This window comes from Terriglobus albidus (assembly GCF_008000815.1).
In the GTDB taxonomy this organism is placed as follows: Bacteria; Acidobacteriota; Terriglobia; order Terriglobales; family Acidobacteriaceae; genus Terriglobus; species Terriglobus albidus_A.
Window position 1 is genome coordinate 2,706,185 of the sequence record NZ_CP042806.1, and the last position, 57,671, is coordinate 2,763,855.

A 57,671-nucleotide genomic window follows, 5' to 3' on the forward strand; every position below is an offset into this window, starting at 1 on the left:
GCGGCCTCCTGGTTCGCATCGTTCTGGTTGCACTTTGTGTTTTGTCCCTCCTCGGTGGATATGTGGATACGCCTCCACACTTTGGCGGCACACCGGCGCTCTCGAATTTTCTAAGCAGCGCATTGCCTCCGCTCGAGGAGGTCCATATCGGTCCGATCACCGAGAGCATCACGGCTCTCTGTGCCAGTTTGTCGTTCGGACTCGGCCTTGCGCTGGCGTACCTTCTCTATGGGCCACAGCGTTCGCGTGTGCCCGCCCAGGGTTTCCTGCCGAAGCTCTGCCTCGCAGGCTTCGGCTTCGACCGAGTATACGACTGGCTGTTCGTTCGCCCGCTCCAATGGCTGATTCGGAAGAGCAAGAGCGACATCGTGGACGTGCCGGTCCGTGGCCTGGGGCAAATTGCCGTACTTGGCTATCGTGCTTCGCGGCAGATGCAGACCGGGCGTGTGCGCCGGTATGCAATGGGACTTGCCATGGGAACTGCCGCGATCCTCGCGATCGCATTCTTTGCCCGATGAGGTGTCGTGATGATCCTGCTCAGCCTGATTTTGATTCTTCTCGTCGGCGGTGTCTCGTCGTGGATCGTCGCTCGTCGACATACAACGGCGGCGCGCTGGATCGCCGTGGCAAGCGCGGGAGCAAATCTGGCGGTCACCATCGGTTTGTGGATTGCCAACACTGGGCGCTCGCAGCCGTCGATGCGGCGCTGGTTGGAAGAATGCAATTTCAGTTGGATTTCACAGTTTGGTATCCGTTTCCATCTGGCCCTTGATGGTCTTAGCCTGGCATTGTTGCTCCTGACCTACTTTCTAGGCATCGTGGCTATTCTTTCCTCCTGGACGGAGATCCGACAGCGAGTTGGTTTCTTCCACTTCAACCTGCTTTGGGTGCTGGCAGGCATAACCGGTGTGTTCCTGGCGGCGGACCTGTTCGTCTTCTATCTGTTCTGGGAGCTGATGCTGGTGCCAATGTACTTGCTGATCGGCATATGGGGTCACGAACGGCGGATATATGCTGCAACGAAGTTCTTTCTTTTCACGCAGCTTAGCGGTCTGCTGATGCTGATAGCGATTATTTCGCTGGCTGTTCTTCACCAGCACGCGACCGGCGTTTTCACCTTCGATTACGAACATCTGCTCAACACACCCTTGTCGCCCCGTTCAGCACGTCTGCTGATGCTTGGATTCTTTGTTGGGTTTGCGGTGAAGCTGCCCGCGTTCCCATTTCATACCTGGCTCCCGGATGCACATACCGAAGCTCCGACCGCCGGCAGCGTCATTCTGGCTGGCCTTCTGCTGAAGACGGGCGCGTATGGGCTGATCCGTTTCGTGCTGCCTCTCTTTCCGGTACCGTCGCGCGAATTGGCTCCTTTTATGATGACGGTCGGCGTAATCGGAATTCTGTACGGAGCCGTGCTTGCGGTCGCTCAAACCGATATCAAACGTCTTGTAGCCTACACCAGCGTCAGCCACATGGGATTCGTGCTGCTCGGAGTCTTCGCGGGAAATGAGATTGCGCTCGAAGGGGCTGTGATCCAGATGATTAGCCACGGAATTAGTACGGGCGCGTTATTCGTTCTTGCCGGCCTGCTTCAGGAGAGGATGCACACCCGCGAGATATCACAGATGGGTGGCCTTTGGGAGACCATGCCTGCGCTCAGCGGGGCAGGGCTTCTGTTTGCCATGGCCTCGCTCGGACTTCCAGGACTCGGCGATTTCGTGGGTGAGTTTCTCGTCCTGCTTGGGGCGTATCGAGCTAACATCGGTCTCACCGCTGTGGCGACCCTGGGTCTTCTCTCGGCTACTCTCTATGGGTTGAGATTCGCTCAAGGAGCATTCCACGGCCCGAACGTGCATCATTGGAGTCTGCCGGACATGCGTCTTCGCGAATGGACGATCCTTGGCTCGATGATTCTTTGTCTTCTTTGGATCGGCCTCTATCCGCAATCAGTTTTGAACACATTACGTCCGAGCCTGGCTGCCATGCAGCAAAGTACATTCCCACAAGAGATCGTAAGGAGATGAAGAGATGAATGCCGCTGATTTTGTTGCGCTGCTGCCCCTCATTACGATTTCAGCAACCGCAATCGTTTTGATGATCGCGATTGCGATTCAGCGCAATCACAAAGCTGCCGTCATAATTTCGCTGATCGGCGTGGCTGGAGCTGCGGCAAGTCTATTACTGACTGCATCAGAGAAACCGCGGCAGATCACCAGCCTTTTAGTGCTCGATTCCTATTCACGTCTCTACATGGCGATTCTTCTTGGAGCCGCGGTATTTGTGTTCCTGTTCGGTTATGACTACCTGAAGCGTCGCCATGAACGTCCTGAAGAGTTTTACCTTCTTGTCCTGCTGGCAACAACAGGCGCGATGACGCTTGTGGTCAGCCTCAATTTTGTGTCGTTTTTCCTCGGATTGGAACTGCTGAGCATAGCGCTTTACAGCCTGATCGCATATGTACGAACGGAGAGCATCTCTATCGAAGCAGGAATCAAGTATCTGGTTCTTGCCGCGTCATCATCAGCCATCCTTCTGTTTGGCCTCGCGCTGATTTATGCGGTGTCGGGGTCGATGGATCTCTCCCAGTTCGCCGCACTGATGGTCCGCCCAACTGGATCTGCGAACGCCGCTTCTCTTCTGACGGGCCTGATGCTCGTTCTAACAGGCGCGGGTTTCAAACTGGCAGTTGTTCCATTTCAACTCTGGACGCCGGATGTCTACGAGGGCGCACCCCTACCGGTAACGGCATTCATCGCCACCGTCTCCAAGGCCGGAATGTTTGCATTTCTATTGCGCTGGTTCCACGTTCATGATGGGGGAGTGGCAGGGGCTCCGGGGCTCGTCCTCACGGTCATTGCAGTCGCTTCCATGTTGACGGGAAATCTTCTTGCGCTATTGCAGAACAACGTCAAGAGGATTCTTGCATTCTCATCCATTGCTCATATGGGTTATTTGCTGGTCGCATTGCTTGCTGGAGGACCACTCGGCGCTCCCGCGGCCACCTACTACCTCATCGCCTATGCAGCGACAATCCTCGGAGCCTTTGGCCTCATGAGCGCGCTGTCCAGCTCGCGATGCGAAGCTGCCTCAATCGACGACTACCGTGGGCTCTTGTGGAGAAGGCCGTTCGTCGCAGGTGCATTCGCTACAACACTTCTTTCACTTGCCGGGATTCCGCTTACAGCAGGGTTTCTCGGTAAGTTCTACGTCATTACGGCGGGCGCTTCACAATCCCGCTGGATGCTTCTCTTTACCCTCGTCGTCAGCAGCACCATCGGTTTGTTCTACTATTTGCGCATCATCGTCGCCATGTACTCCCAAGCAGGAGGGCCTGGCACCGATGGAGAGTCATCCACACAGCCATTGTCTTTCGCGGCTATCCTGGCGCTCACAGCTCTTACCGGCCTCATATTTCTACTGGGCGTCTATCCCACACCGCTCTGGAATGCCATCACAGCAGTCACTCGCGATCTCGGGTGATGTATAAGCCAACCAGTACGTCCTAACAAGGGTACTTTCCTTCGATGTAGTGCTCGAGCTGTTCGATCGTTTGATCCTGCGCGAATGCGATCCAGTTCACGAGATCTCCGATGGAGACGATTCCAAGAATCTTTCCGTCGCAAACGACAGGAAGATGGCGAATCCGGTTGGTTGTCATCAGCCGCATGGCTTCGTCAACCGAGCAGTCTGGGCTGATGGAAATCGGCGACGCCATGATCTCGCTCACCAGCGTATCCTTCGAACCTCGTCCCAGAAGGATGACCTTTCGCGCGTAGTCTCTCTCCGAAACGATGCCCACGAGCTGGTCTTGATCTACTACCAGCACCGCGCCTATATCCTTATCTGCCATCATCTGCATGGCGGAATAAACGGTCGCGTCGGGGGAGAGAGAACATACGTCAGAACCCTTCTTGCGCAGAATGAACAAAACGGGGTCAAGCACTCTCATAGCAAGCTCCTTACACGCAATTCAAGATTCGAAGTGGCGCTTCAAAAAGGAGAGACAAGCTAGACCGCCGAACCCCAGTAGCTGCGTGTCGAAAGCTGGAACGCGGCGATCGCTGCAAGAAAGACAATCTTACGGCTACGCTCACACCGCCAAACGAAGAAAGCCGTCACCCGGCGTGGAAATATACGCCCGCACTGCAACAATTGCAAAAGGAATATTAACTTCTTCGTTGCGGCAGACTGTTCCTTGCATAAATTATTGAAAATAATGACGAAATTGGCTGCCGCAGTGCGCTTGAAATCCGACGATACTCGACAGAACGGCCAGCAGCGAACCGGCACTAGTGCCAGGGCGACTGCATAGCGACTCAGTTGATGTTGCTGCTGCCGGAATCCTAAACTCTGTTCAACCCATTTCCGCTGGCGGGCGGGAATTTGTGGCGATGCTCTGGCTTTGTGGGATGCGCCACATGCGAGACGTACGAAGCGTTATACGCAGAAGTGATTGACGTTCGCTTGAAACCGCCTATACGCCTATATGTATGAGGCATCAGTAGTTGTGCTAAGGTTATGTGGCCAATCATCCGATTCTTCGCAGCACGGACTTGTTGATCGACGAGGGAATTGTCTCGATGAAAAATTTGAGTATCCGCCAGTGGATCCTTGTGAGCTTTATCGTCGTACTGGCCATCATCATTGCGATGGGCAGTGTCGCCTATCTCAAGCTGAGCCACATCGAGCGGGAAACCGTTAAGATGCAGACCGACACCTTGCCCGGTCTGTACTTTGGCGGTGACATTAGGAATGAGTGGCTGACAAACTACTCGCTCATTCAAGCCCGTGCGATTGAGACGGACCCAGGAGTCAGCCATAATCTTGATCTGCAGATTGCGACTAATTGGGCGAATCTGAACACGTCGATGAAGAACTACGAAGACTCCATTCATCAGCAGAAGGATCGCGAAAACTTCGCCCACTTCAAGTCCCTGATTCCATCTTTTCTGAATGCGCAGCAGCAGTACCTGAAGGCAGGCGCCGGAAGTCAATCCTTAAGCAACCATGCGATCATTGCGACAAATAGTAACGTAGTGGCCGCGATTCAGACGCTGATCGACTTCAACCGGGTCGATGTCGATCTGTCGACTCAAAGTGTTTTGAAAGCGGTTGGAACCGCGCGGGCGGGGATTCTGAGCGGCTTTCTGGCTGCAGTCCTGATCTCCGCGTTTGTCGGCTATTTGTTGTGGCAGATCATCACGCGGCCGCTCAGCAGTCTTGTCGCCGCGATGGACATCATCCGTAAGGGAGACTTCAGCCGGAAGATCAATCTGCAGCGGCAGGACGAGTTCGGGATGCTGGGAGCAGGCTTCGACAATATGATCGACGACCTGAAACTGCTTATCAGCCAGGTGCAGAAATCGGGCCTTCAAGTCAGCACGTCCATTACCGAGATCGCCGCAACGTCCAAGCAACAGCAGGCGACTGCCAATGAGATTGCCGCTACGACAACGGAGATCTCTGCAACCTCGAAAGAGATTTCGGCTACCTCCCGCGAACTTGGCAAGACCATGGCGGAGGTTTCGGCCGTGGCCGAGCAGACGGCGGTTCTGGCCGGCAGCGGCCAGGTCGGTCTCTCGCGCATGGAAGAGACCATGAACCATGTCGTGGAGGCCGCCACCTCGATCAACTCCAAGCTTGCTGTGCTGAATGTAAAGGCAGGCAACATTAATCAGGTGGTTATCACTATCACGAAGGTGGCAGACCAGACCAATTTGCTCTCGCTTAATGCTGCTATTGAGGCGGAGAAGGCAGGAGAGTATGGTCGCGGCTTTGCCGTGGTGGCAAGCGAGATCCGGCGGCTCGCCGACCAGACAGCGGTAGCGACATACGACATTGAACTGATGGTCAAAGAGATCCAGTCGGCGGTCTCTGCCGGCGTTATGGGCATGGACAAGTTTTCGGAAGAGGTTCGCCGCGGCATGCAGGAGATGCATCAGGTCGGTAACCAGCTTTCTCAGATCATTAAGGATGTGCAGGCGCTGGTTCCGCGTTTCGAGACCGTGAATGATGGAATGCAGGCGCAGTCAATTGGCGCAGGGCAGATCAGCGAAGCTCTTGGACAGTTGGGCGAGGCCGCACAGCAGACGGTCGACTCTCTGCGGCAATCCAGTCTGGCCATCGATGAGCTGAACCTTGCGTCCAGTACGTTGCGAAGCAGTGTCTCCCGGTTCAGGTTGCAGGAATAGTCAGAGATTCCAGGTCCGTGTTGTAAGCAGAGTTTAGGGGCTGTGTTCATGCTGTTTCTTCTTCTTCAGCTTGGCGATGACCGATACGCATTGAAGGCGAGCCAGATCGTTGAAGTGCTGCCCCTATTGCAGCTTAAAAAGCTTCCTCAATCGCCTACGGGAGTTGCTGGAGTGATGGACTATCGGAACACGCCAGTTCCGGTCTTGGACCTGAGCGAGTTGGCTACGCAGCGTCCGGCACACCCCAAACTCAGCACGCGCATCATCGTGGTGAATCTTGCAGACGGTCAGGATGAAGTGCGTCTGGTGGGGCTGATTGCCGAAAACGTGACGGAGACCTTGCGGCGAGATCCCGGGGACTTTGTCTTTTCCGGAATTGAGAGCAGCAGGACACCGTACCTGGGCCCTGTCGTCATCGATACGCGCGGCATGATCCAGTGGGTAAAACCGGCGGCCCTGTTACCGGCGCCGTTATATGACGAGATCTTCAAGCAGTCCGCAGAGGCGCAATGGCAAGCATCGAGCTCATAGAGCTGCTGAAACAGAAGATAGGCCTCGATAGCGCCTCGATCGGCCCTGCTGCGATTGAGAGGGCGCTGCAGGTCCGTATGTCTGCCTGTAAATTGCAGCACGAGCAGGAGTACGTGGAACTTCTGCTGGTGCGGGACAGCGAGCTGCAGGAGTTGATTGAGGCCGTGGTCGTGCCGGAGACCTGGTTCTTCCGCGATCGAGAGGCCTTTGCCGCGATGACCCGCCTGGTGCAGGAGGAATGGATGCCGTCGCATCCAGAGGGGATGCTTCGTGTGCTGAGTCTTCCGTGCTCCACAGGAGAAGAGCCTTATTCCATCGCAATGGCGCTTCTGGATGCCGGGGTTCCGGCGAAGCGCTTCCTGGTGGATGCGGTCGACGTCAGCGGACGTGTCCTGCAGCTTGCGCAACGTGCCCTGTATGGCAGGAACTCTTTCCGCGGAAAGGACCTCCATTTTCGCGACCGCCACTTCGAGCCGCAGGCAAATGAATACCGGCTTTCGAAGGTAGTTCGACATCAGGTTCGTTTTCAGCACGGCAATCTCTTTCATGCGGACTTTCTGCCCGGTTCCGCGATTTACGACATCATCTACTGCCGCAATCTCCTTATCTATTTCGACACCGCCACACAGAAGCGCGCTGTCCAGATATTGACCCGCCTTCTTACAACGAAAGGCGTTCTGTTCCTGGGGCCTTCGGAGACATCTCTGGCTCAGCCGGGCGACTTTGTTTCGTTGCGGGTCCCGATGGCCTTCGGTTTTCGCAGGGCGGTTGATCTGCCGCAGCCGCAAAAAAACAAGCACACTCCTCCACCGAAAAAGCCCGCTTACAGCGGCGGCCGACGGGTCGCGGTTGCCGCCAGGCCGCCTGAGTTCAGCGCTTCGCGTCCACTTGTCGCTGCAGCCAAACCGCAGTCCACGCCACCGCCTTCGTCTCTGGAGGAAGCGCAGCGACTGGCGGACAGGGGCCTGCTGCCTGACGCCATCAAGCATTGCGAAGATCATTTACGCCGCGAGGGGCCTTCAGACCAGGCATATTACCTCTTGGGGCTGATCCAGGATGCAACCGGAAAGCGCTCCGAGGCGACGGATGCATACCGCAAAGCCCTCTACCTCAACCCGAATCACTACGAAGCCTTGGTTCACCTGGCGTTGCTGCTTGAGAGCCAGAAAGATGTATCAGGCGCTCAGGCCTTGAACGCGCGTGCCCGGCGTCTGTTACAAAGGACGGCGCAATGAGCCATCAGCCAACAACTCTCGAGGCCGCGCTCCCGGCCCTGAACGACTGCTGGAACAAGATCGGAGTAGCCGGAGACGCCAGCTGCCCGGAGTTGCAGCAGCATGTCCATTGCCGCAACTGTCCGACGTATGCCGCAGCCGCGATCGTCCTGCTGGATCGCGATCTCCCTACCGGATATCTGGCGGAGTGGAGCCTTCACTACGCGCGAAAAAAACAGGACGGGGAGTCGGAGACTGAATCGGCTGTTATCTTCCGCATCGGCGTGGAGTGGTTGGCGCTGCCGACCTCGATCATTCAGGAGGTTGCCGGGACAAAAGCGATCCACACGCTCCCTGGGTTTCGCAGCAATATGCTGCTGGGCCTGACACCCATTAATGGCGAGTTGATTGTTTGTGTTTCGCTGGCCCGGGTCCTCGGCCTGGAGGAAAGTCATGCGTCGGCGCAAAAGAAAGAGAAACTCATCAGCCAACGTTTTCTGATTGCTGAAAAGGAAGGTTGGCGTGTGACCTTTCCAGTGGACGAAGTCCACGGCGTGCAGCGCTATACGGTACATCAGCGGCAACCGGTTCCAGCGACCGTCGCACATTCCGCAGGGACTTATACGAAGTCCGTGCTGCCGTGGCGGGACAAGAGCGTCGCCCTTCTTGATGATGGCCTGCTGTTCCACGCGCTAAACCGGAGCCTGTCGTGAGCAAAGACCGCAGCCCGCTTTCCATCCCCGACCTGTTTCGCATCGAAACAGAGAACCAGGCCAAGGTGCTCGTCCAGGGCCTGCTTGCGCTGGAGAGCAATACTGCTGCTCCGGAACCACTTGAGGCCTGCATGCGAGCCGCACACTCTATAAAAGGCGCGGCCCGCATCGTCAATCTTCCCGCGGGTGTCGAACTGGCTCATGCGATGGAAGACCTCTTCGTCGCCGCACAGGAGGGAAGGCTCTCGCTTCGCCATGCGCAGATTGACCTGCTGCTCAAAGGCGCGGATCTGATGCTGTCGATTGCAAAGGACCTGGAAGCGGCCCGCAACAGGCCGCCCGAAGAGAAGAATCCCGAGGTCTCGTCCTTTTTGATGAGGCTGCGGGAAGCCCTTGAAAACCCTGATGAGCAGGGAACTGTAGAAGATCTTCCACCCGCCACGGAGGACATGCAGGCCGGCTTCTCTCCGGAGATGCAGAGGGCTGCGACCGGCCTAGTGTCCTCGAATGGAAATATCCGTCCTGCCGCCGACTTCGATTCGACCAGCGGCGTACTTCGCATTACCGCCGGTAACTTAAACCGGTTGCTCGGCCTGGCCAGTGAATCGCTTGTGGTTTCGCGTCAGCTCAAGCCATTTGTGGAATCGCTTCTGAAGATCAAGCGCTTGCAGGATGCTTCGCTCCGCACCATAGATAACCTGCGCGAATCTCTGGGGCAGCATGTCAACGATGAGAGATACACGTGGGTCGATACAGACACCGCAGAGCTTCGGCGACTCATGCTGGAGAGTCAGCAGATGCTGTCACAGCGGTTGGCGGAGCTGGAGATGCTTGACCGCCGCTCCACGGGATTGACGCAGCGGCTCTACGACCAGGCGCTGGCCTGCCGCATGCGCCCTTTCATGGATGGCGTCCATCGCTTCCCGCGTCTTGTGCGCGATCTGGGGCATTCCCTCGGTAAGCGAATCAGGCTGGAGATTATTGGTGCGTCCACGCAGGTAGATCGCGAGATCCTGGAGAAACTGGACGGGCCGCTGAATCACCTCCTGAACAATGCCGCTGACCATGGCATTGAACCGCCGGACGAGCGTGCCGCTTTGGGGAAGCCGCCTGAGGCTGTTATTACACTCGCGGCGCATCACAGGGCAGGAACGCTCCAGCTCACGATATCGGACGATGGCCGCGGCATTGATCTTGAGAATCTTCGTTCCATGATCGTAAAGCGCCAGTTGAGCACAGAGGATATCGCCGGCAAGATGAGCGAAAGCGAGCTGCTGGAGTTCCTCTTTCTGCCCGGCTTCACCATGAAAGAGGCGGTCACGGAGCTCTCGGGGCGCGGTGTAGGGCTTGATGTCGTGCAAACCATGATCAAGCAGGTGCGCGGCGTTATCACCGCGTCGTCGCAGCCCGGCAAGGGCATGCAGTTCCAGCTTCAATTGCCACTCACCCTGTCGGTGATTCACACGCTTGTCGTGACCATCGACAACGAGCTGTATGCTTTTCCGCTCGCGCACATTCTTGCCACGGTGAAGGTAAAAAAAGAAGAGGTCGCTTCGATCGAAGGGCGTCAGCACTTCCATTTCAAAGGCAGGCAGGTTGGCCTGGCGACGGCGCACCAGATCCTTGAGGGTAAAGACGCCGAGATCGATGCCGAGGATCTATCCGTCATTGTTGCCGGCGATCAGGAGCGCACCTATGGCCTGGTCGTAGATCGTTTCGTGGGGCAACGGGAGCTGGTTATTCAGACGCTCGATGCCCGGCTGGGCAAGATCAGGAACATCAGCGCCGCTGCTCTGATGGATGATGGCGCTCCGGTATTGATTCTGGATGTCGACGACATGCTGCGCTCGCTTGAAAAAATTACCGCAACCGGCCGCCTGAGCAATGTGCGGGCGGGCGCGCATGAAGCACGGAAGCAGAGCAAGCGCGTGTTGATTGTTGACGACTCGCTCACAGTGCGGGAGCTGGAGCGAAAGCTTCTTACGCAATACGGTTATGAGGTGGAGGTAGCGGTAGACGGCATGGATGGCTGGAACGCCGTCCGCGCGGCCCATTTCGACCTGATCATTACGGACATCGATATGCCGCGGCTGGACGGTGTTGAGTTGATCAAGCTCATCCGGCAGAACCCGCACCTGAAATCACGGCCGGTCATGATCGTCTCGTACAAGGATCGTGAAGAAGACCGTCAGCGTGGTCTGGAAGCCGGTGCGGACTACTATTTGACGAAGGGGAGTTTCCACGACGAGACGATGTTGCAGGCTGTTATCGATCTGATCGGCGAGGCTGGCGTATGAGGATAGGCATCGTGAACGATATGCCGCTCGCCGTGGAAGCGCTGCGACGGACGTTGTTGAATTCTCCAGAGCATAGCGTGATTTGGATCGCGGAGAACGGAGCCGACGCCGTAGCTCTCTGTGCCCAGGAGACGCCTGACCTGATCCTGATGGATCTGCTGATGCCGGTCATGAACGGCGTAGAGGCCACGCGCCGCATCATGGCATCGACGCCCTGCATGATTCTGCTGGTCACCGCAAGCGTGCAGGAAAACAGCAGCATGGTGTTTGAGGCTCTGGGGCATGGCGCTCTGGATGCTCTGGATATGCCTGCCCTGTTTGCCGATGCCTCCGACATTGGGACCGCGGCACTGCTGACGAAGCTTGAAAGCATGGAAGGGCTGCTCGATAAGCGTCATAAGGCGGCGGGAACGGCGGTCCCTATCCGCAGCGTGCTGCCTGCCCGGCAGCCGAGCCTGATTGCTATTGGCTCCTCAGCAGGCGGTCCGGCGGCATTGGCGTCGATTCTGAGCCAGCTGCCGAAGGATTTTCCCGGAGCCATCGTCATCATTCAACACATCGATGAGAAGTTCATTCCGCAGATGGCAAAGTGGCTTGGGCAGCAGTCGGAGCTTCCGGTACGCCTGGCAGCGGAGGGCGATCCTCCAAAAGCCGGCGTTGTCCTGATCGCGGGCCGCAGCGATCATCTCACTTTCAAAACAGCAAACTCGATGGGATATAGTCATCAACCGAGCGATTATGTCTATCGGCCTTCGGTCGATGTTTTCTTCAAAAGTATCTGCAAACTCTGGGCAGGAAAGGCCATCGGTATTCTACTAACGGGCATGGGGCGTGACGGAGCCCTCGGTCTGCAGGCAATGCGTCAAAAAGGGCATTACACCATAACGCAGGATCAGAAGAGCAGTGCAGTGTATGGCATGCCGAAGGCGGCGGCTTCTCTGGGCGCCGCAGTCGACATTCTGCCTCTCGACAAGATCTCCCATCGGCTTATCAATATCTTTGCCGAACAGAAAGAGGTGCGATTTTGAGTTTCGATGCCTCCAACATACATCCGTTTGCTGTTGGTGAACCACCCGACGATTATCTCGCCATGGTTCTGTTGGTGGACGATCAGCTTTTGGTCGGTGAGTCAGTAAGAATCATGTTGGGCAGTCAGCCCCATATGGAATTCCATTACTGCCCCGATGCGATCGATGCGCTGAGGACAGCCAAGGAAGTAAGACCTACCGTCATCTTGCAGGACCTCGTCATGCCGGGTGTGAATGGATTGGACCTGGTTCGTCAGTATCGCGCGGATCCGGCTACAAGCAGCATCCCGATCATCGTGCTCTCCAGCAAGGAAGAAGCCGCGGTTAAAAATGAGGCGTTTAAGGCCGGGGCAAACGACTACCTGGTCAAGTTGCCGCACGAGGTAGAACTGATCGCCCGCATCAACTATCACTCGAAGTCGTACTTAAACCAGCTACAGCGTGACGACGCATACCGTGCCCTGCGCGAGAGCCAGCGTCAGTTGCTGGAGATGAACTTCCAACTGCAGAGGCTGACGAATCTCGACGGTCTGACCGGTCTGAGCAATCGCAGGCACTTCGATCAACATATGGAGGCGGAGTGGAAGCGTGCGATACGCTCACAGACTCCTATCTCGCTCTTGATGCTCGATGTCGACCATTTCAAAAGCTATAACGATACCAGGGGACATCTGGCGGGCGATGAGGTGCTGAAGACAATCGCGACCACGATCCAGCAGACCTGCCTGCGTTCTTCAGGGACAGCCGCACGTTTCGGCGGCGAGGAGTTTGCCCTGATCTTGACAGCGACGGATATGAGTGAGAGCGAGCGCTTGGGAGAACAACTGCGCCGCAATGTTGAAGCCCTCCAGATTCCTCATGGAGGATCGGACACGAGCCCATTCGTCACCGTAAGTCTCGGTGGAGCCTCGACGATACCGCAGGAAGGGGACGCCTTCCTGCGTCTTGTCGATGCCGCCGACAAGGCGCTCTATCGAGCAAAAGAGGCCGGACGGAACCGGCTTGTCTTCTCGGAATGAGAATAGGTCTTCCGAGCGGTCATCCTTGCCAAAGCCTCATCACTATAGCGTCCATTCTTACGGCGGCAAAATAAAGCTGACGGCCCCAAATGGGCACTAGCAGCATGATGCGCGGTTCTCTGCGGTGTAGCATTTCGAAGACCAATTGCGGCAAGAAAGAGGCATCCCTCTAAGGAGACGATTCGTGATCAGATCCGTTTTATTCCTAAGCCTGCTACTCCCCGGACTCCTGGTACCCGCCCTACCCGCACAGCAGTCCCGTAAGGCAAACATCTGGAAGCAGACACTCACCGAACGCCTGCCCCTGCTCGGCCACCGCAACTGGATTCTCGTTGTCGACTCTGCCTATCCACTGCAGACCTCACCCGGCGTTGAAGTAGTCGAGACCGACGCGGGCCAGATCGAGGTCACAAGAGCAGTCCTCGCTCAGATCAAAGACTCCATCCACGTCCGTCCAGTCATCTTCATGGACGCGGAGTTGCCCTTCCTCACCGAAGAAGACTCGCCAGGAGCAAACGCCTACCGCCAACAAATCTCCGCGGTACTGCACAACTACACCATTCAGAACGAACTGCACGAGCAGCTTATCGCGCAAGTCTCCAACGCCGGCAAGGAGTTCAGGATTCTCGTCCTCAAGACGCGCCTTACCGTACCTTACTCCTCTGTCTTCATCCGTCTTGATTGCAAATACGTCAGCGCCGATGCCGAAGATCGGCTCCGTGCTCGAATGAAGTCTGGTGTCCAGCCTTGAAGACATTCCAAGGTATTTTCTTCAGGAATGTGCTTCTTTGTGCGAAATCTTCCTTGCGGCGCCCATTCTGAGGTGCCGTCCATACAGCCCCTCCAGGTAGCTGCTGAAAGCAGGCTGATACGGCTTCGGGGAAGGCCTGGACCCTTATCTCACCGGAGAGGCAGTGGGAACCTCTGTAGCAAAGGCGCCCAAATCGGAAAGCTTGTATTCCAATCATCCAGCTTTTGTGTAAGCATTGTTCGCCCGCGATGGGCGGCTGTGCCGTGAGGCGAACGATGAAGGTTTTATCGCCCATGAGTAGGACCATCCGCTACCGAGACATAAGAGCGGCTGATCGGCACAAAGCCGGGAAGGTCGGTCTGGATCCGGACGCGAAGAAGCGCTCCGCTGCCGGGATCGATAACGATCTCTCCGTGTTAGCTGGGGACATTGCCTTAGCACTCTCCAGGCCCCGAAATCCATCCACGGCAAAAGGAGAACATCCATGAAAACGTACCAGGGAAGTGAGATCCGCAACGTAGCTGTAGTTGGGCATGCGCACAGTGGAAAGACAACCTTGATTTCCGCGTTGCTGCATGCCGCAAAAATGATCGATAAGCCCGGACGGGTTGAAGACGGAACAGCCGTTACAGCCTATGACGAAGAAGAAGTTTCCAGACGAACAACCATGCAAAATGCCGTTGCCTTCGCAGAATGGCAGGGCCTCAAGATCAATTTCCTCGATACTCCCGGCTTCCACATGTTCTGTCACGAAGCCCGTGCCGCCATGCTGCCGGTCGAATCAGCCGTCGTGGTGATTAATGCGCAAAATGGCATAGAAACCGTCACGGAACGCGTTTGGAAGTTCGCGGAAGAGTTCGATCTTCCCCGGGTTGTCGTCATCAATCAGGTCGACCATCCCAAAGCCGACAGCCACAGCGGACGCGAGGCCATGCTGGAAGACATGCGCGAGCGCTGGGGGCGTCAGCTCGTTCCCGTCCAGCTCCCCATTGTCGATGAATCGGGTTTTCACGGAGTCGTCGATCTTGTCACCATGGAGGCCTTCTACTACACGCCTGATGGTGACGGACGCGGGAAGATCGGCGAGATTCCCGGCCCCTTGCATACCCGGGCGAAGGCAGCCCACGAGGCCCTGGTCGAACTGGTCGCCGAAGGCAAAGACGAACTCATGGAAGAGTTCTTCCGCGAAGGCACCATCCCGGAGCAACACCTGATCACGGCGCTCCATGAAGCCATTCGCGAAGACCGCATCTTCCCGGTGCTCTACACCAGTGGGGGCCGCAATGTTGCCACAGACCACCTGCTCGACTTCTTGAAGGTCTACGCTCCTGCTCCGATCGAGCGCGAGCCGGTCGCAGCCCGCGCCCTTAAACAGGCAGTCGCGGTTCAGGCCAACGGGCACGGCAACGGCAATGGCAATGGCGACGGAGCCACCGATGAGATGGTCCTGCGCCACGTCGATGACCAGCAGCCATTGGCACTTTACGTCTTCAAGACCATGACCGACCCATTTTCGGGCAGAATCTCCTTCTTCAAGGTGATCAGCGGAATGGTGAAGAATGACGCCACCGTTGAAAACTACTCTCGCAAGGAGCAGGAGCGCCTGGCTCACCTGAGCGTTATGCAGGGACGAAAGGCCATCGAGGTCAGTGAACTCCACGCCGGAGACATTGGCGCGGTGGCCAAGCTGCGCGTCACCCTTACCGGAGACACACTGGGGGCTAAGGGGCAGGACATCTTCCTCCAACCCCTGGCCATGCCCGAACCGGCGATGACCTATGCCATTGAACCCAAAACGCGTGCCGACGAAGATAAGCTGGCTCCGGCTATCCACAAGCTCATGGAAGAAGATCTGCTGATTCGCTTCTTCCGTGACCCACAGACGAATGAGTTTCTGTTGGCCGGCGCCGGGCAGCCGCATATCGAGGCCATCGTCTCCAAGCTCAAACGGCGCTACCACACGGAAGTCACCTTGAAGGCTCCCAAAGTCCCCTATCGCGAGACCATTCGAGGGCGGGCGGATGCTCAGGGGCGCCACAAAAAGCAGACTGGCGGCCACGGACAGTTCGGCGATTGCAAGATCAAGATGGAGCCCCTGGCCCGCGGAGCCGGGTTTGAATTTGTCAACGACATCTTTGGTGGCTCAATCCCAAGGCAATTCGTCCCCGCTGTGGAGAAAGGCATTCTGGAATCGGCAGCCCGCGGCTATCTGGCCGGCTATCCGGTTGTCGACTTCAAAGTAACTCTGCACGATGGCAGCTATCATGACGTCGACTCCAACGAAATGTCCTTCAAGATGGCGGGGAGACTCGCCTTCCGCAAATGCATGGAACAGGCCAAGCCTGCTCTATTGGAGCCAATCATGCACGTCGAAATTGAGGCTCCTGAGGAGTTTGCCGGGCCGTTAATGGGCGACTTGAACGGACGCAGGGGGCGGGTCCAGGGCATGGAGAGCCATGGCAAACAGACTTTGATCAAAGCCGACGTTCCTATGGCGGAGATGCTCAGCTACGGCACGACCCTTACCTCTCTGACCCAGGGGCGGGGCAGCTTCCGCATGGAGATGGATCACTACGACATCGTTCCGCAACCGGTGGCGGAGAAGATTCTGGCAACAGCCAGGCGGCCAGTTGAAGAGGAGGAGGAATAAAGCCGCCGTAAACCAGGTGGGCATACGTTGCCACGTATGCCCGCTCACTCACAACGATGGTTGGCTGCGCTAACTATGCGCCACGATGGCCGGTCGGCTCGGCTTGCGACTTTAGATTCGAACGAAGATCTTTTGGCGATACATCCAGAAGAGCATAAGCCAATAGACAAGCATCACTGCCACTCCGAGGAGTAAGGGCTCATAGCCAGGTCCGAGAATGCGGAACGGGGTAAAGCCGAGATGGGTGTGGAGCGACCCGAGGATGAACTCTTCGCATAAATGGGCGATGAGATAGGCCGCCATTGAGTTCAGTCCCACAACGACGAGCGGGAATGCCCAGCGGCGGAATCCTTTGATGTCGATGATCCAGGCAAAGGCGGAAAGAAAGAAGAAGCACATGCCGCCGCTCCAGAGCGTCCAGGCTGGGGTCCAGATGCGCTTGACGATGGGGCAAATGCCGGTGAAGTGGAGGGCGAGCCCCAGTGCGGCCAGGCCTATGCCGGCGGACAAGAATTTCTTGAGAGGGACCTGCCCTGGAGACTCGCGATACCAGCGGCCCGCGATGAGGCCCAGAAGCATGGTCCCCAGTGTAGGAATAAAGCTAAGTGTGAGGTAGCCTCCACGGTTAAAAGCGAAGCGTGACTCGCGCGGGAAGAGATTCAGGAACCAAACATCGAAGGCGTTGCCGAAGTTCGAGTTCTTGTTCCAGTGGGAAGCAAAGCCGGTGAAGTTGTGGTGCCAGTCCGAAGGAACACCGACGGCAGCGTAATCGAAGCCAGGACCAGGCGCGGGATAGAGAGCCCAGACAAGCCAATAGACGAAGAGGATCGAGGCAAAGTCGATCCATTGAACACGCGGCCGACAGAAATACAGTAAGAAGGCAAAGGGGTAGCCCAGCCCGATTTGCGAAAGAGTGTCTTCAAACGTGAAGTAAGTGATGTGGTGGCCGACGGAGCGCAGAAAGACGCCGAGGAAGACGAGCAACAACGAGCGCCAAAGAGCATGGCCGGCTTGTTGGCCGAAGGTCTGGCCCTGGCGGGTACGCGAAGCAATCGAGTAGGGAAGCGCGACGCCGACGAGAAACGTAAATGACGGCTGAATCATGTCGTGCAGGCTCATGCCTGCCCACTCGACATGCGTCTGATTGTAGGCGAGGACGCGCCAGAACAAATTGCCGGGATGGGCACCGTAAGTATCCGCGAAGCGCATAATCTCGCCCATCATGAGCAACATGACCAACCCACGGTAGGCATCGACGGCCACATTCCGGACAGCGGGTTTGCTCATGATTTCTTCGCTCGCCGTTTTGGACGTGCTGGATTGATGGGGAGCTGTGGCGGGAAGAGTGCCGGCAACATTCATGCGAAGACCTCAGAAGGGATGTCCATTCGCAGACGATCCATTGGAGTTGAAGAGAGATCCAACAGGGACGCTATGCGCATTCGTTTTCGACTCGTACCGAATGTTTTACTATTTCTTCGTTTCGGTAATCGCTCTGTCAAGGAAAATATTGGACTTAGGCGGCATCGCTCTGCAGCGGGAGTTGGAGAAAATCCTGACAATGGCCAAGCGGCGAGTTAAAGAAGAGAGCCGTCGTAAATCAAGAGAGGGCGGGAGTAGCCTATGCACCCACCGTCAACTGAAGCACCGCATTCACGAATGGAGGTTAAACCTATGGATCGTAGACAGTTTCTTCAAAGCGCAGCGGGTGCGGCTATCTCCGCGACGGTACATCCCCGCGATGCGATCGCCGCGCCGCTCAAGTCAACAAAGATGATTGGCATACAGATTGGCGCAGTCTCGTTTGCAGACGAAGGAGTGGAGAAGGTTCTCGATGAATGCGAGCGCGCTGCTGCGGTTAATACGCTCTTCGTTGCGACCTTTACTTATGGTCGCGGCATCGCCGGACGCCAGGTTCCGGGGCAGCCTCTACCGGATCACGGAAGCCAAAAGTACGATACCGACACCTTCTTCGGCGGTTCCTACACAAAAATCAATCCGAAGTACTACTCTGACACAGTCTTTAAGAGTTTTCGCGCGCCAGATCTTGGCGATTATGACGTGCTCGAACAGGTCATTCCTGAAGCGAAGAAGCGTGGCATGAAGACGATTTGCTGGTACGAAGATGTCTTCCGGAAAGATATTCCCAATATCGAGAGATTGCAGGAAGTGACACTCTCGGGCGAGAAGGCTGCGACGCTGTGCTTCAACAACCCTGAGTATCAGCACTGGCTCATGGCCATAGCGGAAGATTGGTCGCGCTCCTATGATATCGACGGCGTGATGTGGGATCGGAGCGGCAGGGTGCATTCTCCAACGCTCTCGGCGCAAGCCATGCTCATCCGAACCCATCTACGGTGACATGCTTCTGTGAGTACTGTTACGCAAAGGCGCGGAAGCAGGGGATCAACCCAAACCGGGCCAGGCAAGGTTTTCTTGAGTTAGAGAAGTTTGTTCTTGCTGCGCGTAAGGGCACGCGTCCTGTCGACGGATACTACGTTCAACTGTGGCGCCTGATGCTTCGTTACCCGGAGCTTCTCGCGTGGGAGACGCTCTGGACATCGAGCCTCCGCGAGGTGCAGAAAGCAATCTACGATCGGGTGAAGTCCGTAAACTCGAAGCTCGGAGTCGGTTGGCATATCTGGCATAACAACTCGTTTAACCCTATCTACCGCGCGGAGCAGGATCTCGCGGAGATGGCGCCGTACTCAGACTTCCTCAAAGTGGTGATCTATCAGAATTGTGCGGGAGAGCGCATGGTGGACTACATCGACAGTGTGGGGACCTCCTACTTTGCCGATGTGCCGAGGCAGGAGTTGCTCGACTTCCATTATCGTGTTCTCGATTACGGTAGCGAGAAAGATCTCAAGACGCTTCCTGCCGCTGGCTACTCTTCCGATTATGTCTATCGTGAAACCAGGCGGGCACGCGAAGGGCTCGCCGGTACACAGACGAAGCTTTGGCCCGGAATTGACGTGGACATTCCTACCGCCAAAGGAAACGCCAGGTGCACTCCTGCCGGAACCAAAGGCGCTGTAACAGCTGCGTTCCGCGGTGGAGCAGATGGCATCATCGTTTCACGCAAATACTCCGAAATGAAATTAGAGAATCTTCGCGCCGTTGGCGAGGGCTTGAAAGAGCTGAATCTGGCCTGAACTCCGCCTTTTTTACTGGACTGGATCATCGAGGGAATGGTTGCTAACGAGATCCATCATGTTGTCGAGCAGGACGTGGACGCTTTCGGAAAGTTCAACGTGCCAACGTCCGGGGTATTGCCCCATAAGAAGCGGCTGAGAATCAGGAGCAGCGGCAACAGATAAGCGATGCCATTTGCCGATTCTCCAAGCGGCAGCGGGACAAAGAAAATCGAAGCTGCAAGCGTATCGAACCAGTTCCACCGGCGTGCCATAAAGAATGGCGCAAGAATCAGAACGTAGGCGTACCACCCCAGCGGAGCACACAGGATTCCGGCAATAATGCCAATGCCGCTGGCTGTGTCGAAGTCGGGCCGATACTTCCATGCGTAGCCCAACAGGGCGGCCGCGACGACCGCGGCTACAGTAATGCCGGTGGCGGTATGCCCGAGCCGGGTGAAGAATGGCATCAGAGCGATGTTTTTGTGATCGATCCAGTGAGGATCATGAGCAATGGCCGCAAGCCAGTCGCGATACACCCCCGGTCCATAAATCAACAGGGGAGCAGTCGAGACCAGCGCCGACGCCGTAACGGAAAGCAACGCGGTCCTGCGATGGCCGGCAAAGAACAGGATCACCGGCCAGAGCAGAAACGTAGGCTTGATTGCCACGAGCAGGCCCATGCATGCGGCACACCAGACCACCCACCCCTTCTTATGGAAATGCCACGCCAGCGTGGAGAGGAGGAACAGGAGTCCATAGATCTGTCCTGAAGAGACGGCCGCGATAACCGGAACCGATGCCAAAAGACAAATCGCCTGCCGGCCTTGCAGACCGGGACCGAGAAGGAGCGTGCCGGCGGCGAACCATAGGGCCGAAATGATGATTTGCAGGACGATGAACCGGGGGATGGTCAGATGCGCCAACAATTGGAAGTAGGGCAGCAGGACCGGCGGATTGAGGTTGACATCGGGTGTTGCGGCTTTACCGCCGTACGAGGAGTAGTCAACCCTGCCCGTCTCTGGATACGCAGCATATGGATTGAGGCCGTGGATCGCTGCGCGGCCGCTCTCCCAATAGGTTCCGAAGACGGCATACTTACCAGGGCCTCTTGGCGCGAGAGCGAAGATAAAAACCGTTCCCAGAAGAACGATCCATGCGCAGAATCGGGCCAGGCGTGAACGCAGTGCCGTCGGTGGCTGAGAAATCTCAGCGAGCGTGCTCGCCATCGTTTGACAGTCCTCAGGCTGTCGCAGGGAGGGCTTCCACTCTAGCACGACGAGAGCCGAAAGCGTAGGGCTTCCGCATCTGTCGGCGTTTTCCGCAATGAAAACGCCGCTCGCATACTACTTCCGGGATTCCCAGTAACCGGGAAAATGCTCTAATCCCCGATCAGGTGCAGCACTATTCCCCGTCGATGAGGATGTACCCGGTGTTCGAAAAGGTAGATGCCTTGCCAGGTGCCCAATACGAGACTGCCATTCATTACGGGGATCGACAGCTGCACTTGGGTCAGTGCTGTTTTCAGATGAGCGGGCATATCGTCGAGCCCTTCGTAGTTGTGCTCGTACGGTCCATCCTCTGGTGCGAGCCGGTCGAAATAGGCTTTGATGTCCCGGCGCACAGTAGGGTCAGCATTCTCCTGGATCAGAAGCGAAGCTGAGGTGTGCCGGCAAAATACCGTTAGAAGACCAGTTTGCATCTTCTGGCCCGCCACCCATTCGTTGATGGTTGCCGTAAATTCGTATAGCCCCTGGCCACGCGTCGAAATCTCAAGCTTGTGTACTGCCTGCTTCAATATCTTTGCCTCTGTTTTCCCGGCCAATGGCCTAGTAAGTAGCACGTCCGCCGCTTGCGTCGTAGCACTGCGCGGTCACGAAGGAGCAGTCAGGGCTGGCCAGGAAGTGCGCCACGGCAGCGATCTCTTCCGGCGTGCCGGTACGTTTCATCGGGATCTTGTCCGTCATATAACTCACCTGTTGTGGCGTGAGCTGCTCCAGGATCTTCGTCCGGACGACCGCGGGACTGATTGCATTGACGCAAATACCCTCGGTTGCGACCTCTTTGCCGACAGCTTTCGTTAGTCCGATCACTCCCGCTTTCGTCGCCGAATAGGGGACCATTCCAGGATTGCCTTCCTTACCGGCGATCGAAGCGATGTTCACAATACGGCCATACCTGCGCCCGCGCATGTGGGGCAACACGGCACGGCAGAAGTAGAAGATGCTGCTCAGGTTGACGGCGACGACCTTCTCCCATGTCTCTGGAGTCTGTTCCCAGATAGGACCTGCAGGACCAGCGATTCCCGCGTTGTTTACGAGAATGTCGATCTGTCCTGTGCGCTTAAGCACTTCGGCGACACATGCCTCGATCGAGGATTTGTCGCTGACATCCACCTTGAGAGCAAAGGCTCCGTTGTCGATGCGTGTGGCGACGCTCGTCGCGCCTTCGAGATCCAGATCCGCAACGGCTACAGTCGCACCGGCCTTTCCAAGCCGCGTCGCGATGGCTTCACCGATGCCTGTGGCTGCGCCTGTGACAATAGCCGTCTGTCCTTTGAGTTCAAACATTCCAGCGCTCCTGCAGCGAGCTCGAGATCCTCACCGTCCCGCGAAAATATTCTGTCATCAAGTAGGGTCTTACGTCGTGCTTTGGGCTGGACGACTTCTCACAAGCGCAATCAAACCCGCATTTAAAACCGTAAGCGCTGCCAGAAGGTACAAGCCCGCGTGTTGCGAGCCGAAGTGTTGATCAGCCCAGACCTTGAGGTTGGGCGCCAGGAAGCCCCCAAGATTACCCATTCCTATTACAGCGATTCCGCCCGCTGCTGCGCGGTCAGCCAGGTATCCCGTTGGAAACGTCCAGAAAAGCGGCTGGACGGCAATAAAGCCGGCCACCGCAAGCGAAAGCATCACCAGGCCCATGCCTGCTCCGCAGGCAGGAAATGCAAAACTCGCGCAGCCCGAGATCAGTAAGGTCAACGATGCGAGTTGCCGATGCCTGCGGAACTTGTCGGCGACATGCGGCAGGAGATAGACGGCAGCCAGCGTGCAGATCCACGGTATCGCCGACACCAGGCCGACTTCGATCCCCACGGGTCTATGCATAAGAGCCGATATTTCGGCCGGGAGATAGAAGACCGCGCCATACGTGCTGGTTTGGATGAGGGCATAGATCAACAGGAAGTGCATGACTCGACGATCGCGAAACATGGGCAGGAGTTTCGTTGGCCCAGCGGAGCTCCGTTCTTCTTCTTCAAGCGTCAACCTATTCGCTAACGCCTGCTTTTCCTCGGCCGGCAGCCAGGAAGCATTGGACGGCCTGTCATCCAGATACCAGAAAGCGAACAGACCGAGAACGACAGCCATGAAGCCTTCCACGAGAAACATCCACTGCCAGCTTTGAAGCCCCAAGAACGGGGGCATCTCAAGCAGCAAACCCGAGAGCGGTCCGCCGAAGATGAGTGCAAGTGGAACACCCAGGTAGAACAATCCAAGAATCCGGCCACGAATGCCGTTAGGAAACCAATAGGTCAGGTAGAGAATTGCGCCTGGGAAGAAGCCTGCCTCCAGAACGCCTAGCAGGAACCGTAAAAAGTAAAACGATGCAGGCCCCCTCACGAACATGGTGGCCATCGATATGGCTCCCCAACCCACCATGAGGATTGCAAGCCACTTCTTCGCACCTACCTTGTGAAGAATCAGGTTGCTGGGAAATCCGCATAATGAATAGCCAACGAAAAACAGACCTGCGCCCAAAGCATAGACAGCTTCGGAGATGCCCTCCGATCTCTCCAGAACCTGTTTTACAAACCCAATATTCGAGCGGTCGAGAAATGACACAACGTACATCAGCATAAGGAAGGGCACCAGCCGTTTCACCGTTCGCGAGGTCGCGCGGTTCAAGGTGGAATCAGAGGTGTCGAGAGCTGCGAGCGGTAGGTTCAATGCCGGCCTCTTCAGGTGGATTGAATTCTATACAGTCGGAAATGCTGCACTCCAACGATACGCGCGCTGCAAGGGGAGGACCGGTCCGTTTCTCTGATCCCGATTTCGATCTATTCCGCAACAAAAAGGCCCGGCGAAGAAGCCGGGCCTTTCCTGTCGTAGTGGTTGTTAGAAAGAGAATCGGCCGGAGAACTGCATGCGGCGTGCCTGTTGCGCCGAATAGGTTGCTCCATAGACTCCGGTCTGAGAGCCATCAGTTGATTCGTTGGAGATGCTATGCGGGTCGAACCGGGCGGAATTTGTGACGTTGAAAGTCTCCCAGGCCAGCTCAAAGCGCGACGACTCCTTGATGGCGAACGTCTTGTGGAGACCTGCATCCATGCCCCAGAAGCCATCGCCGCGGAACTTGTTTCTTTCGCCCGCTTCGCCCGGATAGGGGAGGCGCATATTGCTGAGCGCGCTTAGCGGATCATCGAAGGCCTGCACGTTTCCGTTCTTATCGATATGTTTCCGCATCTTGATCGGACCGGTTTGCACCATACCAGACTCCCACTCCCAGTTCGTCGTCCAACCTTTACCATCGTAGATGGTGAAGGGAAGACCACTGGAGTAGCGGGTAATTCCAGTGAGCTGCCATCCGCCAAATGCAAGGTCGAGAGGACGGGAGATCTGATTGCCAAATTTACGCCCGCGGCCGTAAGGCAATGCGAGCACCCAGTCAGCATTCATGATGTGGGTCGCATCGAAGTCCGAGACAGAACGATTCTTGCTTGGGTTGAATGCATCGTAGATTACGCCGTAATTGAACTCACCCGAAGATGCGTTGCTCTCTGTGTCGGAGCCCATGTCAATCGATCGCGAGATCGTATAACTGAAATCCACAGCGATGCCATGGGACATAGGATGGCGTAGAGTAAATTGTGCAGCGTTGTAGGAAGCGGAGCCGACCGACGACCATGCATACAACGATGAGTACTGCGTCGGCCAGAAGCGTGGCGTGGCCGAATTTCCGCATCCTGGATAGCATGCGAGGTCGAAGAAGTAGAGCATGTTTGTTTCATTGCCCCGGGATTGAAGCGGACCGAAATAAAGATTTGAAGCGCTATTCGTTCCACCGTCGTCGGTAAAGAAGTCGTTGTAGATATTCTGCGTTGCGCTGGCGCCTGCAACGCCGTCGCCATAGGCGCCGACTCCCTTTGCATCCGGAAACATATTCTCCCAGTAGGCGATGGTGGGTACGGCAACCCGCCCCTGGTCGGAGTACTGTGCCAACTGCGTGGCTGCGGTGTAGTAGTCCATGCCCGACTTGGGATCGACCAGATTCAGAGGCTGAGCCAGGTCCATCTGCTGCAGCATGTGTCGGCCGAAGCGACCGACGTACGCTGCCTCGACCGTGAACCCTGCCTTTAACTCACGCTGTAGAGAAAAATCCACCACTTCCGAGTAGGGAGCTTTGAGGTGATCGTCCAGACCGTAGGTGATGGCGAAGCTGCCCGGAGCGAGCCCTTGCGGATAGCTGAAGGTGGAGGCGGGAACCGGGTTGATTCCGGCAGGGATGCTGTGGAGGCCGGCGTAACGCGGAGAGTCGGAGACTCCAAACTGGCTTGCAGGGTTGGTGAGCGCCGTGCTCAAACTGAATGAGCCATAGCGGCTGAAGTTCGATACGATGCCTTGGCCAAAGTGGTCGTAGTACATGCCGAAGCCGGCGCGAATCGCACTTTTGCCTGCGCCGCCCAACAGCTTATGGATCCACGTACCTTCTTCTGTCGCAGGTGAGTATGCGAGGGAGAAGCGAGGAGCGAAGTTCTTCCAGCTCATCGGGTAGAACGGTTTACCGTTATGCGCTTTTCCTGAGGCGGCGAAGCCAAAGTCCGGTTGAATGCTCTGGCCTGTGAGAGCACCGGCGCCGCGGTTGACGAACCACTGATGCAGATCGATTGTCGGCTGTACCTGCTGTCCGTTCGCTTCATAGGGGGTCTGCAAAATAGTATGGCGCAAGCCGGCGGTGATAGTGAGGTTCGGAATGGGCTTAAAGGTGTCCTGGATGTACCACTCGAACTCATTCGTGCGATAGTCGCGTCCTACCGGTGCTCCCTGCCCGAGTGCCGTTCCAGTCTTTCCGTCTGCTGAGACTTTGTAGTTATAACGATTCGTTGTCTGGGACATAAGGCCCATCAGCGCCGTTGCGGCGTAATCGTAGTTGGTGGAGAAGTCATCGGACACCGCAGCATATCCATACGCCCCGGGATCGAGTGGGCCGCCGGTGTTCGAAATGCTGGAGCCCGTCAGGTAAGATGCGTTCGCAAGCGAATCATCCCACGAGTTCGTATCGGTCAGATTGTTGTAGTTGAAGTGCCGCCAGTTCGCTCCAAACTGAATGGTGTTGCGACCCTTCGCATAGCTATAGTCATCAATGACATTGAAGACCGGGACATTCGTTTTTGTGGAGCGGGAATTTGATTCGGGAAGATCAATATTGCGAAGCTTTGCATAGGCGCCCTGACCGATACCGATCGTTGCATAGCTCTGCCGGGTAAAACCAAATCGAACGTTGTTTACAACCGAGGGCAAAGGAGTCCACGTGTATCCGATCGCTAGTCCTTTGGAGTTGTTCGTTGAATTACCCACTGGCTTGCCCGGGTAGTACTGCAAGCTTGAGGTGCGGTCATTCATCATCGTCCCGCGCGCAAAAATCTGGTTGTGATCGTTCAGATTGAAGTCGATACGCGCGACATACGTGTTGAGGATGATGGGCTGCGGAGAGGAGAAGGTCAGTGTGCCCAGATTGTAGGCATCGCTCGATGTATTTGAGTTGGGTGCGGGGTAGAGAGCAAAAGTCGACACAACATTCGGGTTGGGGCCCATTCCCCAGGGGCAGGTGGAGGTACAGCTATCCATGCCCGCGATCTGGCCGCTCGAAAGCGTCGTGACTCCGCCGTTTACGTCCTCATATTTCAACTGACCAGCCCGCAGGCTCATGCTAGGAACGGTCCGTATTACTGGTACGCCTTCGTTCGTGCGCTGCCCCTCGTAGTTGCCGAAGTAGAAGAGCTTGTTCTTCTTCAGCGGGCCGCCAAGGGAAGCTCCATAGGTATTGCGGATCAGTTTGCCCGGACGGTTTGGCTCTCCCGAGCCCAACTGGGCTTGCTTTACCAGCCATTCGTTGGCTTGTCCGAAACTGTTGCGGTTGTACTCATATAAGGTGCCGTGGAGCGAGTTACTGCCGGACTTAGTGACAACATTGGCTTGTCCGCCAGAACTACGGCCAGTGTCCGCGTTTGCGTTCGAGGTGACGACGCGGAACTCGGCGACCGAGTCGATTGGCGTGCGTAGAGCCCCAGAGAATGCTGCCGGGAAGATCTGATCGTTATTGTCGACACCATCCAGCGTGAGATTCGTCTGGTCTGAGCGCGCGCCAGAGACCGTGCCATTGCGACTCTCCGTCGAGTTCGACTGGTCGGAGATATAGCTCACCCCTGGCTGCAGGCTCATCAATGCTTCCACGTGACGGCCTTCGCTGGGAAGTGCCGTGATGGTCTCCGCGGCAATCGAATTGCCGATGGTTGCGTCGATGGTGTTGATCACCTGGCTGGTGCTGGCGACTTCAATCGTTACAGAATCCGAGCTCACTGTGAGTGTCGCATTGACGGTAGCAGGCTGAGCTACCAGGAGCTTCGTTGTTATGACTTGGCGGCCGAAGCCCGCAGCCGAGAAGGTTATCTGATAGTCTCCGGGCGGAATCTGCAGGAAGGTATATTCCCCGGCATCACCACTGACCGTATCAAATGCGAGTGAGTTCGCCTGGTTGACCAGGTGCACGGCCGCACCTTTCACGGTTGCTCCGGTCGGGTCGACTACCGTTCCCCGTAATTGTGTGGTCGCTCCCTGTGACCACGAAAGGGTCGAGAGCAGGCATAGGTACACTACCGCCAGCCAGAACTTGGAAGGTCTCATCAGTACTGCCTCCGAAAGTATTGGAAGTATTGTTTGTTCGCTATTCAGTTGTGATTTTGCGCGTCAATCGGTGGAGCTAAAACGTTGGGGGAAGACCGAAAAGGGGATACGCTGGTTATTTTGAACTGGCTTAAATACACCAGAGGCATGAACTTCTTGCAAGCTTTTAGAAAAGCTTTCGTAACAAATACGTCCGATCGCGGATCGTGCGCCGGTTGCTGCACGGGTAAGGCTATGATGTTGTTCGCCTCTCAAACGAGCCACAATCGGCGTTTTACCGATGGGGCAAAAGACGAAACTCTATGGACCTTATTTCGAGACGTAAGTTTGTCGCCCTCACAGCAACCAGTGTTGCCTCTGCACCGCTGACATCCATGGCGCGTACGATCAGCGGCAGTGTCACTGCGCAGGAGATTCTCGATCGTATACGGAAGAATGTCGGTATCGAATGGAAAGCGGATACCGTCGACACCTTCAAGGCGGGAGACGCTGCAACGGCCATTACGGGAATCGTCACCACGGCGCTTGCCTCGCTGAATGTGCTCAACGCCGCGGTCAAAGCTGGAGCGAACATGATCGTTACCTGTGAACCCACCTTCTTTGCAAAGGCCGATTCACGGACTCCTCCGGTTCGCCGCATTCCAGGAATGCCTCAGAACGATGTCCCCAGTGCTCCGCCACCTGCCGATCCCGTGTTCACTGCCAAGGCCGAGTTCCTGAAGAGGCACAATCTGGTTGTGTTGAGGCTGAGCGATCATTGGCGTCTACGCAAACCTGATCCATTTGCGCAGGGGCTTGCGACTGAGCTTGGGTGGTCGAAGTTCATCGCCTCAGGAGATCCGGCTCATCTTACCGTCCCGGAGACATCCCTCGATGCCCTCGCCTCCCACGTGAAGAGATCGCTTAAGTCTCGCGGTGGTATGCGCATCGTGGGGAATCAGAGTCTGCGCATTCGAAAGGTTGCTTTTCTTCCCGGATCGACGCCGATCCAAGCCGCAATCGAAACCCTGCCTGAGGTAGACACGATAATCGCCGGCGAAGTACGTGAGTGGGAAACCGTCGAATATGTGCGCGACACGGTAGCGCTCGGCGGAAAGAAATCGCTGATTCTTGTTGGCCGCATCGTCTCGGAAGACCCTGGCATGCAGGCTTGCGCGCAATGGCTGAAGACGATTGTTCCTGAGGTTTCATCAACATGGATCCCCGCCGGTGATCCTTACTGGAGGCCGACGCTATGAGTACATTGACCGCAGGCGATGTTGTTGCCCGTATCAAGACCAACCTCGGTTTTCCGTGGCGTACAACTACTTATCGCGACACTTTCAAGTTCGGTGGGCCGGACACTGTCGTCAAGGGAATCGCAACGACGATGTTCTGTTCCTACGACATGATCCGCCGTGCTGTGGAGCAGGGATGTAACATGATCATCCCGCACGAAGACACGTATTGGAATGATCCGGATAAGACTGATATGGTGGGCGGGGACTCGACCTACAAACTGAAGACAGACTTTATGCGGCAACACGATATCGTTGTCTTTCGCATGCACGATCACATGCATGCGCAGAAGCCTGACTTTGTCTATGTCGGGGCCGCGCGTGCTCTCGGCCTGGAGAGCAAATATGAAACGGCTCCGCAATCGCACCATTTCACGTTGCCGGAGACGACGCTCGGCGAACTGGCAGCCGGGTTCCAAAAGAAGCTTGGGGATAGAGCTCTGAGAATCGTGGGCGATCCGAAGGCGAAGGTAAGCCGCGTGCAACTCGGTGTCGGCTATGCAACCCCCACCATTAACAGTCCCGATGTGGATGTGATTGTCAGTGGAGAACAGCAGGAGAGCGATGGCTTCCTGGACAGCCCGGCATACGTGCTTGACGCGACCACTCTGGGTATTCCAAAGGGATGGATTATGCTCGGCCACAATATCTCAGAAGAGCAGGGAATGCTTGAGATGGCCCAGTGGATCAAATCTTTTATACCTGAGGTCCCGGTTCAGATCGTTCGCTCAGAGGAACCATTCTGGACGCCGAAATGATCCAGGCCAGCTGACCTTGTCGCTCCGTGCTCATTTCCGCGTATTGGACTTTTGAAGGATTGGACCCGCCTCCAGGCGGTCGAGAATCTCCATAAATTTGCGGCGATTGCGATATCTGATACGTATCTCAGTGACCAATTCATTCCATCGCCAACCCTGGTCCAGCGACTTCATAATCGGGCGCATCCTCTTGAGTATTGCCGCTATCAGTTCGTAAGCGGGAATCTCCGCCCGGGTCAGGTTCGCGTCGACAAGGGCCTGATAGATCTCCAAAGCTCGTTCGGGATGCGACTCCGTAATCGCTGTGGCCACTTTGTTAGCGTAGCCGGCTGCGAAATACGAGTCTGTTGTACACCATTTGTCATACCAGCGCAGTACATCGTCCGGACTGCGTGCTGCAATGGCCATATCAACGAGCACGTTATAGTGTGGACGATTACCACGGAACTGCAACACCGGTAGCAAATAGTCTGGAAGCGGCAGAGGCCAATCCGGCCGACATATAGCCTTGTAGGTGCCGTCTTTCCAGGCGCCGACTGAGAAAGGCGGATTTCCAGTTTCCAGGAATTCCATGGCCAGTCGGGCGACCGCTTCCCGGCACCCGGCACGGTCGGCGGCTGCCACCAATTCGTTGAAGCTTTCAGAGCTGGGACGATCGAAGAATTCCCGTGCGGCATGCGTAGCGACCACGTCCCACTCTCGCTGCCGCCGGGCGATCTCGCACATCGCGCTTATAAGCGGGTTCATCGTACCTAACTCTAGATTCGCCTTCTGAATCCCTTCCGCCGCCCATCGCTTAGCGTCGTCATATCGTTTTTGCTCAATGACCAACGATATAAATGGCATGTAGTTACCGGTGATGCGAGCCTCCCGCTCGTGGAAAGCAAGGATTTCACCGTCGCGTCCAGCGCGTTTGAGCGCCTGCATAAGCCACTTGGAGACCCGCTCGTGTGTATATTCGTTTCCGCTCGGCAAGGACTTTAAACGCCCGTCTAGTTTATCGGCTACGGCGGACCAGTCGGAGCGGCTGACGTTGCCCTCGAAGACGGCTTTAAGCATCGCCACATCGATTACTTCGAATTCGTCAATGAGGTGAGCATCAATAGCGAAGAGCAGTTTCTGGACGGAGGGCAGGGTCGAAATCGTCAGCGCGCGGAAAACTGACGGAAGGCACTTCGCAAAGGCCATGGTCGTTTCACCCTCATCGTTGGATTGTTCGAGAAGCTCCGTGCCCCTATCCAGTATCTCCAGCCCCAGGTTCACGACAGCGTTTGCCTGGCCGCACTCAATCATCCGGTCCAGATAGCGGATGAGCCGACCGAAATCCGGAGTATAGCCTTCGCCACCCCAGTAATCCATCCAGCCAGGTTCTGAGGTCGCCTTACGAAGTTCTTTTCGTGCATTGGCGATCAGACGGCCTACGTCACCCTCGCTCAAGGCGATGCGCTCGCAGAACTCCTCCTGTACCTCTGGAAGCCGCTGCGTGAGTGACCAGAGCAGCTCGACGAGTTCATCCCGGCTCTTCGCCTCAATGTGTTTGCGAATCTTCTCGTCGTCAATCTCGCTTTTCCGCCTCTTTCCGGTACCCTGACGGGGAATAGGCAGTTCTTCGTATTCTTCCGAATCGCCTCCGTCTTCGGGCTCCTCATGTGGTGCTTCATGGGAGTCACGTTGTGGCTCTACCTGCTGGCTGGCCTCTGCGTCTGCAACCGGGACATGGACGTCCTTTGCCAGCATGTCAAGATAAGCCACCACGACCGCGACGGCATGTTTACAACCATTCAAGATGACAGGGCAATTGCAATCGGATTGGAGCGTGTCATCTGCCTTTCGCCAGACGCGCGTTGTGTATCGCTGCCCTCCGACAACCGTCGCCTGCAACTTGCCATCCTCTGAGATGACGAGATCGCGTACACGGCCATTTCGCTGATATGTCCGCCCGCGAGTCATCGAGCGCGCCCCGGACCATCTTTCGATATCGTCCCAGGTTATGGACGCCCAGTTCGACCGTAAGGATTGCGATTCTCCTGAAGCTTTTGTCCTCGCCGTGCCTGATGACTTGGTTGCCATGAAGATGTCCTGAAAGCATCCTAAATGGTGACCGTCGTTCGGGTGGCGCGCCCTGAAGTTGAGGCTATTAGCCTCAGGGATCTGCCGGAAGGAAGGCCAAAAAAAAGAAAAAGCCTCTCGAAACCGAGAGGCTTGGTCACGCTCACTGTTTGGAGCAGACCGTGAAGTGATGATGAGGGAAGGACTGTTGCCAGTCTCTCCCTCATCTTTTATGCCTACAATTCTAGAAATCGAACCGAAGAGCGAACTGCGTTAACCGTGGGTTGTAATTGTTGCTTAGTGCGGTGATGGTGCCAATTGTGCTGGTGCCCATCGTTACATTTGGGTTGGCAAAGTTCGCCTGATTGGCAACGTTGAACATCTCGGCACGGAATTGTGCCTTGACGCGTTCCGTCACATCGAATCCTTTGAATACCGAGATGTCGAGGTGGCGGTAGTTCGGCCCAATGATGTCGTTCCGATGTGCGTTACCCATCGTTCCGGCAGCCTGTACTACGTATGCATTTGGATTGAAGAAGTTAGTAATGCTTTTTGTACCGACCGGCGCCAGGCTAACACCCGGATTCCGGCTGGGGCGGTCTGCCGCGCCATTCGGGCTGGTGTTGGAGATATTGCTGCTGTTAATCCCATTAATGGGAAGGCCGTTGCCCCACACCTGAATGAGATTTGCCTGCCATCCCTTCGCAAGTACAGCCTTATATCCGGTGAAGGATTTTCCGGGCAGCGCATAGTTCAATGAAACGACATAGCGATTCGCCTGTTGCAGATCAGCATTTCCCCAGTCGTCGCGGCCATGTGTAGCAAGCACCTGGTTCAGTCCGCCACCTCCACCACCTGAGGGCGTGGAGACGTTATCCAGGTTCTTCGCGAAGGTGTAGTTCGCGCTGTAACCAAGGCCTCCGGCAAAACGACGCTCAGCCGAGAGCTGCAGCGAGTTGTAGGACGAAGAGCCATTCGATTGGAGCTGGTTGATCGTGGTGATATTTGGGATCTTCGAATAAAAGCGGCGGTTTACTGTCGCCGCGGCTGCAGTGGCGTAGCCGAGCGGAGCACGGTTGATATCGGCTACGTTGTTGTAGAGAAAACGTCCGAGGCTGGCGACGTAGGCCGCTGTCACCGTGTTTCCGAGGACGTCCCGCTGTACGGCCAGGTTGAACTGTTCGAGGTAGCTGTTGCGGAAGTTGTAATCTTCCGCGGCCGGGATATTGCCTGCGAGGTTCGTCGCGCTGGCCGCGACAGCGACCGGCAGTCCGTCCCCGAGGAAACGGTAACTGGAGTTACAGCCCGAAGCTCCCGTCTGCGCCGTAACGGAGGTGCAGGTGCCGTAGAGCGCGCTGTTGGGCTGGTTCTTGAGGTTTGAGGAAGAGGTAAAGTTCTCCGGGAAGAATGCAAGGCCGAAGCCGCCGCGGATAACTGTCTTCGGAGTGATGGAATATGCAAAGCCGACACGCGGAGCCAGGTTGCGGAAATCGGTGTTTACATTCGCTGTGCGGCTGGCGCCGTTCAAGCCCGCCTGCACAATGGTTGCCGTGTTCACGTCGAAGTTGGAGATGTGATTGTTCTCCTCTGTGAACGGTGTGAAGATGTCGTAGCGAATGCCAAGATTAAGGGTGAGCTTCGGAGTGGCGTGCCAGTCATCGGCTACGTATCCGGCGATCTCCCAAAGACGATAGTGAGGAATAAAGAGTGAGTTGTTGCGTGTCACCGACGAGTAGAAGCCGGAGACCAGGCCGGGAAGTCCAACGGTGAATCCGAAGAGGCCCTCGCCGGCATTGTCCTGGGTCAACGCGGCATGCCTGCGGATCAGTGCGGCACCCACTTTATAGGAGTGATTGCCTCTTGAGTAGATGATCGAGGCCGTGCCCTGGTAGGTGGAGTCGTGGTTTGTAAGCGGCACGAAGTATCCGCCGTTCCCCAGTGATGTGAAGTTAGTAACGTTGACCTGGCCAAGGCCGGAGGTCAATGGACTGATGTTGATATTTGCCTGACCAAAGGCCGCGTTAGGGTTCAAGCCGTAGTTCAGCGGAAAGGAAGCAAGATTGACGAAGAGATAGCCAACGCTGGCATTGAGGAGCAGGCGGGGTGTAAAGGCATGGGTGTAGTTGATCTGCGCGTTGCGGGCCAATCCAGGCGCGCTTCCTGCAAAACCGCTCTGCGGATCAATCGTCATGCCGGCTGCCGTTGTAACAGGTAGCGGTGACGTAGCCGCGAGGCTGCTTACGTCATTATTGGTATAACGGCCGAAGATGGAGTCTCTGTCCGAGAACCTGTGGTCCAGACGAACATCCCAGACAGTGGAGAACTGATTGCGTTTGCGATTGCCAATGTACTGGCCCGCGTTGGTGGGTGAGTTCGGCAAGGGGTAGAGGGAAAAGTACAGAAGACCCGCTTTATCGCGTTGCGAGACCGGTACAACGTTGCCGGCGACGTACTGGCCACTGTACCTGTCGTAGACGCAACCGTTCTTCTGTGCCGTGGGAGTGATATTGGGGTTCACCGTTCCGGAACCAACGGTATAGCCCAACAGTGACGCATTCGCGCTTGCGCAATAGGCGTCAAAGCCAGCCGGTCCAGCAGCATAGGTTCCTGAGCCCGCGAAGTTTGTACGGGTGTCAGAGAAGTCGCCCGGATTGCTGTGTTCGTACGCCGTCGGAACATTGGCGACGCTAAAGTTGGTACCGGCGATCAGGCGGAAGAACTCCACATCCCCGAAGAAGAATGTCTTGTCCTTGAAGATTGGGCCACCCAGGCTGCCGCCAAATTGGTTCTGGCGCAACTCCGGTTTCTGGAAGTGCTGACCAAACTGGAAGGCATTGGCGTTCAGTTCGTCGTTACGGAAATATTCGTAGATCGATCCGTGATAGGTGTTGGTACCGCTCTTAGTGATGATGTTGACTACCGCGCCCGCGCTTCGTCCGATATCTGCGGTATAGCTATTCGTCAGAATGCGGACCTCGGCAATGGAGTCAATGGATGGCCGTACACCGATCGAGCCAATGATGCGCTCGTTGTTATCCAGGCCATCAATCTCCTGATTGTTGATGATGTCAGATTGGCCGTTTACCGAGATCGACGAACTTTGACGTCGATCGTCTGGACGGTTACCGCTGGCTAATCCATTGTTCGTGCCTTCGTTGGCGCCAGCCGTGATCTGCACGAGTTGGATGTAGTTGCGCCCATTCAGTGGCAGGTCTTGTACTGCCTTTTCTGTCACTGTGCTCGCAATGGCGGAGCTGTCCGTCTGCAGGACAGGCGCCACTGAGCTGACTTCGATCGTTTCAGTCGAGCCGCCGATCTTCAGTTGCTCATCGAGACGCCGACGGTCACCGGCAGCGACTACAACCTCCGGAACAGAGAGTGATGAGAAACCTGTACCAGCCAGAACCAGTTTGTAATGCCCTGGGTTCAGGTTGGGGAAAACATATGATCCACTGCCGTCGGTCGTCAGCGAGCGGGAGTCCTGTGTGTCGAGATTCGTTAGAGTGACCGTTACGCCTGGGACAGAGGCTCCCATTGGGTCTGTAACATTGCCGAGGATGTCGGCTGTACTGGTGCTTTGTGCAGTAATGCGAGCGGTGGATGTAGACGCAATGATTAGAAGGAATAAGTAGAGAAGTTGTCTGGGTGATTTTTTTAGATTCATTTACATGCCCCCGAATATAGCCAGAAGATCTGCTGGCACTTTCATGAAGTGTGGCCTCCTCACGTTTTGTCTTGTGAGGAGTCGAAACATAGCAGGCAGCAATTTGATTTGTCTACGAATAATTCGTCGAATTTTTCTTGCGAAGTTATTCGATATCGCGCGTAAACCCTGGTTGTTTTGTGTCGTCTTAATTGGGTTACGTGTGTCTATATGTGACTCTATCGGTTACGTTGCCGGTGATATATGTGCCCTGGATAAGTAGCAAATTCCTACCTCATCCAGCGTGTCAGAAGGCACACGCTCGCATGCGCGCTGGTACGCGACGTTGCAGCAATATTTGGACTTTCATGGCTTATAGTTGCGTACTAATTCAGTTCAAGCTGTTTGCGGCGCCGGCCTTTCGCCTAATAAACAATCAAAGCTAGAGTCCGCAATGCGCTGCGAGATGTTACCGCCTTTCCTTTTTAACTCGTGATGAAACGCAGTTTCTACGATCATTGCGTCCGCGACTTTTTGTTAAGGGCGGATTTGCGGAATACATGTTCAGGACGATCTCGTGTTTGTTGAAAATGACAGTACACGTATATTCAGCGCACGTTCTATTGTCAAGATGAAAGCAATGTCAAAACGTTTTGCTCTGCGCTATGTCGTTCAGGGAACTTTAAGGTAGATTTTTAGTCGCCGGTATGGCTTCTTCGTATGCGAGAGGTGTGTTCATGGGAACGATCTCGCAAGCTCCTTCGTAAAGAGGAGTGATCGTCGAAATGCTGAGGAGGGATATCTATGAGAAAAATACGGATGACAACCGTTTCCAGGGCTGTTTTGTGGGCTTCCGTCGTCTTACCGTTTGCTTTCACACCCTTTGTCTTCGCACAAACGCTCAGTCAGCTCGTTCCTCACAAGGTGAAGCTGGCTGCGGTGGAATATCGTGGCAAACATGCGATCAAAGTCACGGAGGAGGGAGTGGTCCCCAATGGCGAGGCATACGCCGTCATGAAAGATGCTGCCTGGCACAATGGTTCCATTGAGGTAGACCTTGCCGGCGCGCCGGCCCCCGGAGTTCCCGAGGGTGCGCGCGGCTTTATTGGAATCGCATTCCATCTCCAAAACGATCGATTCGAGTACATCTATCTGCGCCCCACCAATGGACGTGCAGATGACCAGGTGCGTCGTAACCATACAACACAGTACAGCTCCTACCCGGATTTCAGCTTCGCCGAATCCCGCAAACAGGCGCCGGAAAAATATGAGAGCTACGTGGATATTGAACCGGCGGTATGGATCCACTACCGCATCACAGTCGAAGGGACGAAGGCCAGGCTTTATGTGAACGGCGCAAGTCAGCCATGTTTGATTGTGAATGATCTCAAGTTAGGTGATTCTTCCGGCGGCATCGCTCTTTGGATCGGTCCGGGTACAGAAGGGCATTTCAGCGGCCTCTCATTCAAAGCGGCTCCATAGAGGTCTCTTTTATCTGAGCCCAGCAGTTTTGCTAATGGACGCCCGATCGGCGACCCAGTGATCCAGTTCTGTTCCGGCCAGAAGAAAGGCGCCTACTCCAAATACATAACTGGCTCCAGGGCCATAAGCTCCGGGGGCTTCGCCGACAGGTTGAATATCACCGAGCCGGCCATCGGCGTAGATGTGTTTGAGTATCCCCGCCCATGCTCGCGTAATGACGGGTTCGTAGCGTTTCCGGTCGAGGATGCCGTTCCTTACTCCCCACGTCATCGCGTAGACAAAGAATGCGGATCCCGAGATCTCCGGACGCGGATAGGCGCCGGCATCGAGCAACCCGGCGCGCCACAGTCCGTCAGTACCTTGAATGGCGGATACAGCTTCTGACATGTCTTTGAGCTTCTGAATATAGAACGTGCGCCTGCTATCTCCAGCAGGGAGCGCCTGCAGTATTTGAACGAGTCCGCCCATTACCCATCCGTTACCACGCGACCAGAAGACCTTTCGCCCATTGGCTTCCCGTTTGGCGAGATAGCTGGCATCGCGGGAGAAGAGCTTCTCGTGAGAATCCCAAAGTAGATCGGCCGTGATATGCCACTCGCGATCCATGTACTCGACGTATTTACTATCCTGGGTTACAGCGGAGAGGTTCGCCCAGACCGGCGGCGCCATGAACAAAGCATCGCACCACCACCAGACGGGCTTGGCCGGATCGTCGGGGATCTGCAAAATGCGATCGAACTGGGTACGTAATGGAGCAATCCGGGCCTGATCGGGCCGCTCCCGAGAGAGTTGCAGATACGCCTGGCCGATTGCCTGATCGTCCGCATGTGTCTGGCGAGGTCCAAGAGTCCACTGATAATGTTCCGCAACCTTCAGGACCGTGTTTTCATAGCGCGGTTGATGCAGGGTCTTCGATGCGGCAAGCATCCCCATATATAGGGTGGCGAAGGTCCAGTCCTGACTGGGCGAATCAGCGATGCGCGCGTTCTGCCAGTCCGCGACCTTCCTCATGGCCTTTTGAATCTCCGAATGCCGCAGGGCAGGGGAGAGATCGGACGCAAGTCTTCCAGGATCGGCCGGAGAGTCGCCTACGACGGCCTTCTTTTCATTTTCAGTCAACTGGCCCTCGGCCTGCGGCCCTATGAGGCCCGATAGGGCTATGACGAAGAGGAGAGCAAGAGTGACTGGCTTTTCCATGAGTATCTTCACGTGGTCCTTAGAAAGGGAAACAGAATGTAATTATTCGTGCGCCGGCTCTTCGACGAGTTCGAAGCGTAAGGCGGTGGAAGTTTGAGTGAGGCCGGAAGCTCCGATCAATCCCATCCGGCCACGAAGTACCATTCGGCTTTCACCGGCCTGTGCCCATGCGTGACCATCGAGCGAGTAAGCGGCAGTCACCGAGGAATCTCTACGCGTCATACGAAGCCACACTGGCTTCATCAGCCGGCCATATTGAACGACAGGAGCAGGTAATTCCATTTGCGAGATTGGTGTTATGTCCCCGGAGAAGTCGCGCATGGAGAACCGCAATACCCAGCCGTGTCTCTCCATATCTCCCCGTGCTGGAGCGAGAAGCAGAGCAGCGCAGGGTGCGTTTTGCTCAGACCCGGTGCGATAGGCGAGACCGAATACGGCGGCTTGCGAGGCAACCTGGGGGATGAAACGGACCGCAAGGTGTGTCGCGGAGGCAGGTGTGGATACGAAAAGACCTTCGTCTTCGGGTTGCAGCAGACCTTTACCTGCAGTGATCAAGGTGAAGACCTTGCCATCGAACTGTGTATTTGCTGTACCTGGTGCGGAGCCGAGAGGCTGCTTTTTCCATCCCGGGGGAAGCCCTACCGTGATCTTCGTGGGCAATGGAGAAAAGCGATCACTCGTGGGTGCGGAGAAGCAGTAGGTATATAGCTGCCCATCATTGACATGGGTATCGGTGTAGTGCGTTGCACCGGCCGGAACTTGCCACCGCATTCCAGCGCGCTGTAGATCGAAGGACCTCTTCGTCCGAGGCGTCAGCCAGTCGAGTTGAATACCGTGGGCTGTATGCTCGGCATGAAGTGAGATTGGAGCGACGTCTGGCGCCGGTGAATCGGCATCTTGTGCCGGACGCGCATAGAGCAGGGTGCCAAATCCCGTGTGGTCGGCTCCCTGGCTCGGTCCTTCCGGCCTTGTCCGTTCCACCGCCTTCGCGAGATTTGGAGTGGGAAGTCCGCGCAGCACGTGGTAGTGCGCAAAGATCTGTTCATAGATCGGGCGCAGCGTACTGGGTTCTGAAATGACCGCGTGTTTGTATTTGCCGGTGCGATCCAGGTCAGGCCGGAAATCCACCTGCCCGCCGAGATTGTAGGAGGCAGTGTACTCGAAGCCTCGCAGCAGCAGGTTGTCATGCGCACCGTAGAGATCCCATCCCTGGTTCCAGGCGATCTGGCAGGCATCGCCCAGGTGAGCCAGACCGAGCTGCGTGTGTTGCTGGTCGCGCCCGCTCTCCTGACATTGGCCGTTCTCATAGATATAGTGGGTGAGCCGGCCGTCACCGTCGCCGTGAAGATAATATGAGGTCGCTCGCTCGAACAGGACCGGATCATCGCAAAAGATTGCGATCGCCAGCATGGTTTTGATGGCTGCGGTATCCCAGTTGCCGTTCGCGAACGGAGCAAAATCAAGGATGGCGGGAAGGATGGCTCGTCGCAGCATCGCCGAACAGGCCGTCGCGTCAGAGGGGCTCAACTCACCCAGCCAGCGCAGGATCTCAGCGGCGTTCACGAATTTGAATGGACCCAGACTAGCCATCAATACGGCATCTGCCCCGGAGACGCGTTGAAGCGAATTTGACCATCCGCGCACGATCTCGCCGGCCAGGGCCGCGTACCGGTTTTCCCCGGTGATCGCGGCTATCAGGGCGCATTGATAGGCGGCGTTTGCATCGGAGTCGAACTCGATAAAGTTGACCGATGGATTCCGGCCGATCTCGTCGGCGAAAGTATGCGGTTTGTAGTTGGCTTGAGAAGAAGGATGCTCCCGAAGTTTTGCAAAGCCCTGAACCAGCGGGTCGACGTCGTTCCGGATACCGTGCTTCATCCGTTCAAAGTCGACGGCCGTATGAAGAATGCCAGGATGGGCGAACGCTTTGAATGCTCCTTGCTTCGCGTTGCCGATTCTGGAGCCCAGGAGCGTGGTCGTTGCGCTGAGTAGAACCTGATGAAACTCTCGCCGTGTCAAAGCTGATACCTGCTATGGGGAGGGGTGGGGAGAAGGAGATGTGCTTCGTAATGAATGACAGTCATTATTTCCTGGCCGGCGCAGCATTTGGGATCGTTTGGAAGCATCCTCGAGAATGTACGGGCAAAGTCTGGGGCCGGAGAGGCTGGCCAGGCAACGTTCTGAACAGTTCAGGCTGACGATACGGGTATAAGTCTTTTGAATTGAGTATCCAGCAAGAGCCACTGGTCCGTATCCAGAGCACGTTACGCCGCCAGTCTTCGAGGCATATGGGCAGAATCCTTACCTTAAAAAGAGAAGCCTCTCTTCGCGAGAGGCTCCGTGCGTTCGAACTTAGAGGCTTAGTCGCGGCTGCGGCGGCCGCCCATCAACTGCAGAACAGCCATGAAGATGTTGATGCCGTCGAGATAAATGGATAGCGCAAGCGAGACCGCAGAAGCTCCGTCGCCGCCTGCGCGGATGCGGGCGAAGTCAGCAACCGTGAGCAGCGAAAAGATTCCGAGTGCAAGCCAGCTATAGGTGTCAGGAGCCAGGAAATGGAAGAACATGCTCGCGATTCCGGCAATCACCAGCAGCAACAGGGCCGCGAGAGCGATTCCAGCGACGCGGCGGTAGTTGATATTGAAGAGATAGGCAACGCAACCCATCACCGCCATGCCGCAGCCGGTGGTTCCGGCGGCATTGAACACGATCGTCGAGCCGAAGGCGCGGATGTAGCGATGGATCAGCGGGCCGATCTCCCAGCCCATAAAGTAGGCCAGGCAAAGGAATAGGCCGAGCGCCAGAGCCGGATTCCCACGGCGCGCAAAGTTGATGGCGAAGATCAATCCGAGGACCGCGATGAAGCCAATAAAGCTTCCGCCGGCCGGAGCCGTGGCCACGCCGAAGGCCGTGATCAGAAAGCCAAGCGCTGTAATGCCAAGCACTTTCGCCAGCAGCGCGGAGGCGCTCTCGCGCGGGACGTCGATGATGGTGGGGTAGCTGTTGCTCAGACGGTAATCGTTCATGGGCATATTTTCTATTCCAACCTTATTGGACGCCTTTCCGGGAAATTTGTCATGTCGGGATGCCCTACCGCCGGGATGGATGGTAAAACGGTTGCGCACCAGAAAAGGAGCGTCTGTGGAGACTGGAATCAGCCGTCGCAATTTTCTTATCGCCGGGGGAATCACCGCCTTGAGCGCGACTCGCGTTCTGGGAGCGAACCAAACATTGCGGCTTGGGGTGATTGGAGCGGGCGGCCGTATGCGCGGCCTGCTCGATGCGGCTGAGAGAACCGGAGTCCCCTTCGAGATTGCGGCGGTTTGCGATGTATATGCGCCTCGGTGCGAAGAGGTAAAGCAGAGGTCGAGAGCTACGGACGCTACCGTGCATCATGACTTTCACGCCCTGCTCGACGACAAGACACTGGACGCCGTCATCATCGCGACTCCTGACCACTGGCATGTCCGTATCGCAGAGGCTGCGCTCGCCAGCGGGAAAGACGTCTATCTTGAAAAGCCGGTGACGCACACGCTGGAAGAAGGGGCTGTCCTGCTGAAAGCTGTTCGTTCCTGCAAGCAGATCCTGCAATGCGGCACGCAGCAGCGGAGCTGGTCACATTTCCGCAATGCCGTCAGCCTGATTCAGGGAGGGGCTCTGGGCCGGGTGACGCAGGTGCGGACCTACTGGTGGCAGAACTACGACGTAAGTTGGGTTCCTAAACCGGTCGATGTTGCTCAGCTCGATTGGAAACAATGGCTCGGCGGAGCGAAAGACCAGCCGTTTGACCTGGAGAAGTTCAGCCGGTGGCGCTGGTTCTGGGACTTCGGCGGAGGCGCGATGACTGATCTCTTCAGCCACTGGATCGACGTCGTCCATTGGGCCATGAAGGCGAATGAGCCATCGATGGCGACGATGCTTGGCGACAAGCACGTCTTCACGCAATGGGACTGCCCAGATACGATCCAGGCAGCCTTTCGCTATCCCGGCTTCGATGTTGTCTACGAGGGCATGATGAGCTCGTCGATCGATGACGGCGGGCTCGAGTTCCGAGGAACGGAAGCGACTCTGAAGCTCAAGCGGTCCGGCATGAGTCTGTGGCGAGAGAGTGTGAAGTCAAATGAGAATCCCGTGCTGAAGGAAGACAGCTTTATAGACGGTACGGTCACGCATATGCGTAACTTCTTCGATTGCGTTGTTAGCCGTCAGGAGCCGAACGCACCCGTCGAGGCCGGTATCGCAGCCGCCAATGCCGGGCATATCGGCAATCTAGCGTACCGCAAAGGCGGCTTGACGACCTGGCCGGTGAAGGGAAGCGGAAAATAGAGATTCGGCGTCGCTCGATTACCAGAAGTAGGAGGCTTCGACCTTCGGTGTTCCCGGATGACCGTCGATAATCTGAGTGCTGAGCACAACTTCGAAGTTCGTTTTGTTACCGGCAGAGCGCATCGCGTCCAGCAGCGGCGCCAGGTGCTCCGCTTTGGTAAGAAATTCACCCGCCGCGATCGTTCCGCCTCGTCCGATTCCGGCAACAATGACCGCCGGCCTCCCGGTTGTCCCGTCAGTAAACCGAGCGGCGATGGCATAGTCCTTATAGTTGTTCGTCTCAAGCTGTTGCGTGCGGTCGATCGTCCATGGCGTCGCGGAAGGGGTGTTGCTGTCGACGATCTGGAACTGTGTCATCTGGGCGTCGTTTGCGAAATGGTATCGCAGGGGCTTTGTAAGACGAAGGGTCCATGCATTGTCGAATGCTCCGACATAGATTCCTGGACCACTTCGCAACTCACTCAGGTTTGTGGCCTCGTGCCCCTTCAGAATGTAGCTCTTCCCTTGGGCCTGAATGGCTGACGCGACGCGCACGATGGCATCGAGGTCGTCGATTACAACTGTCGAGAGCGTGTCGTTCAGAACCACCTGACGGCTGGGATCAGCAGAATCTCTCAGCGTGATAAAGGTGTATTTGTTTTGATCAGCAACGCAGAGGATGGCACTGTCTGGCGTGTTGAGAATAGAGCTCCAAAAGCGTTGCACCGCCGATGTCCGCATAGGACGCCAGAGGAAAAATCCGATAGCTAGTCCCACAAGAGTGGCCGCTGCAAGAGCAATAGCCAGGAAACGCCCGGGGTTCGGGGCGACAGGTCTCGCTTTCTCTTCCTGTCTGGAAACTGTTGGCAGAAAGCTCTCCTGATCTGCGGCTTCGGAAGAAGAGGCGGGCGCGAGTTCTTCGAGAACTGCGATCGAAGCTGTGCCGTTGAGAGGAGGCAGAGCCGTTTCGCCGATAAGGAGCGTCCGATTCACGTTCTGATGGACCGCGGGGATGGATTCCAGGGCAGCATCCATATTAACTGCGGCGATCAGGCGATATCCGGCTTTGGGAATCGTCTGGATGATTTGAGGGGAGCGAGCATCATCTCCAAAGACGTAACGAATCTCGGAGATGCAACGGATCAGAGCGTCATCACCGACAAACGTGTCGCGCCAGACGGCTTCAATCAGCTTATCTTTCGAGCAGACTTTGTCGCGATGGAAGGCAAGGTATACCAATACCTGCATGACCTTGGGTTCGAGGTGCCAGCTCTGGCCTTCCTTCTCGATAGTGTTGATCTGCGGCTGGACCAGCCAGTCATTGATGAGGAAATCGCCTTCCACTGTTGAGACCCTGTTCGCGTCTACCGGTACCGGCAAAGGTTATAGAACGGGGGAGCCTGGGGGGCCGGAGACAGCGGAAGTGTACCAAAACTCTGCCTCCAGCCGGCAATTGCCTGAGGTTTTCCTGCTGAAGAGAAACCTCGGAGAAATATCGGCGCTCCGTCGCACGTTCGTAAGTGATGGATTGCTAGCTTTTCCTCCACGTGTTGCACTTCTTCGCGGCACTTGTTCAGCCTCACATCCCCCTCAGGGGCAATGCAAGCTAATCTTCAAAAGGAGTACCTATGGCAGGCCTTAAACGCATCATGATCGTACTTCTCTGCTGCAGCCTGATCGATATCACCATGCCTGTTCGCGCGATGGCCGCTGTTTCTTCGTGGGGAGTCAACGGCCCCAACAGCAGGTCAATCAGTATCAGCACGGTATTTCAGCTCCTGCAGGCGAGAGGGGTAAAAGATTACCGGTTTAACGTGAATATCACCACTGATACTGAATCCACTCTGGCTCCGATGGTGCACGATATGGTGACGGCGGCCAGTCAATACGGCATCACCCTCAAGCCGATCATTTTCACTGCCTTTCAGTATGGGGATCCAACAGATGCCGGCAAATATCCAGCCGGGGATGCAGCCGCCCTCTACGCCCAGGGATATAACCGCACCTACGGCTTCGTGAGCCAGTTCCGGAACGATATCCAGGAGTGGGAGATGGGCAATGAGATCAATTTGAAAGTTACGGACTCGAGCGGTAACCGTTTGTTTGGCAAGGGGTGGACAGCGGCCGAATTCGACACGCCTCTGATGAATCAATGGGCGTCTGTACTCAAAGGAATCTCCGATGCGATCGGCCAGATTAACCTCGAAAACGGCACCAGCGTGCGGCGTACCTTGAATACCACGTCAACCATGTTCGGCTTTCTGGACTTCATGGCGTCGAAGGGCGTTGCCTTCGATGTGATCTCCTATCACTACTACGAAAAGTACGGAACCAACCCTCATAATTACTGGGGCGGCGTGCGCCCGAACTTCGACCTCTTCCAGCAGCTCGCCACCTATAACCGTCCGGTTGTCTTCAACGAAGTAAATTGCGGTGAGATCTACCTTTCGACATTTGAGAATCAGGCTGGCCAACCGGTGACAGAAACCTGTTTCAAAAGCCTGAATGCGATTCTGGGCTACATGAATACCCAGACCAGCGCGAATATCGAAAGCGTCGGCATCTATGAGCTTCTTGACGAACCCGCCAAGGCGGTTCCTGAAAACCGGTTCGGCTTGCTCTACGATCTCAATACGCCGAAGGTCTTGCTATACATCCTTACGTATTATGCCGGCGGAACCCTCTCGGCCGCAGAAAGACAGGAACTCATCAATCGGGGCTTCATCTCGAATTGACAACTGATCCTGAAGGGGCGCGATCGATGCATGGAATGAAGCTGATGGGAATAGCCCGCACGGTCGGACTCACTCTCCTGCTTGCTGTGTTATCGGCTACAGGCACGAACGCAGTTGCACAGGTCATGGCGTGGGGCGTCGATGGCCCCACGTCCAAAAAAATGGATGTGAAGCCCATCTTTGCTTTGCTGCATGCCCGGGGGATTACCCAATATCGCATCAATGCCTACCTTGCCGATGGGACGGATGCCTTCCAGGTACAGACCTATCGCGAGATGATTCAGCTCGCGAAGGAATACCACATCAGTCTCAAGCCGATTCTCTTTAGTCCCTTCCAGGAGGGGGATCGTACTGACCACGGCAAGTATCCGAAAGGGGATGCTGCGGCTCTCTACGCCTCGGCCTACAACCGGACTTACAAGTTCGTCTCTGAGTTCAGAAACGATCTGCCTGACTGGGAGCTGGGGAATGAGGTCAATCTCCAGATCAAGGATGCTGACGGGAAACGCCTCTTCGGCAAAGGGCAGACCGCTGCCGAGTTCGATACACCCCCGATGAACGACTGGGCAGCAGTACTGCGCGGTATGTCCGATGCCATCGAAAAGGTGAATACCGAGTACGGCCTCCATCTTCGCCGCGCGCTCAATACGACATCCACCATGTTCGGGTTTCTCGACTTCATGGCGTCAAGAGGTGTGAAGTTCGAGATCATCTCCTACCACTACTATGCGCACCTTGGGGTTAATCCTCACCATTTCTTCGGCCATCGGGACGAGGGTGGATTCGACCTCTTCAAGAAGCTGGCCTCCTATAAGAAGGCCGTTGTCTTGAATGAATTGAACTGCGCCGAGATCTACGACAGCGATTACGAGAACGAAGCCGGGAAGCCGAAGACGGAGACCGGCTTCAAAAGTCTCTACAGCACACTGAAGTATTTTGCGGAGCAGACGGATCTGAAGATCGAAGCTCTCGACATCTATGAGCTTCTTGACGAACCCGCGAAGGCGCCGCCCGAGAACCGTTTCGGGCTGATGTACGACCTCGGCCGCCCGAAGGTGCCGTTCTTCTTACTCACCCAATTTGCGGGTGGAACTCTCTCGACAGACGAAAAGAAGCTGCTGATGGAGCGGGGTCTACTCCCCTAGTTTCTCCACCCTCTCCTTAAGGACTTCCCGTAAGTAACTGAAAAACAGCCAGATGTGGCATCGGGAAAAGATCGGCGAGCATCGGCAAAGCATCAGCTTCTACCCCGGGACACTTCTCCCCGTGCCTCGCTATTGTTGCCGTCGCTTTAAAGGTGTCCTGCAAAGCTGAGCGGAAATAAGGAACGCCTCGATAACAGAACGGATCTTTGGGAGAGGTCAGAGATGAAGGATATCGATCTAGCACGCAGAATTTCAAGGGTGACCTGTGCAAGAACGGCGCTATTGCTTCTTTGGGGTCTCGTAGCCGTCTTCGGTGGAAGTTGGACCTGGGCGCAGGCGAGCAGCGGAACCATCACGGGGCTGGTCACTGACCCTAAAGGCGACGTCATCCCGGGCGCTCAGGTCACAGTTACCTCGTCAGCCGGCAACTTCACCACCCAGACGAAAACCAGCAACGAGGGTGTTTATGAGGTGCCCGCTGTCCCTCCCGGTTCCTACCTCCTGAAGATTCACTCGCCGGGCTTCAACACAAAAAACATCTCCGGTATCAATGTGAGCGTGGGTGGCATCACCCAGGTTGACGCCAAACTCGATCTAGGTGCGACGACGGAGGTCGTTACTGTTACCGCTGAGGGCGAACTGCTGAATACCTCTTCGGCAACGCTTCAAACCACAATCGAAAAGGAAGTGCTTACTGATCTCCCCTTTCCCGAGCGCAATGTTCTCGCCGCCGTCCTCTTTGCTCCCGGCGTAACCGGCGATCCGCAGACGAATGACGGAGTGGGTTCCGAGCTCCCGAACGCCTATAACGGTCCCATTGCTCCAGGAGCGGGGCTTACCATCGGCGGCAGTCGTCAGGGGATGAACCCTCAGCTTGTCGATGGTTCTGACCTCACGCTCGCAGGCTTTCCTCGCACAGGTGTGACTTTTTCGGGAGATGCAATCCAGTCGGTCTCGGTGCAAAGTATCGGTCTTCCGGCGCAGTACGGGCGATCTGGCGGCGGAGTGATCAATCAGGGCTCTCGCGCGGGTACCTCGAAGTATCACGGGGCGCTACGCTGGCGGCATCGTGACCCTGCCTTTATGATCCCGGCCCGTGGATCCGGTGGGGCGCCTCCAAATGAGCATCTGAATCTGTTCACCATTGCGGTGGGTGGACCTGTTCCGCTGCCGTTTCACAAGAACAAGACCTTTTTCTTCTTTGCCTACGAGCCGCTACGGAATACCAGCGCCACATACACCCGCAAGCGCTTCCTGACTCCGGATGAGATCGCTGGGCGGTTCAACAACAGTTTCGATCTTCTCGACCAGACCATTCTCCGCAACCAGGGATATGCCGCAGCGGTGAACGCTCCTCGAACGGGAGCCGTGGTCTATCAGTTTGCGCGGAACGCGCAGGGCTTTCCTGTAGGCAATCGTCTTCCTGTGGCTCAGTACCAGCGGGCCGCGAATAACGATATCTCGCAGCAGGCGGCGGCGAATCCGATTACAAAATTTTTGCTGGCATCGCAGCCGACACCGGATCAATCGACTTCATATGCCCGGTTCTTCTATCCAGACGGACATTACGATCCTGACGGTATGAATGGTTACGGTGTGCGTGGTGTGACAACGAACGACGACCGATATTCCCTCCGCGTCGATGAGAACCTCACAGCGAAAGACCGCATCTTTGTCCGCTATACCAATGTGCCGGTTTCAGGAATCCGCTACGACTATAACGGACCTTCGACGCCGGTTCTCAATCAGCCTTCCGAGTCGGTGAATGGATGGAATGTCTCGGCGAACTACGTGCGTACTGTGAAAGCGACGATGGTGAATGAGTTCCGCGCCACCTATCTGCGCTCCGACGATTCGCTTACGCCGGCACCGGCATCGCTCACCAAGGATTTCAACACGGGGCTGGGGTTACCGCCTTCAATTCGAGGAGAGGGGCTGGCGGGCTTTATCTTCAGCAATAACCTTACGACTCTGGGACAGAGTGTCGGATTCGGAAAGATTCTCAATGAGACCTATGGTTTCGGTGACGATTATTCGATGCTGATGGGGCGCCACTCTATCAAGTTCGGTGTGGACTATCGGGCGCTGCAGCTAAACCGGTACGACGAAACCAATCTTTATGGTGGCAGCTTTACCTGCAACACTGGGCTGACGAACGGAGCGGGCTTTACCGGTTCCTCTTGCGTAGCGGGATACATGCTGGGACTCTTTAATACATTTACGGTGAATACGCCGCACGCCTATTACTACCGCTGGAAGTACGGCGCTGCTTATGTTCAGGATGACTGGCGCATTCTGCCCAGGCTTACGATCAATGTCGGCCTGCGCTATAACATCGAAACGCCGCGCATGGAGAAGTTCAACTACCAGGGAAGTTTTATTTCGAATGGAACAGGAACATTGAATGGCGTGGCCACTACCGGTGGCTTTGCATTCTCCGGAACCAACGGTTTACCAACGACGATGTGGCCCATCAACTACAAGGGCCTCGAACCGCGGCTTGGGCTGGCCTATCAGCCGGCACGCTTTATGACCATGCGCGCCTCCTATGCCATGATGCATACGCCGCTTACTGGACTTGGTAACAATATTGTCCCTAACCTGACGAGCGGCGCTGCCACGACAGGGACCAACGGGGTCGGCGGCGTTGGCTCCGGTTGGGTCAACCTCATCACCAATCCCATCGCCAACGCCGCTCCGCCCGCCGCTCCTGTCGTTAGCAACACGTTGCTTGAGTCATGGAATGGTACAAGCTATCTGCCTGCGGTTAATCAGTCCAGCGCTGCTCCCTATGTACAACTCTGGTCGGCGTCGTTGCAGTTTCAACTGGGGAAGGGAACTCTTGTAGAGGCGGATTATGTCGGACAAAAGGGGACGCACCTTTATTCGACGCCCGTCCCTGTGAATGTGCCGAGCATTAACGCAATTACGGCTGCAATCAAAAGCCGGGCGAATCTCATTACTGCCAGCAAAGATCAATACGGCAACACCTCGACCGCATTGCAACGAATGAAGCCGTACCCACAGTTCTTTCAGAACTCGATTTACACGGCGTACGACCGAAATGCCGGATCGAACTACAACGCACTCTATCTTTCCGGCAGGCAGCAGATGAAATTCGGTCTCAGCCTCTTCGCCAGTTTCTCCTGGTCGAAATCGCTGGATGATGCCTCAAGCGGTCAGGGCGGGCCGGGGGATACCCAGATCGACGCTTACGGATACCTCTACCCGCAGGGCTACACCACCGCGGGTGACTACTCACTCTCGGCCTTCGATGTGCCGGTGCATCTCTCCATCGGTGAAGTTTGGAATCTTCCTTTTGGCAGAGGGAAGACCTTCTTCAGTAATTCCTCGCGCTGGCTGGATGCCGTGATTGGTGGCTGGAATCTCTCCACCACCACCTCGATGCAATCCGGCTATCCGCTGTCGATTGTTGCCGGCGTCAATGGCAGAAGCGCCGGTTTTTTCTGCTCGACTTCGCGTCCGTTTGTCCCCGGTGCCTCCAATAATCCCACGCCATGCGATTATGGCAACGCTCTCACCGATGTGTCGGTGCGTCCCAATCGGGTTCCTGGAGTTCCACTCATCAAGCCTGATTGGAAGCGTGATCCTCTCGGAACAACCATTGGCGGCGGCATCCTGAATCCGAACGCGTTTTCTATGCCAGGGTCTTTAGACAACCCTGCATTTGGAAACGTTCCCCGGACGATGGGAGATGCGCGGAATCCCCGCAGCATCATCTCCAATGCCACGCTTAGGAAGCGGTTCGACCTCTCTGAATCACGTGTGAAGCTTGAGCTTTGGACGGACGTGATCAACGTCATGAATCACACCAACTACTACCTTCTGAATAACAGTCCGGCTATCCACGGAGCGTTCTCTACGATTCGATCCGATGGAACGTTCGCACAGAACGCTTCCTTCGGTCTGGCGAATGCGCAGGCTCCGGGAATGCGGCAGTTCAATCTGGGGATAGCTCTCACGTTCTGATGAGGCAGTAGAGCATTTCTCCTGTAGGTGTAGTGCAGGGCTTTTGCATCTATGGGCGTTTTCCTCAATGAAAACGCCGCTGCACTCCCCTTTCAGGATCCCAGCAACAGGAGAAATGCTCTAAAGACGATGCCTTCACATCGAGGGTATCGTCTTTATTTCGCCCTTCCGTTTGCATCCGCAGGACTCCCGAATGACAAGCGAGGCCGGGATCTTGATACGAACACGAGATGGCTTTGTCTTCTGCTCAATCTGCTCCAGCAGCCGGAGAGTCGCCTGCTCGGCCATGGCTTCGATCGGCTGTTGTACTGCACTCAGGCGCGGGCGAATGGCCCGCGAGAGCGGGATATCGCCATAAGAGAAAAATGCCAGATCGCGTGGTATGGAGATACGCAGCTCTTCGAAAGCCTCCAGGAAGAGCACCGAGGTATCTCCGTTGAGAGGAAAGAGAGCTTCGATAGGCCGTTTGCCGCTTCTCAGTGTCTTGCAGATCTGTATCGCAGAGGCGGCATCGTCGCAGCGGATGTAGGGAAGAGCCGGCAGACCTGCAGCATGCATGGCATCCTGATAACCGAGGATGCGCTCCTGGATTGGTCTGATCTGGGCATCGATACCGGTGATCGCAATTCGCTTGTACCCATGTTGCAGCAGGTGTGAGACGGCTTCGCGGGCAGCTGTCCGATCGTCGACGGTGACGAAGTCTACACCGGCGCCTCGCAGTGGCCGGTCGATCGCAACCGTCGGAATCCCCCCCATCTTCTCCAGCGGAATGGTGCTGCCTGGAGAGGATGCAAGAAGCAGTCCATCGACATGATGATCGTGCATCCGCTCAATCAGTTCGAGGTCGCTGCTGGGATCGTCGTTGGTTGCAGCGATCCACACAAGATAGCCTCGCGCGTGAGCCGCCTGTTGCACGCAATGCGCGATCAGCGAGAAGAACGGATTGGCAAGGTTGGGAAGGATCAACCCAATCACCTTGGACGGTTGGCCCATCAGCACGCGTGCCGCGTAGTTTGGCCGATATCCAAGGCGATCGATCGCAGCCTTCACCTTACGTGCGGTTGCGGCTGAGATATTCGGATTGCCATGCAGATAGCGTGACACCGTCATGGTGGCAACACCTGCTGCTTTGGCGACGTCGGCGAGGGTCACGCGACCCATGGGGCGAGAGACGGACACAGAGCCTCCATCATAGCCGCCGATCGGGGAAGATGGGCATCTTTTTATGATTCCAGCGTTGACAAGCCGGAGAAGCGATAACTAGATTGTTAGCGCTCCCAATAAGGGAGAATTGTGCGCTGGGTGGGTCTACATCCGGGTATGCGTTACCTGACTCAATGAGGGAGACAATGGCGGAACGAATTGGAATCATCATGAACGGTGTGACCGGGCGCATGGGGTTGAACCAGCACCTGGTGCGGTCGATCCTGCAACTTCGTGCTGAGGGCGGAGTTCTGCTCTCTGACGGCAGACGTCTCATGCCAGATCCGATTCTCGTCGGGCGCAACCCACAGAAGCTAGAAGCGATCAGCAGGCAGCACGGAGGTCTCCGCTGGAGTACGGATCTCGATGCCTGCCTGGCGAACCCGGAGGACGCGATCTACTTCGATTCCGGTCTGACAGGAATGCGTGAGACCGGCGTACTGCGGGCGATCGAGCACGGAAAACATGTCTACTGCGAAAAGCCGTTATCGACGACTGCTGACAGCGCCGCACGTCTTGCCGCGGCTGCCGATGCCGCCGAGGTCCGTCATGGCGTTGTGCAGGATAAGCTCTTCCTCCCCGGCATCCGGAAGCTGCGCCGCCTGGTGAACTCAGGCTACTTCGGCCGCATCCTGTCTATTCGAGGAGAGTTCGGTTATTGGGTTTTCGAGGGCGATTGGGGACTCCCGGCGCAGCGGCCTTCCTGGAACTACCGTAAGGAAGAGGATGGAGGCATCATCCTCGATATGTTCGCGCACTGGCGGTACGTGCTTGACCATACCTTTGCACCGGTAGAAGCGGTCTCCTGTCTAGGAGCAACGCACATTCCAACTCGCGTGGATGAGGCGGGGAAGACCTACGACTGCACGGCAGACGATGCCGCCTATGGAACTTTTCTATTGAAGGGTGGCATCATCGCGCAGTTCAACTCTTCATGGACAACCCGCGTCTACCGCGACGAACTGCTTACCATACATGTCGATGGCACAGAGGCAAGCGCGATTGCCGGCCTGCGCGAGTGCCGCGTGCAGCATCGTGTGAACACGCCGCGTCCGGTCTGGAATCCCGATATCGCCAACCCTATCTCCTTCCGCGACAGTTGGACAGACGTGCCCGACAACATGGAGTTCGGCAATGCCTTCAAGGTGCAGTGGGAGATGTATCTGAAGGCCGTTGCCGAAGGTAAGCCCTTCCCGCACGACTTCTGGGACGGGGCACGTGGTGTGCAACTGGCGGAGCTGGCGTTGCAGTCATGGGAAGAGAAACGGTGGATGCAGGTGCCGCCGATTGCTCCCATAAAGGCGGCGCACTAGTGGCAGAGCTCTCACGGTTGTCGCTCAACCAGATCACGACTCCGGCGTGGAACGTCGGAGCGGCGGTAGAGGCCTGCGTGCGGCATAGCGTGCCTGGCGTCTCTTTGTGGCGGCATAAGATAAGTGAGTTCGGCCTGAAGCAAAGCGTGCAGTCCGTACGAGATGCCGGCCTGCATGTATCGAGCGTCTGCCGAGGCGGCATGTTTCCTGCCCCTGATGCAATCGAGCGCCGCGCAAAAATCGAAGATAATTTCCGTGCCATTGATGAAGCCGCCGCGCTTAATGCCGATGTCCTTGTCTTCGTCGTAGGCGGTGCGGCTCCGGTAGGGATTGCCGCAGCAAGAGAGATGGTGCGCGACGGTATTGCCGCGCTCGTTCCGTATGCGGAGCAGGCAGGTGTGAGGCTCGGGCTCGAACCCTTGCATCCCATGTTTGCCGGTGACCGTTCTGTGCTGACCACCGTGGATGAGGCCCTGGATCTGGCAGCTCCGTATGCCGAAGACCGTGTCGGCGTGGTGCTCGATGTCTTTCATATCTGGTGGCACCCCAATGTCCTGCAGCAGATTGCCGCAGCTTCCCGCAGGATTATGGGATTTCACGTTTCGGACTGGCCTGTGCCGTTACCCGATACCCTGCTGGGACGATGCATGATGGGTGACGGCATCATTGATCTCCGCACGCTGCGTACCGCGGTTGACGCCGCTGGATACAGCGGACCGATCGAAGTCGAGATCTTCAATCAGGCGATCTGGGATGAAGATCCGGATGCCGTTCTGACAAGGACAAAACAGCGATTTCTGGAATTGGTGTAGAGGCACAACATGCAGATCCATTCATCCATTCGCGCGACAGACCTCAAGGCAAAGGCTCTCACCACGGCAGAGCTTGCGGCCAACAAGACACAGGCGCTGCTGCGCCGCTGGAAGAGCGAAGATGGTGCGCCTGTCATTACCGTCAATGGGAAGTACACATCGCGCAGTTGGACAAACTGGACACACGGCTTTCTCTTCGGAAACGCATTGCTTGCTTTCGAGATCGGTGGAGACGCGAGTCTCGTCGGCCTGGCTCGCGAGCATATCCGGCATGAGATGCCGGTTCATCTCACCCACACCGGCGTCCACGATCACGGGTTCAACTGCGTCTCTACCTACGGAAACCTCCGCCGCCTGATACGCTCCAACCGCATTGCGGATGACAGTGGCGATCTGGCGGCCTGCGAGATGGCCTTGAAGGTCAGCGGGGCGGTTCAGGCCAATCGCTGGACGCAGCTCTCGAACGACGCCGGCTACATCTACTCCTTCAATGGAAGCCATTCGCTCTTTGTCGATACTTTCCGTACCTTGCGTATCTGCGGACTCTCTCATGTGCTCGGTCACTTGCTGTCGGGGGAACAAGACAAGCGCATCGATCTTCTCGATCGCATGACGACGCACGCGCGAACATCGGCGCGCTACAACATCTATTACGGCGAACAGCGCGATTCCTATGACCTTCCCGAAGATCGCGGCCGTACGGTTCATGAAGCGATCTTCAACCCGGCCAGCGGGGCCTTTCGTTGTCCTTCTACGCAACAAGGGTATTCTCCGTTCACAACGTGGACTCGTGGCCTTGCCTGGGCCATGCTGGGAACTACGGAGCAGATTGAGTTTCTTGAGTCGTTGCCTGAAGACCAGTGGAAGAATCACAGCGCGTATCAGGAGACGCTTGATGCGCTTTACAAGGCGGCACATGCTACCTGCGACTTCTACATAGGCTGTGCTACGGCGCGTGACGGAATCTGCTATTGGGACACCGGTGCTCCCGGACTTGCGTCCTTTCTTGAGTGGAGGGACCGCGACGCCGAGCCGCAAAACCGGTTTGAGCCGGTCGATGCCTCGGCGAGTGCTATCGCCGCGCAGGGTCTGTTGCGTCTTGGTCATCTTCTCGGAGAGGCAGGAGTCCACTACACCTCTGCAGGACTGACCGTCGCTCAGACGCTTTTTGAGCCGCGCTATCTTTCCGGCTCCGCGGAACATGAGGGCTTACTGCTGCATAGCATCTATCACCGCCCCAATGGCTGGGATCATGTACCCGTGCCTGGACTGGCGCCGCATGGCGAGTCCAGTATGTGGGGAGATTACCACCTGCTGGAGCTGGCCCTTCTGATTACACGCATCGCCGACGGAAGCTACTACACCTTTTTCGAGTAACCATGACGACACGGAACGTTGCACTCATCACTGGGGGAACACGGGGTATCGGCGCAGGGATCGCAGAACGCCTCGCCTCCGACGGCTTTGATCTGATGCTGACAGGCCGGCGCAGCGAGGAAGAGGTTGACCCATTCCTGATGTCGCTGGAGCAGCGGGGGGCAACCGTCCGTTACCTTCGCGCGGATGTCTCATCTCGCGATGATCGCGAGGCGCTGCTCAACGCCACGGAAGAGGCATTCGGCCGCCTGGATGTTTTGGTGAATAACGCCGGGATGGCGCCGCGCCGCCGTGCCGATATCCTCGAAGCTGATGAAGCAAGCTTTGAGGAGCTGATCCGCACGAATCTGCAGGGCCCGTACTTCCTTACGCAATCTGCGGCTCAGTGGATGATTCGGCAGCAAGCCGAGAGCAGGGTACACCGCGCGATCATCCATGTGGGTTCCGTCTCCGCAGAGGTTGTCAGCGTCAACCGCGGTGACTATTGCATCTCGAAGGCGGGCATCGCGATGGCGAGCCGTTTATGGGCAGTTCGCCTTGCAGAGTATGGCATCTCAGTTTACGAGGTCCGGCCAGGCATCATCGCAACCGACATGACCAGTGCCGTGAAAGAAAAATACGACCGTCTCATCCAGGAAGGTCTTCTGCTTGAGGCACGTTGGGGAACTCCTGAAGACGTCGGACGAGCTGTGAGTGTGCTCGCCCGCGGTGAGATCCCCTATGCAACTGGTTCTGTTCTGCATCTGGATGGTGGACTGACTGTACCGCGGTTATAGGAGCGTGTGGATTGATCGCAACAGGAAACAGGCGGTGGGGTTTTGCAGTGGCCAGCGGCATCCTTGGCTGGGTGCTCGATGCGTATGACTTCTTCATCCTCGTTTTTGTCATGGATGCGCTTGCGGCGCACTTCGGCGTTAGCAAAGGATCGATTGTTGCCACCATCACTGCCACGCTGGTCATGCGGCCTCTGGGAGCGTTCCTCTTCGGCTTCTGTGCCGACCGCTGGGGACGTCGCATTCCGCTCCTCTGCTGCGTGCTTTATTTCTCCCTCATTACCGCGCTGACCCCGTTAGCTCCAAGCTTCTCGGTCTTCCTCGTGCTGCGCGCGCTCTATGGCATCGGCATGGGTGGTTACTGGGGTGTCGGCGCTGCACTGGTGATGGAGAGCTGCCCTGTATCCCTGCGCGGACTCTTTTCTGGAATTCTGCAGGCAGGCTACTCTCTGGGATATCTGCTCGCAGCGTTGATGGCGCGAACACTTGCTCCAGCCGTTGGATGGCAATGGCTCTTCTGGAGCGGGCTCTGTCTTGCGGTCTTGATTGTCCTGCTGATTTTATTTTCGTCAGATACCTATCGACAGGTATCCACGGAAGCTCGTCCGAATCTTCTGCGCACGATCGGTGCTCATTGGGGCAACTTCGTCCTGCTTACGGTTCTGATGACGCTGATCACCTGTCTCTCTCACGGAACGCAGGATCTCTATCCCGACTTCCTTCGCGTGGTGCACGGATTTAGTCTGCGCTCGGCGGCTAATATGGCGATCTTCTATAACGTCGGCGCCGTTCTGGGAGCGGTTGTCTTTGGCCGTGTTTCGGATTGGCTAGGCCGGCGCAACAGCATCTATATGGCATTGCTGATCTGCCTGTTGGCCGTGCCCGCATGGGCATTTGGAGGGTCGGTCGCGTGGCTTGCTGCAGGCGCCTTCATGATGCAGTTCGGCGTGCAGGGAGCCTTCGGCGTGATTCCGGCTCATCTCAATGAGCTCGCCCCGGAAGGCGCACGCGGGCTCTTCCCCGGACTTGTCTATCAGTTTGGGGTTCTCCTGGGAGCTCCATGCGTGATGGTGGAGTATGCGCTCCGCGACTCATTGGGATATGCAAGAGCGCTGGCCGTTTTTGAGCTCATTACTTTCGCACTGCTTGCGGCAGCACTTGCTGTCCGTAGGGAGCAGCGAGGCAGGGAACTGATGCGGGCGGATGCCTAGGGATTAGCGAAGGCCCGCACGCGGTTTTGGGATGTAGACTTTGCGATGAATCTTGGAGTGGCGATGGAGAAACAAAAGAAGATTGGCTCCTATCTGTCGGCGGTTGCCCTTGTTGCCGCGTCGTTGCTATCCAGTGCAGCGAACGCCCAGAACGACCGTCATGGCATGTTGATCTACACCCGCAATGGAAAGGGCTACGTGCACGACAATATCGCCGCCAGTGTGGCCGCCGTCACGAAACTTGGCACGGAGGCTGGGTTAGAGGTCGATGTGACCGCCGATCCGGAGTATTTTGAGCCGGCACGCCTCAGCCGTTACGCCGTACTTGTCTTTGCCAATACCAACAACGAAGCCTTCCTGACGGATCAGCAACGTGATGCCTTCAAAGGCTATATCGAACACGGCGGCGGGTTTGTTGGGCTTCATTCGGCTTCCGGTTCGGAACGCACCTGGCCATACTTTGCTTCAGTTCTTGGAGGCAGGTTTGTCGAGCATCCACCGCAGCAGATACTGACGGTGGATGTGTTGGATCACGTCAGTCCTTTCACCAAGGATTTGCCTGCCCACCTGCAACACAAAGATGAGTGCTACTTCTTTACGCTGATGAATCCTGACGTCCATCCTCTACTCGGCGTAAGGAAGTCGACACTCGTCAACACGGAGAAGATGAAGCTGGATCTCAACAGCTATCCGGAGATGCTGCCAGTTGCGTGGTATCACACCTTCGATGGAGGACGTGAGTTCTACCTGGCGCTCGGACATAACAAGGAAGACTATGAGGATCCGATCATCCTCAATCTCATCCGGCGCGGTATTAAGTGGGCTAGCGGAGCAGAGGAGATGCGTTGACCTGATCCCAGACGGGTATGTGTGCGGAAGATTGGAAATCCATTCACACAGCAGTGACACAAAACTCTGATAATGTCTATGTCGTGTTCCGTACACAACTCTAACCATAAGAGTCTGCCCGTT

The 57,671-nt window shown here is 56.3% G+C and carries 41 protein-coding genes (1 of these 41 cut by a window edge); 27 read left to right on the plus strand and 14 right to left on the minus strand.

The annotated features are described in order from the left end of the window. The 3 genes in view from nuoL to FTW19_RS10765 are tightly spaced (at most 9 nt apart) and all read left to right on the plus strand, a layout consistent with a single transcriptional unit that may run on beyond the window. Window positions 1–518 carry the 3' end of an NADH-quinone oxidoreductase subunit L gene (gene nuoL, locus FTW19_RS10755; RefSeq protein WP_147647627.1) on the plus strand. The gene continues 1,357 nt to the left of window position 1, outside the view, so the window shows 518 of its 1,875 coding nt (coding positions 1,358–1,875); the start codon falls outside the window, past its left edge; its stop codon occupies window positions 516–518. A gap of 9 nt (window positions 519–527) precedes the next feature. Further along, on the plus strand, window positions 528–2,024 hold the full coding sequence (gene nuoM, locus FTW19_RS10760; RefSeq protein WP_147650577.1) for an NADH-quinone oxidoreductase subunit M: 1,497 nt from the start codon (window positions 528–530) through the stop codon (window positions 2,022–2,024). 4 nt (window positions 2,025–2,028) lie between these two features. Continuing rightward, window positions 2,029–3,480 carry an NADH-quinone oxidoreductase subunit N gene (locus FTW19_RS10765; protein WP_147647628.1) on the plus strand — a complete coding sequence of 484 codons (1,452 nt, stop codon included), beginning with the start codon at window positions 2,029–2,031 and terminating at the stop codon, window positions 3,478–3,480. 22 nt (window positions 3,481–3,502) lie between these two features. Here the strand turns inward: FTW19_RS10765 and FTW19_RS10770 are convergent, their stop codons facing one another. After that, the gene (locus tag FTW19_RS10770) at window positions 3,503–3,949 is read right to left on the minus strand and encodes a CBS domain-containing protein (protein WP_147647629.1); all 447 of its coding nucleotides are present in this window, start codon (window positions 3,947–3,949) and stop codon (window positions 3,503–3,505) included. 631 nt (window positions 3,950–4,580) lie between these two features. Here FTW19_RS10770 and FTW19_RS10775 point away from each other — a divergent pair. The 9 genes from FTW19_RS10775 to fusA all read left to right on the plus strand — a co-directional run bounded on the left by FTW19_RS10775 (window position 4,581) and on the right by fusA (window position 16,394). After that, the gene (locus FTW19_RS10775) at window positions 4,581–6,191 is read left to right on the plus strand and encodes a methyl-accepting chemotaxis protein (protein WP_147647630.1); all 1,611 of its coding nucleotides are present in this window, start codon (window positions 4,581–4,583) and stop codon (window positions 6,189–6,191) included. Window positions 6,192–6,239: 48 nt separating this feature from the next. After that, window positions 6,240–6,722: a chemotaxis protein CheW gene (locus FTW19_RS10780; protein ID WP_147647631.1), complete on the plus strand. Its 483-nt coding sequence runs from the start codon at window positions 6,240–6,242 to the stop codon at window positions 6,720–6,722. Continuing rightward, the gene (locus FTW19_RS10785; protein WP_147647632.1) at window positions 6,701–7,957 is read left to right on the plus strand and encodes a CheR family methyltransferase; all 1,257 of its coding nucleotides are present in this window, start codon (window positions 6,701–6,703) and stop codon (window positions 7,955–7,957) included. The genes FTW19_RS10780 and FTW19_RS10785 overlap by 22 nt, the downstream gene beginning before the upstream one ends. Then, complete coding sequence (locus FTW19_RS10790; RefSeq protein ID WP_147647633.1) at window positions 7,954–8,649, plus strand: chemotaxis protein CheW; 696 nt, start codon at window positions 7,954–7,956, stop codon at window positions 8,647–8,649. The genes FTW19_RS10785 and FTW19_RS10790 overlap by 4 nt, the downstream gene beginning before the upstream one ends. Continuing rightward, the gene (locus FTW19_RS10795; RefSeq protein WP_147647634.1) at window positions 8,646–10,946 is read left to right on the plus strand and encodes a hybrid sensor histidine kinase/response regulator; all 2,301 of its coding nucleotides are present in this window, start codon (window positions 8,646–8,648) and stop codon (window positions 10,944–10,946) included. The genes FTW19_RS10790 and FTW19_RS10795 overlap by 4 nt, the downstream gene beginning before the upstream one ends. A gap of 11 nt (window positions 10,947–10,957) precedes the next feature. Then, window positions 10,958–11,974, plus strand: a complete 1,017-nt coding sequence (locus FTW19_RS10800) for a chemotaxis response regulator protein-glutamate methylesterase (RefSeq protein WP_281292444.1) — start codon at window positions 10,958–10,960, stop codon at window positions 11,972–11,974. Beyond that, window positions 11,971–12,993: a diguanylate cyclase domain-containing protein gene (locus tag FTW19_RS10805; protein ID WP_281292445.1), complete on the plus strand. Its 1,023-nt coding sequence runs from the start codon at window positions 11,971–11,973 to the stop codon at window positions 12,991–12,993. The genes FTW19_RS10800 and FTW19_RS10805 overlap by 4 nt, the downstream gene beginning before the upstream one ends. A 184-nt stretch (window positions 12,994–13,177) precedes the next feature. After that, entirely contained in the window at window positions 13,178–13,744 is a 567-nt protein-coding gene (locus tag FTW19_RS10810) for an RbsD/FucU domain-containing protein (RefSeq protein WP_147647636.1), read from the plus strand. 484 nt (window positions 13,745–14,228) lie between these two features. Next, the gene (gene fusA / locus FTW19_RS10815) at window positions 14,229–16,394 is read left to right on the plus strand and encodes an elongation factor G (protein WP_147647637.1); all 2,166 of its coding nucleotides are present in this window, start codon (window positions 14,229–14,231) and stop codon (window positions 16,392–16,394) included. A 111-nt stretch (window positions 16,395–16,505) separates the two neighbouring features. On the opposite strand, the gene FTW19_RS10820 is transcribed toward fusA, so the two are convergent. Continuing rightward, window positions 16,506–17,681 (minus strand): acyltransferase family protein, encoded by a 1,176-nt coding sequence (locus FTW19_RS10820; RefSeq protein ID WP_147647638.1) that lies wholly within the window; start codon window positions 17,679–17,681, stop codon window positions 16,506–16,508. 387 nt (window positions 17,682–18,068) lie between these two features. Between FTW19_RS10820 and FTW19_RS26090 the strand changes: the two genes are divergently transcribed. Together FTW19_RS26090 and FTW19_RS26095 are read left to right on the plus strand one after the other, a co-directional pair. Beyond that, window positions 18,069–18,755: a family 10 glycosylhydrolase gene (locus FTW19_RS26090; RefSeq protein ID WP_246153672.1), complete on the plus strand. Its 687-nt coding sequence runs from the start codon at window positions 18,069–18,071 to the stop codon at window positions 18,753–18,755. Further along, on the plus strand, window positions 18,752–19,549 hold the full coding sequence (locus FTW19_RS26095; protein WP_246153673.1) for a hypothetical protein: 798 nt from the start codon (window positions 18,752–18,754) through the stop codon (window positions 19,547–19,549). The genes FTW19_RS26090 and FTW19_RS26095 overlap by 4 nt, the downstream gene beginning before the upstream one ends. Window positions 19,550–19,605: 56 nt before the next feature. Here the strand turns inward: FTW19_RS26095 and FTW19_RS10830 are convergent, their stop codons facing one another. The 5 genes from FTW19_RS10830 to FTW19_RS10850 form a co-directional block, all read right to left on the minus strand. Continuing rightward, the gene (locus FTW19_RS10830; protein WP_147647639.1) at window positions 19,606–20,757 is read right to left on the minus strand and encodes a glycosyltransferase family 87 protein; all 1,152 of its coding nucleotides are present in this window, start codon (window positions 20,755–20,757) and stop codon (window positions 19,606–19,608) included. A 152-nt stretch (window positions 20,758–20,909) separates the two neighbouring features. Continuing rightward, entirely contained in the window at window positions 20,910–21,326 is a 417-nt protein-coding gene (locus FTW19_RS10835; protein WP_147647640.1) for a secondary thiamine-phosphate synthase enzyme YjbQ, read from the minus strand. A gap of 31 nt (window positions 21,327–21,357) precedes the next feature. Further along, window positions 21,358–22,098, minus strand: coding sequence for an SDR family NAD(P)-dependent oxidoreductase (locus FTW19_RS10840; protein ID WP_147647641.1), 741 nt, complete (start codon window positions 22,096–22,098; stop codon window positions 21,358–21,360). A 69-nt stretch (window positions 22,099–22,167) separates the two neighbouring features. Then, the gene (locus tag FTW19_RS10845; RefSeq protein ID WP_222705568.1) at window positions 22,168–23,475 is read right to left on the minus strand and encodes an MFS transporter; all 1,308 of its coding nucleotides are present in this window, start codon (window positions 23,473–23,475) and stop codon (window positions 22,168–22,170) included. A gap of 168 nt (window positions 23,476–23,643) precedes the next feature. Then, window positions 23,644–27,429 (minus strand): TonB-dependent receptor, encoded by a 3,786-nt coding sequence (locus tag FTW19_RS10850; RefSeq protein WP_147647642.1) that lies wholly within the window; start codon window positions 27,427–27,429, stop codon window positions 23,644–23,646. Between the two features lie 302 nt (window positions 27,430–27,731). Between FTW19_RS10850 and FTW19_RS10855 the strand changes: the two genes are divergently transcribed. Both FTW19_RS10855 and FTW19_RS10860 read left to right on the plus strand, forming a co-directional pair. Further along, entirely contained in the window at window positions 27,732–28,667 is a 936-nt protein-coding gene (locus tag FTW19_RS10855; RefSeq protein ID WP_147647643.1) for a Nif3-like dinuclear metal center hexameric protein, read from the plus strand. After that, window positions 28,664–29,464, plus strand: a complete 801-nt coding sequence (locus FTW19_RS10860) for a Nif3-like dinuclear metal center hexameric protein (protein WP_147647644.1) — start codon at window positions 28,664–28,666, stop codon at window positions 29,462–29,464. Before FTW19_RS10855 ends, FTW19_RS10860 begins: the two co-directional genes overlap by 4 nt. 30 nt (window positions 29,465–29,494) lie before the next feature. On the opposite strand, the gene FTW19_RS10865 is transcribed toward FTW19_RS10860, so the two are convergent. Continuing rightward, the gene (locus tag FTW19_RS10865; protein ID WP_147647645.1) at window positions 29,495–31,414 is read right to left on the minus strand and encodes an SWIM zinc finger family protein; all 1,920 of its coding nucleotides are present in this window, start codon (window positions 31,412–31,414) and stop codon (window positions 29,495–29,497) included. Window positions 31,415–31,757: 343 nt separating this feature from the next. After that, window positions 31,758–35,177: a TonB-dependent receptor gene (locus tag FTW19_RS10870; RefSeq protein WP_147647646.1), complete on the minus strand. Its 3,420-nt coding sequence runs from the start codon at window positions 35,175–35,177 to the stop codon at window positions 31,758–31,760. A 798-nt stretch (window positions 35,178–35,975) separates the two neighbouring features. On the opposite strand from FTW19_RS10870, the gene FTW19_RS10875 reads away from it, so the two are divergent. Beyond that, window positions 35,976–36,638, plus strand: coding sequence for a LamG domain-containing protein (locus tag FTW19_RS10875; protein WP_246153675.1), 663 nt, complete (start codon window positions 35,976–35,978; stop codon window positions 36,636–36,638). A gap of 9 nt (window positions 36,639–36,647) precedes the next feature. On the opposite strand, the gene FTW19_RS10880 is transcribed toward FTW19_RS10875, so the two are convergent. The 3 genes from FTW19_RS10880 to FTW19_RS10890 form a co-directional block, all read right to left on the minus strand. Next, entirely contained in the window at window positions 36,648–37,835 is a 1,188-nt protein-coding gene (locus FTW19_RS10880) for a glycoside hydrolase family 88/105 protein (protein WP_147647647.1), read from the minus strand. Between the two features lie 42 nt (window positions 37,836–37,877). After that, window positions 37,878–39,854 (minus strand): alginate lyase family protein, encoded by a 1,977-nt coding sequence (locus tag FTW19_RS10885; protein ID WP_147647648.1) that lies wholly within the window; start codon window positions 39,852–39,854, stop codon window positions 37,878–37,880. Between the two features lie 341 nt (window positions 39,855–40,195). Then, window positions 40,196–40,861, minus strand: a complete 666-nt coding sequence (locus tag FTW19_RS10890) for a Bax inhibitor-1/YccA family protein (RefSeq protein ID WP_246153676.1) — start codon at window positions 40,859–40,861, stop codon at window positions 40,196–40,198. A gap of 115 nt (window positions 40,862–40,976) precedes the next feature. Here FTW19_RS10890 and FTW19_RS10895 point away from each other — a divergent pair, with 115 nt between their 5' ends. After that, window positions 40,977–42,161: a Gfo/Idh/MocA family protein gene (locus FTW19_RS10895; RefSeq protein ID WP_246153677.1), complete on the plus strand. Its 1,185-nt coding sequence runs from the start codon at window positions 40,977–40,979 to the stop codon at window positions 42,159–42,161. An 18-nt stretch (window positions 42,162–42,179) separates the two neighbouring features. Here the strand turns inward: FTW19_RS10895 and FTW19_RS10900 are convergent, their stop codons facing one another. Next, on the minus strand, window positions 42,180–43,484 hold the full coding sequence (locus FTW19_RS10900) for a winged helix-turn-helix domain-containing protein (protein WP_147647651.1): 1,305 nt from the start codon (window positions 43,482–43,484) through the stop codon (window positions 42,180–42,182). A gap of 284 nt (window positions 43,485–43,768) precedes the next feature. Between FTW19_RS10900 and FTW19_RS10905 the strand changes: the two genes are divergently transcribed. From FTW19_RS10905 to FTW19_RS10915, 3 genes are all read left to right on the plus strand, one after another. Then, window positions 43,769–44,875, plus strand: coding sequence for a glycosyl hydrolase 53 family protein (locus FTW19_RS10905; RefSeq protein WP_147647652.1), 1,107 nt, complete (start codon window positions 43,769–43,771; stop codon window positions 44,873–44,875). A gap of 26 nt (window positions 44,876–44,901) precedes the next feature. Next, on the plus strand, window positions 44,902–46,020 hold the full coding sequence (locus tag FTW19_RS10910) for a glycosyl hydrolase 53 family protein (protein WP_222705569.1): 1,119 nt from the start codon (window positions 44,902–44,904) through the stop codon (window positions 46,018–46,020). A 258-nt stretch (window positions 46,021–46,278) separates the two neighbouring features. Beyond that, window positions 46,279–50,010, plus strand: coding sequence for a TonB-dependent receptor (locus FTW19_RS10915; RefSeq protein ID WP_187143418.1), 3,732 nt, complete (start codon window positions 46,279–46,281; stop codon window positions 50,008–50,010). Window positions 50,011–50,145: 135 nt separating this feature from the next. Here the strand turns inward: FTW19_RS10915 and FTW19_RS10920 are convergent, their stop codons facing one another. Continuing rightward, entirely contained in the window at window positions 50,146–51,189 is a 1,044-nt protein-coding gene (locus tag FTW19_RS10920; protein WP_147647654.1) for a LacI family DNA-binding transcriptional regulator, read from the minus strand. Between the two features lie 170 nt (window positions 51,190–51,359). Between FTW19_RS10920 and FTW19_RS10925 the strand changes: the two genes are divergently transcribed. The 6 genes from FTW19_RS10925 to FTW19_RS10950 all read left to right on the plus strand — a co-directional run bounded on the left by FTW19_RS10925 (window position 51,360) and on the right by FTW19_RS10950 (window position 57,548). Then, window positions 51,360–52,526 carry a Gfo/Idh/MocA family protein gene (locus FTW19_RS10925; protein ID WP_147647655.1) on the plus strand — a complete coding sequence of 389 codons (1,167 nt, stop codon included), beginning with the start codon at window positions 51,360–51,362 and terminating at the stop codon, window positions 52,524–52,526. Then, window positions 52,526–53,338 (plus strand): sugar phosphate isomerase/epimerase family protein, encoded by an 813-nt coding sequence (locus tag FTW19_RS10930; RefSeq protein ID WP_222705571.1) that lies wholly within the window; start codon window positions 52,526–52,528, stop codon window positions 53,336–53,338. Before FTW19_RS10925 ends, FTW19_RS10930 begins: the two co-directional genes overlap by 1 nt. Window positions 53,339–53,347: 9 nt before the next feature. After that, complete coding sequence (locus tag FTW19_RS10935; protein WP_147647657.1) at window positions 53,348–54,715, plus strand: glycoside hydrolase family 88 protein; 1,368 nt, start codon at window positions 53,348–53,350, stop codon at window positions 54,713–54,715. A 2-nt stretch (window positions 54,716–54,717) separates the two neighbouring features. After that, window positions 54,718–55,491 carry a 3-ketoacyl-ACP reductase gene (locus FTW19_RS10940; protein ID WP_147647658.1) on the plus strand — a complete coding sequence of 258 codons (774 nt, stop codon included), beginning with the start codon at window positions 54,718–54,720 and terminating at the stop codon, window positions 55,489–55,491. An 11-nt stretch (window positions 55,492–55,502) separates the two neighbouring features. Continuing rightward, a complete protein-coding gene (locus FTW19_RS10945) occupies window positions 55,503–56,699 on the plus strand; it encodes an MFS transporter (RefSeq protein WP_246153678.1) in 1,197 nt (398 codons plus the stop codon). Between the two features lie 63 nt (window positions 56,700–56,762). Continuing rightward, complete coding sequence (locus FTW19_RS10950) at window positions 56,763–57,548, plus strand: ThuA domain-containing protein (RefSeq protein WP_187143419.1); 786 nt, start codon at window positions 56,763–56,765, stop codon at window positions 57,546–57,548. The last annotated feature ends 123 nt before the right edge of the window (window positions 57,549–57,671 follow it).

What these genes read in the sequence shown, in the direction of transcription:
- nuoM (WP_147650577.1), top strand. Translation starts at nt 528, where the DNA reads ATGATCCTGCTCAGCCTGATTTTGATTCTTCTCGTCGGCGGTGTCTCG.
- FTW19_RS10765 (WP_147647628.1), top strand. Translation starts at nt 2,029, where the DNA reads ATGAATGCCGCTGATTTTGTTGCGCTGCTGCCCCTCATTACGATTTCA.
- FTW19_RS10770 (WP_147647629.1), bottom strand. Translation starts at nt 3,949, where the DNA reads ATGAGAGTGCTTGACCCCGTTTTGTTCATTCTGCGCAAGAAGGGTTCT.
- FTW19_RS10775 (WP_147647630.1), top strand. Translation starts at nt 4,581, where the DNA reads ATGAAAAATTTGAGTATCCGCCAGTGGATCCTTGTGAGCTTTATCGTC.
- FTW19_RS10780 (WP_147647631.1), top strand. Translation starts at nt 6,240, where the DNA reads ATGCTGTTTCTTCTTCTTCAGCTTGGCGATGACCGATACGCATTGAAG.
- FTW19_RS10785 (WP_147647632.1), top strand. Translation starts at nt 6,701, where the DNA reads ATGGCAAGCATCGAGCTCATAGAGCTGCTGAAACAGAAGATAGGCCTC.
- FTW19_RS10790 (WP_147647633.1), top strand. Translation starts at nt 7,954, where the DNA reads ATGAGCCATCAGCCAACAACTCTCGAGGCCGCGCTCCCGGCCCTGAAC.
- fusA (WP_147647637.1), top strand. Translation starts at nt 14,229, where the DNA reads ATGAAAACGTACCAGGGAAGTGAGATCCGCAACGTAGCTGTAGTTGGG.
- FTW19_RS10820 (WP_147647638.1), bottom strand. Translation starts at nt 17,681, where the DNA reads ATGAGCAAACCCGCTGTCCGGAATGTGGCCGTCGATGCCTACCGTGGG.
- FTW19_RS26090 (WP_246153672.1), top strand. Translation starts at nt 18,069, where the DNA reads ATGGATCGTAGACAGTTTCTTCAAAGCGCAGCGGGTGCGGCTATCTCC.
- FTW19_RS10830 (WP_147647639.1), bottom strand. Translation starts at nt 20,757, where the DNA reads ATGGCGAGCACGCTCGCTGAGATTTCTCAGCCACCGACGGCACTGCGT.
- FTW19_RS10840 (WP_147647641.1), bottom strand. Translation starts at nt 22,098, where the DNA reads ATGTTTGAACTCAAAGGACAGACGGCTATTGTCACAGGCGCAGCCACA.
- FTW19_RS10850 (WP_147647642.1), bottom strand. Translation starts at nt 27,429, where the DNA reads ATGAGACCTTCCAAGTTCTGGCTGGCGGTAGTGTACCTATGCCTGCTC.
- FTW19_RS10855 (WP_147647643.1), top strand. Translation starts at nt 27,732, where the DNA reads ATGGACCTTATTTCGAGACGTAAGTTTGTCGCCCTCACAGCAACCAGT.
- FTW19_RS10860 (WP_147647644.1), top strand. Translation starts at nt 28,664, where the DNA reads ATGAGTACATTGACCGCAGGCGATGTTGTTGCCCGTATCAAGACCAAC.
- FTW19_RS10865 (WP_147647645.1), bottom strand. Translation starts at nt 31,414, where the DNA reads ATGACTCGCGGGCGGACATATCAGCGAAATGGCCGTGTACGCGATCTC.
- FTW19_RS10870 (WP_147647646.1), bottom strand. Translation starts at nt 35,177, where the DNA reads ATGAATCTAAAAAAATCACCCAGACAACTTCTCTACTTATTCCTTCTA.
- FTW19_RS10875 (WP_246153675.1), top strand. Translation starts at nt 35,976, where the DNA reads ATGACAACCGTTTCCAGGGCTGTTTTGTGGGCTTCCGTCGTCTTACCG.
- FTW19_RS10880 (WP_147647647.1), bottom strand. Translation starts at nt 37,835, where the DNA reads ATGGAAAAGCCAGTCACTCTTGCTCTCCTCTTCGTCATAGCCCTATCG.
- FTW19_RS10890 (WP_246153676.1), bottom strand. Translation starts at nt 40,861, where the DNA reads ATGAACGATTACCGTCTGAGCAACAGCTACCCCACCATCATCGACGTC.
- FTW19_RS10905 (WP_147647652.1), top strand. Translation starts at nt 43,769, where the DNA reads ATGGCAGGCCTTAAACGCATCATGATCGTACTTCTCTGCTGCAGCCTG.
- FTW19_RS10910 (WP_222705569.1), top strand. Translation starts at nt 44,902, where the DNA reads ATGCATGGAATGAAGCTGATGGGAATAGCCCGCACGGTCGGACTCACT.
- FTW19_RS10925 (WP_147647655.1), top strand. Translation starts at nt 51,360, where the DNA reads ATGGCGGAACGAATTGGAATCATCATGAACGGTGTGACCGGGCGCATG.
- FTW19_RS10935 (WP_147647657.1), top strand. Translation starts at nt 53,348, where the DNA reads ATGCAGATCCATTCATCCATTCGCGCGACAGACCTCAAGGCAAAGGCT.
- FTW19_RS10940 (WP_147647658.1), top strand. Translation starts at nt 54,718, where the DNA reads ATGACGACACGGAACGTTGCACTCATCACTGGGGGAACACGGGGTATC.
- FTW19_RS10950 (WP_187143419.1), top strand. Translation starts at nt 56,763, where the DNA reads ATGGAGAAACAAAAGAAGATTGGCTCCTATCTGTCGGCGGTTGCCCTT.